Below are 57,671 nucleotides of genomic sequence, written 5' to 3'. Positions count from 1 at the left end.
TGCGGCTCCTTCATCGAGAATGCAGGTCGAGTCCATGCCCCTGGTCCACATCCACGTCATCGAGAACCGCAGGGACCCCGAGGCGCTGCGGCACCTCGCCGACGTCGTGCAGTCGGTGATGCTCGACGTGTTCGCCGCGCCCCCGCGGGACCGCTACCAGCTGATCACCGAGCACAGGCCGGGCCACATCATCGCCGAGGACACCGGCCTCGGGTACACGCGCACCGACGATCTCGTCGTCGTCCAGGTCACCCAGCAGGGCCGTGACGAGGAACAGAAGAAGGCGCTCTACGCCGCCCTGGCGCAGCGACTGCAGGACGAGTGCGGGGTCGGCGGCGACGACCTGATCGTGTCGCTCGTCGAGAACACCCGCGCCGACTGGTCCTTCGGGCGCGGTGTCGCGCAGTTCCTCACCGGCGACCTCTGAGGGTCAGGCAGGCGCGGTCGCCGCGGCGATGAGCACCTCGGCGGCCTCGCGCGCGTGCTGGGCCGCCGTCGGGTCCCCGGTGATCGCCGACGTCGTCTGCGCACCCTCGGCCAGCAGGACCAGCTGTCGCGCCAACGTCTCCGGGGCACCGAGGTCGGCCACGAGACCGTCGACATAGGTCTGGAACGACTGCTTGTGCTCGCGGGCCGCCTGCGCGACCCGCTCCGAACTGCCACCGAGCTCGCCGAACGCGTTGATGAACGCGCACCCGCGGAAGTCGTCGGTGGCGAACCAGGTGGCGAGGAAGTCGAAGATGCCGAGCAGTTTCTCGCGTCCGCCCTCGTACCGGTCGGCGGCCTCGTCGATGCCGCGCACCCACATCGCGTGACGACGCCGCAGCACCGCCAGCACGATCGCGTCCTTGCCCTCGAACTCGGCGTACAGGCGCTTCAGCGACACCCCGGCCGCGGCGCGCAGCTCGTCCATCCCGACCTGCTGTATCCCCCGCTCGTAGAACAGCTGGTCCGCGGCCTCGATCACGGTGTTGCGCACCGAGTCCATGCTCGCGTCCGTCGGGGCCGGGGACTCGACCGGCGACGGGACCTCGTGGGAACTCATCGCATCATCCTACTTGACCGGAGAACGATCGTTCTTTAGTGTTCTGGACATCGGAGAACGAACGTTCTCCGGCGGCATCGATCGAGGGAGAGATGGCATGGCATACGTGACGACCGTGGGCACGGAGAACTCGGCGCCCATCGAGCTCTACTACGAGGACCACGGCACGGGACAGCCCGTCGTGCTCATCCACGGATACCCGCTCGACGGGTCGTCGTGGGAGAAGCAGACCCAGGCCCTCCTCGACGCCGGCTTCCGTGTGATCACCTACGACCGTCGCGGGTTCGGCAGGTCCAGCCGGCCGACGATCGGTCACGACTACGACACCTATGCCGCCGACCTCAAGGCCGTCCTCGACACCCTCGATCTGAACGACGTGGTGCTGGTCGGGTTCTCGATGGGTACCGGCGAGGTGGCGCGCTACCTCGGCAACCACGGCTCGAGCCGTGTGTCGAAGGCCGTCTTCCTCGGCTCGCTGGAGCCGTTCCTCCTGCAGACCGACGACAACCCGACGGGCGTCCCGCAGGACGTGTTCGACGGTCTGGCCGACGCGGTGAAGTCCGATCGCTACGCCTTCTTCACCAGCTTCTTCCAGAACTTCTTCAACACCGACGACTACCTGGGCAACCGGCTGTCGCAGGAGGCGCTCGACGCCAACACGCAGCTGGCCTACAACGCGTCGCCCTACTCGTCGATCCACGCGCAGCCGACATGGCTGACCGACTTCCGCGAGGACATCCCGAAGATCGACGTGCCCGCGCTCATCGTGCACGGCACCGCGGACAACATCCTCCCGATCGACGCCACCGGTCGTGAGTTCCACAAGGCCCTGCCCGACGCCGAGTACGTCGAGATCGAGGGCGGCCCGCACGGGCTGCTGTGGACGCACCACGACGAGGTCAACAAGGTCCTGCTCGACTTCCTCGCGAAGTAGGGCACCACGAGGTCGCGCGGCGAAGAAGGCGGCCGACGCGTTGCAGCGGCTCGTCCGCTCACCGGCCGCACCCGGCCCCCCGGGTGCGGCCGGTTCGTGTTTGCGGGGGCAGCATGCGGGGAACCGGTGACCCGATGGGGACGCCGCGGACGATCACGGAGACGACGCTCGGCGCGTGGGTGTTCACCGCGAGCGGCCGACGCCGGGACATGCTCTCCGACATCGCCGACGGGCGGACGCGGATCGAGAGTCGCTGCGTTGCCGACAACTACCGCAGCGCGATGATGCGCCGCGGACAGCGCGCGCTCCTGTGGCTGAGCGGTCCCGCCGACGGCCCGACACCGCGCGGCGTCTGGGGGCTCGGGTGGATCAGCGGGCCGACGTCCACCGACGCGAACGGACAGCTCGTCGTCCCCACCGACATCACGGTGCTCGATCCCGACGACGTCGTTCGGGCCACGGACCTCCGGGAGATCCCGGGGCTGTCACGCATGGAGGTGCTGCGCGTCCCCGCCGCGAGCAACCCGTCGTGGGTCGACGTCGATCAGCTGGACGCGCTGCAGCGCCGACTGCCCGCTTGGCCACCGCAGCCGTGACCTGTCACCGCCGTGGCGGGTCCCCCAACCGGCGCTGGAAGAGCCCGCCGATCACGTCCCCGACCTGCGCGACGAACGCCTGTCGCACGGCGGGATCGCCGGCGATGGTGCCGACGTCCGTCGTCGAACACCCAGCGCGAGCGGGCCTCCCGTCGAGTCGGTCGTTCAACCAGAGCATTGCGGGCAGGAAGCCGGCGACGGCGAGTGAGATGTGTTCGGAGAAGTGGTCGCGCAGATACTCGACACGGGCGCCCGGCGCCGCGCAATAGGTCCGGACGAGAGTGTCGACCGGGCCGACCGGCGCTATCCAGTCGGGGTGCGACTGGTAGACGAACAGCGGGATCGTCGGCACGGTCGAGCCCATCTTCAGTTGCGCCAGAACCCGTCTCGGCACGGGCTGGTCGAGCGGGTCGCCGGGACCGGTGAAGAGGCCCTTGAGATCGACGAACGGGGCCAGCGCGGCCTGATAGGTGAGACAGAGCGGGTTCTTCGCGGCGATCAGGGCGCGTCCGAGCGGGTTCACGCGGGTGGCGACGAACCGCGCGAGCTCCGGGTACTCACGGCTGACCCCGATGATGCCGGCCATGATCAGACCCGACCCCAGGTTGCGGTTCGCCAGGTCGACGAGCGCGCGGATGTCGGCGGGCACGCCGCCCTCAGCCGCCGCGGTGATAGCCAGCTCCGGCGCGTAGCTCCGCTGCAGTTCCGCGGCCCACCCGGTCGCGATGGCGCCGCCGGAGTACCCCATCATCCCGATGCGGGCGTCCGGCGCGAGCCGGAGCGGGGCGAACGCCCGGGCGGCACGGATCCCGTCGAGCACGATGCGCCCGGCGAGGGGTCCGGCCGCGAACGCCGACTGCGGACCCTCGTGGTCGGCGACCACGACCGACGACCCTGTCGCGAGCAGCGACGCTATCTGCAGCACCTCCAGCGAGGAGTCGACCGAACCGCTGAGGTTCCCGGGGACAGACCCCTGTTGCAGCACGTAGGACGGCGCGCAGTACTGCGCCGTGGAGTCCTCCGCCGACTGCCAGGCGACCAGACGCCGGGTCCTGCCGGGGTCGGACCCCCGGGGCGTGAGAAGGGTGGCCACCGCCGGGATGGCCTGGCCCCGCGTGTTCGTCGAGCGATACGACACCTGCCAGGCGTCGACCGCGACCGGTACGACGGACAGCGCGGCGAGGCTGATCCGGCGTGCGTTCAGGATCTGACCGGGGCGCGCGGCGGCGACCGCGGCGGGCGGCGGCGCATAGAACGACCGGTCGAGCTCAGGGGGCAGGGGCAGGGTGCCGAACGGCGGCGCAGGGGCGACCTGGGGATCGGCGGCGGGCGGGACGGGTGCGCCGACGGCGGCGGGTGCCGCGCCGATCGCGATCGACGTCGCAGAGAGGGCGGCGATCACCGTCATGCGCCACCTGCGTCGTCCCTGATCGTGTCGCTTCGTCCGCACGTCGACCCTCTCGTCAAAGTGAGACCCCGACGTCTCACTAAGACGCGAAAGCTACCGCAGGGTGAGCCAGGCCACAAGAGGTGAGACGCCGACGGCTCAGATGCGGATGAACGCGAGGAGGATCTGCGCGAGGAGGTCGACGATCTCGTCCACGTCCGGCCGCGCCGGCCCATCGGTGCTCCAGCGGTGGACGACGGCGGTGAGCGCACCGACGAAACCGATCGCACGGTAGGAGTCCTCGACGGCGTCACCGGCGGGACGGCCGGCGTAGTCGCGCAGTGCCGATCCGAAGAAATCCGTCCATGTCTCACGACCGGCCAGCCGGTGTTCCTCGACGCGCGGACTCACTCCGACGATCTCCACGAAGACGATCGCCGCCCGACGACGATCCGTCCCAAGCGACTGCATGAACGCGGTCATCGCGACCCGGGCGAGGGTCGGGACGTCGTCGGTTCCGGCGCCCGCCAGCGCGGCACCGACCGCGGTGCGCGCCTGCGCCTGCGCCTCGTCGTAGGCGGCGAGGAGCAACGATTCCCGGTCCGGGAACTCCTCGTAGAACTGGCGACGCGACAGTCCGGCCTCGCGGCACAGTGCCGTCACCGAACTGCCCGCGTATCCCGACGTGCCGAACACCTCGATGGCGGCGTCGACGAACCGGCGACGACGATCCGCGCGACGATCGGCCACCGGCCGACCGCCGTAGGTGCGGGTCGAGCCGGTGTCGGCGGTCACGAGTCGAGGCGCCGAGCGCGCAGCTCGTGGCCCTTCGAGGTGAGGCAGCGACCGGTCGGCAGGTCCCAGGACCAGCCGTGCAGGTTGCAGGTGAGCTTCTCGCCCTCGATGACACCGAACGCCGACAGGTCGGCCTTGAGGTGCGGGCAGCGGCGCTGGATCTCCCAACCGTCCTTCTCGACCGACGCGGTGTCGTCGTGCGCCTCGGCGAACCACCCGTCGGCGTACGCGATGCGTTCTGCCGTCAGGCATTTGAAGAACGTGTAGAGGAACTCGTTGTACCCGCCGACACGCCAGGTGGTGAACCGAGTGGACAGGAAGATGGTGTTCACCCAGTCGGGCTCGTCGTCGCGGAGGACCGTGCGCACGAGTTCCGGTGCGATCCGGAACCCGTAGCGGTACTTGCCCTCTCCCTCCTTGGGCTCGCGGACGATTCGGTTCGGGAAGTCCAGGACGACGGTCTCCTCGCCGATGACGAGACCCACCGGGTACCCGATGCCGTCGGAGATGAGGTCGCTGGCGCCCATGATCGGCTCGAACAGCTCGCGCAGCGCGGGGAGCAACGGTCCGGTGTCGTCCGACGCCCACGTCGCCTTCTCGGCGGCGATGACCGGCGCGAACTTCTCCGCCATCCGCTCGAGGTAGCCGGCCTTGTTCTCACCGAACACCTCGTCCGGCGCGTAGGGGTGCTCGATCGAGACGAGCTCGGAGCCCCGGAGATCCGCGGTCGACCCGGACACCATCATCAGGCCACGGTGCTTGCTGCCGTCGTCGGTGCCGTGCTCACGCATCTGCTCCAGGAACGTCGCCTGGTCGGGGAAGATGCTCGTCGGACGACCCTTGTCGTCGACGTCGCCGGTGTCGTTGAGGTACCGCAGCTCGTCGTCGAGGAACATCGGCGGGCCGGCGGACGGCACGACCCACGTCGCCCCGACCTGCTCGATGTAGGACCGCGCCCGGTCCATCCCGCGCTGGCGCTTCTGCGCCGCGAAGTTCGCCTTGGTGCGCTTGGGGATGTCGTAGACCATCGGGTACCAGATGGCGCCGGAGTACTGCAGCAGGTGGATGTCGACGTGACCGAACGCGTCGTGCACGACCGACAGGTCCACCGGGCGCGCGTCGTTCATGTTGAAACAGGTGGTCTCGCCGTCGGAGACGATGAGGCCCGAGTCGCCGATCGGACCGTCGGCCGGGGCACGCAGCGCGACGATCATGACGTCGAGGCTGCCGCGATCGGTCGAGACGGTGGTCTTCACCGAGTCCTCGGTCTCGACGAAGCGGTGGAAGCCCAGCGCCTCGAGTTCCCGCCGCAGGTCCGGCACCGGGTAGTCGGGCAGCAAGACCTGCGCGTCCTTGTTCACGTTCTCCGCGAGGTTCCGCGCGTCGAAGTGGTCGCGGTGCAGGTGCGAGACGTAGAGGAAATCGCAGTCGCCGAGGGTCGCCCAGTCCAGCTCGGAGTTGTCCGGGAACGGGAACCACGACGCGAAGTAGGCGGGGTTGACCCACGGGTCGCACAGGATCGTCCCGGCTGCCGTCCGGATGTGGAACCCCGCGTGCCCGACGCTGGTGACCTGCACGTGTACCCGTCCTCTCGCGTGGGGAGTGCTCGGCACGAGGATAGTCGCGGCCCCGCCCGCGACCCGAGACGTGCAGGTGAGACGGCCCACTAGGGTGGTCGTCGTGGAACCCGCCTACGACACCGTCATCACCGTCGCGCGCTCGCTGTGGGCGCTGCAGGGCCTGAAGTTCACCGTCGTCGGACAGGAGAACATCCCGACCGAGGGCGGGGCCGTCGTCGCGATCAACCACACCGGCTACATGGACTTCACCTACGCCGGTCTCCCCTCCTTCCTGCACGGGCGCCGCAAGGTCCGCTTCATGGCGAAGAAGGAGGTCTTCGACTCGAAGGTGTCGGGACCGATCATGCGGGCGCTCCGGCACATCCCCGTCGACCGCGAGGCCGGCGCCGACAGCTATCAGGCCGCGGTCGAATACCTGCGCCGCGGCGAGCTCGTGGGCGTCTATCCCGAGGCGACCATCAGCCGCAGCTTCGAGATCAAGGCGTTCAAGTCCGGTGCCGCGCGGATGGCGCTCGAGTCCGGCGTCCCGATCGTCCCGCACGTCATCTGGGGCGCCCAGCGGGTCTGGACGAAGGGCCACCCGAAGAACATGGGCCGCTCGAACGTGCCGATCCACATCACCGTCGCCGAACCGATCGCGCCGGAGGGCACCCCCGAGAGCCTCACCGAGCGTCTGCACGACGTGATGGTCGAGACGCTCCACCGGACCCAGGAGAACTACGGTCCGCACCCCGCCGGGGAGTTCTGGGTCCCGGCTCGCCTGGGCGGCTCGGCGCCGACGCTCGAGGAGGCCGACGCGATGGACGAGCAGGAGGCGGCCGAGCGGGCCGCGCGACGCGCGCAGCGGTCGTCGGACTGACCCCGGATCCCCGCGTCAGAGGTCGGCGATCGCGGCGCGGTCGCCGCCGGCGCGTTTCGCCTCGTACATCAACCCGTCGGCGCGACGCTGCGCCTCGCGGAAGTCGTCGCCCGAGCGTCGCGGTGAGGACGGTTGTACGATCACGGCCGCCCCGACGCTCACGCTGACCGACAGCACCGGTGCGCCGGTCCCTACCGGTCCCGCCGGGACACGCAGGGCGGGCGCCATCGCATCGATGCGCTCGACCAGTTCCTCACGGGTGCCCACGAGGATCGCCATGAACTCCTCGCCACCGGTGCGCCCGACGACGGCCCCCTGACCGGAGGCGGCGAGCATCGCGCCGGCGAGCCGCTGCAGCACCTCGTCGCCCTCGTCGTGGCCGTGGGTGTCGTTGACGGACTTGAAGTCGTCGACGTCGACCACGACGACGGCCACCATCGCCGCCGACGACCGCGCCCGGCTCCAGGTGACCTCCAGCCCGGCCTCGACACCGCGCCGGTTGCGCAGCCCGGTGAGCGGGTCCCGCACGGACTGTCGCGCATCGGCCGACAGCAGCGTCCACGCGACGTGCGAGGCGATCGGGGCCCCGCACACGGCGGTCAGCATCGCCACCGCCCCCGACCCCACGCCGAACAGGTCGACGACGTCGGTCCGGGCCACCCGCCATGCGCTCAGGACGATGAACCAGAACGCGAACGTCAGGTGCGCGACGACCCACCGCGCGCTGACGAAGTACACGCAGATCGTGCTCGTGAGTGCGAGCAGCACGCAGCCGAAGGCACCGTCGAGCGGCGGCAGCGTCAGCATGACCGCGGCCACGCCGAGGTCCCCGAAGATCAACAGTCCGACGAAGTAGGCGCGGGCGCGCCGCGCCGTCCGCGGCATCGGCAGGCGCATGATCGCGACGACGACGATCGCCTGCAGCACGAGGATGACCAGGGTGATGGCGGTCCCCCACACCCCGCGTGGTCCCCGGGAGCTGAGCAACGCCAGGACGGACCCGAGCGCCATCATCGTCGTCGCGGCGGCGAGTGCGAACCGGAGCTGACGGTTCAGCGGCCGCATCGAGTGATGGTGGACGATCCACAGATAGTCGTACGGGTTGGTCAGCCACAGCCAGAACGCTCTCGGCCAGCCGTCGGCGATCCGCGGGCCCGTCGCCTGCGACCGCAAGCCGGTCATCCGATCACCTCCACGACGGCGCCGCGCCGTGCCCTCTCCCCGTCCATCGCCGACCATCATCGCCGCGCCAGGGGGCCTCGTTACCCTTGTTCCATGGAACCGGTCTACCGGTCGCTGGAGATCGCGGCGCACACCCTCGCCGCCGTCCAGGGCATGCGTCTGTCGATTGTGGACGAGCACAACGTCCCGTCCGAGGGCGGCGCGGTGATCGCGGTCAACCACACCGGGTACGTCGACTTCCTCCCCGCCGCGCTCGGTGTGTACCGGGCCGGTCGGCGCGTCCGGTACATGATCAAGTCCGAGATGATGGACGTTCGCGTCGTGCGCTTCCTCATCGAGCACACGCACACGGTCCCCGTCGACCGGTCGGCCGGCGGCGAGGCCTACGCGGTCGCCGTCGAGCGACTGCGGGAGGGGTTCCTGCTCGGCGTCTACCCGGAGGCGACCATCAGCCGCAGCTTCGAGCTCAAGGAGTTCAAGACCGGTGCGGTCCGGATGGCCGCCGAGGCCGAGGTGCCGATCATCCCGTGCATCGTCTGGGGATCGCAGCGCCAGTGGTCGAAGGGCACGCAGCGACGGATGGGCCGTCGACGCATCCCGGTGGCGGTGCGATTCGGGACACCGCTGCACGTCGACGCCTCCGCCGACCCCGCGACCGAGACGGAGCGACTGAAGTCCGTGATGTCGTCTCTGCTCGACGCGGTCCGTGCCGACTACCCGGAACACCCGCGCGGTGCGGACTGGGTGCCGGCGTCGATGGGCGGGTCGGCGCCCACGCTCGCCGAGGCGCACGAGATCGAGGTCGTCGAGGAGCGCGAGAAGGCCGCCGCCCGCGCCGCGAAGCGTGCGGAGAGGGCGTGAGACGTCACCGGTTCGGCCCGCCGTCGCTGATCGTGAGCGACGTCGACGGAACCCTCGTGGACTCCGACGACACCGTGCGGTCACTCACCCGTCGGACGCTCGCCACCGCCGCCGACCGCGGGGTGCCGTTCGTGCTCGCCACCGGCCGCCCGCCGCGCTGGATCGACGAGATCGCGCGGCAGCTGCCGCACGCCACGTACGCGGTGTGCGCGAACGGCGCGATCGTCTACGACATCGTCCACGACTCGATCCTGCACGCGTCCACGCTGAGCACCGATGCGCTCGCCGAGCTCGCCGAGGCGGCGCGGCGGGAGCTCCCGGGCTGCGGTCTTGCCGCCGAGCGTGTCGGCGACCCGGGTGAGGACGCGGCGAGTCCCACCTTCGTGGCCGACCCGGGTTACGAGCACGCCTGGCTCAACCCCGACCACATCGAGGTCGGGGACGACGAGGTGATCGCGGCGCCGGCCGTGAAGCTGCTCATCCGTGCGTCGTCGATGACCAGTGGGGAGATGGCCGCCCGGATGCGGGCGGCGGTCGACGGACGGGCCGCGATCACCTTCTCCACCGACAACGGGCTCATCGAGATCGCGCAGCCCGGCATCGACAAGTCCAGCGGTCTGCGGATGCTCGCCGACATCGCGTCGCTGCCGACCGACGCGGTCGTCGCGTTCGGGGACATGCCGAACGACGTCGAGATGCTCACGTGGGCCGCGCACGGTGTCGCGATGGCCAACGCCCATCCGGCCGCACGCGCCGCGGCCGACGAGGTCACCACGAGCAACGACGACGAGGGCGTCGGACGGGTCCTGGCGCGCTGGTTCGTCTGATCCGGGTCGGCGTCCCGAATGGGACGAAACCGACACCGACCCTGCCGTGGACAGTCGCCCGGGTGTAGGACACACTTGTGTGATGGACATCGCACAGAACCGTCGAAGCATCGTTCGTGCCGTTGCCGGGGGGGTCGCCGCGACCGCAGCAGTCGCAGGTCTCGTCAGCGTCGGCGCGGGTACCGCATCCGCCGCCCCGCAGGGCGAGCAGTTCTACAGCAAGACCTTCACGTCGCGGTACTACCCGACCCCGCAGAGCGCGGTGATCGGCGCCGAGGTCTCCCTGTACTTCTTCAACTCGCAGCGGCTCAACGGGAACCAGGCGTGCGTAGAGCAGCCGAACCCCGTCGTCAAGCTCGACCGTCCGGTCGGCTGGACGGCCACCGTCACGGCGCTCTGCCTGACCGACGTGGGCACCGGGAACTCCGCCGCGCCCGTCGCCGGCTGAGTCGTCGCCCAGGCGTCACCGAGGGGTGACGCACCGACCACAGGAGGACGCCCCGCCGACCGGCGGGGCGTCCTTCGTCGTCTCGGGGTCCGTGGGCGATCAGTCGTCGAGCAGGCCCAGGCGGGTGGCCCGCTCCAACACCGACTCGGCGCGACCGAGCATCGGCAACGCGCTGCCGTCGTAGAGGTCGCCGCCGTCACCGAGCTGCGCGACGGTCTCCTGTGCGCTCGCGATGTCGTCGGGGGAGGGGCCGAGCAACTCGTTCACGCGGGCCGCGTGGTCCGCGTCGAGGCACAGCCGCGCGGTCATGCCCATGCTCGCGGTCACCTGTGTCTCCTCGTCGAGGCGCTCACCGGCGTTCTTCAGGGTCGGGCCGTCGATCGGGGCGGGCAGGCCTGCCGCGCGGGACGAGACGACGAGGCGACCGCGCGCGTACGCCAGCGCCATCGGGTCGGCGGAGACGCCGGTGTCGCGACGGAAGTCGCCGAGCCCGAACGCCAGCCGCGCACAGCCGGGCCGCCGGGCGATCTCCGACGCGTTCTCGACGCCGAGCGCCGACTCCACCAGCGCCACCACCGGGACGCGGGCGCCGAGCCGTCCGAGCGTCGCCGCGATCTGCACGGGGGACTCGGTCTTGGCCAGGACGATCCCGGCGAGCCCGGGCGCGTCGGCGATCGCGGTGAGGTCGTCGGACCAGTCGGGTGTGCCCGCCGTGCTGATCCGCACCCACGCGCGGTGGGTCGAGAGCCAGGAGCGCACCGTGCGGCGTCCCTCGGGGCGCAGTGGTGCGGGCAGTCCGTCCTCGAGGTCGAGGATGATCGCGTCGGCCCGGGAGGCCGCGGCGGCGTCTAGGGCGTCGGGGGAGTCGGGGCGTCCCGGGACGAGCAGCCAACTGCGGGCGACGTCGGGGGGCGGGCGATGGTCGCCGGCCATGGGCCTGGCGTCGGCAGCGGTCCGGGGCAGAGCGGGGGCGGCGGTCACAGATCACACCTTCTGGTCGACGTGACCTCGATCATCGTGACCGTTCCCGCCCGGGGGAAGGTTGCGCACATTTTGTTCACTGTGCGCTTTCTCGCGCGTCAGACGACGAACGCGTCTCTCGCCGTCAGCCGCCCAGCGCGTCGTTCGCGGGGAAGCCGACGACCCCCTCGGCGCCCTTCGACACGAAGTCGGTGAGCGCGGATCCGGCGAGCGCGTGCGCGCCGGTCTCCGGGCTGAAGTAGACGGTCCCGTTCGCGAACTTCTGCATCGCGCCACCGACGAGCTGGATCACCGGCGACAGGACCTGACCGAGCAGTCCCGTCGGGCCACCGAGCTCGGCGATCTTGGCCGCGATGGCGGCGGTGAGGAACTGTGTCGCCGCGTTCGACGCGATCCCGCCGATGCCCTGCGTGATCGTGTCCACGACACCCGACGTCGCACCGGTCGACGGGGCCGACGTCGACGGGGTGGTGGACGGCGGTGTCGTCGTCGAGGGCGAGGTCGTCCCGCCCCCTATGGCCTTCGTGATCGCGTCGAGCACCGAGGGCAACAGTCCGCCGGACACGTCGGTCACGGCGCCGCCGAGCGGCGACCCGCCGCCGGTGCCGGCGCCACCGACCCCGGCGGGCGGGGCGACGATCCGGGGCTTCGGTTGGCCCTGCACGGTGAACCACGCCGACTTCAGCTGCAGCTTGCTGCGCACGTCGTCCCCGGTGGTCTCCACCGTGCGGCTGCTCCCCACGATGCGCACCTTGGTGGCGCGACCGTTCTCGGCGCCGAGTCCGTTGGCCTCGGTGACGGCGATGTCGCGCAGGGTACCCACGCCGAACGCGGACGCGATGCTGCCCGAGCCCACGGTCGCGGTCCAGTTGTGGTTCGGCGACTCGGTGTCGCCGTCGTCGACGACGGCGGGGAAGTTGACGCCGGCGGTGTAGCCGCCGGTCGACGACGAGAACTCGGTGAACGCGGGCTGACCGTTGACGACGCGGATCTGCCCGGCGGTCGCGTCGGCGGCGGCGTTGGTGCGCGGATCCTCCCCGGACGCACCGCCGTAGACCTGCGACATCATCGTGTCGTCGATCTTCTTGCCCTTGGCCACGGCGGCCAGCGCGTAGGTGCGGGCGGCGACGGCCTGGGCCTTGAGCGCCTCGGCGCCACCCTGGTCGGCCCAGCGGGCCGGGCTCTCCTTCGGGGTCACACCCTTCACGTAGTCGTCGATGCCGACGATGTTCACGACGCGCCCGCCGTCGAGGCCGATGGACCCGCGGTAGGCGGTGTTGTTCCCGCAGAAGCGGAGCAGCTCGTTCGCCGGCCGGTTGGTGCCCGCGGCGACGGGATCGACGACGGCCTTCGGCAGCGTCACCGTGCGCACGACGCCGCCGCCACACCCGGCCGTGATCGTGGCGGTGGACCCGGACAGGCGAACCGCCTGCCCGGGAGCCACCACCTGGCCACCGACCCTCGCCCCGGCGTCCGCGCGGACACTCGCCGTCGGCTGCTGCGTGAGCGTCACCGACACCAGCGGGTTGTCCACCTTCCCCGCGGAGGTACCGCCGTAGTAGTGGGCGAGGATCTGGTCGTATCTCCACCCGCGTTTGGCGTAGCCGAACGCGCCGTACTGGCCCATGCCACGGCCGTGACCGAAGCCGTGGCCGATCAGCGTGACCGTGTTGCCGACCGACAGGGCGACGTCGTCGGTCCGGTCGGTGAGGTGAGTCCCGGTCGCGACCGCCGAGACGACGAGGGCGGGGGCGAGACCGAGTCCCACCCACCCCCACCGTGCGCGGCTGCCGGGCCCGCGTCGCGGCGAGAAGATCCGGGGTCCACGCAGCCGTGAGCTGTCGGTGGCGCGTCGTGCCATCGGCGGGGGTCCTCACGGTCGGGAACGGAACCCCTGGGACGTTAGTGTCCGGTTTCGAGTCACAACAGCCCCACAGGATCACAACAGCATCACGAGTTACGCGACGCGCCGCGTCGGATCCCCGACGCGCCGACCGTCCCCGCCCAGGATGGGCCGGTCTGTCCGATTTCCATCCGCACCGAGGGAGTCATCACCGTGCGCCTGACATCGGCCGTGCGTCACCGCACCCGTCGACATTCCGTCGTGCTCGCCACCGTCGCCGCGGTCGTGGTCTCCAGCCCCGCGGTGGTACTGCTCGCGGGCAGCGCACCAGACGCCGCGGTCGAGTCCGGGACGCCGGCGACGACGCAGACCACGGTCCGACAGGTCGCCCTCGACTCCGTCCCCAGCATCGTCGTCGACCTCGTCCGGTCGGGACTGGCCCGCGCGGGTGTCACCCTGCCGCCGATCGACCTGTCGTCGCTGCCCGCGATCGGTGCCGGCGGCCTGCCGAAGGAACTGCTCGACGCGCTCCTCCCGCCCACCTCGACCGCGACGACGCCGCCTCCGACCCAGACCACCGATCCGCACACACCCGTCTCGGCCGACATCCCGACCGGCGCCGTGGTCAAGGAGATCACCCGCCCCGACCCGTTCTCGATGATCGCGCTCACGTGGGACGACCTCGTGGGGCGCGACGCCGCCGGCGCTGCCGCCGACGCGCTCGCCCAGACCACCGCCTACGTCCGGGCGCAGAAGGCCGACAAGTCGTGGGGGCCGTGGCTCTCGGCCGACGCCATCGACGGCGGCCCGGCGCGCACCACCACCGCGATGGGCACCGAGCCGATCTGGGTCGGCGCCACGCGTGCCGTGCAGGTCGCGGTTACCCGCGCCGGTGTCGCCACCCCTGCCCGGGAGGGCACGGTCGTACCGCCCCAGGTCGGGTCGTCGACCCCGGTGCCCGGGTCCAACCCGCAGATGACCATCGGCCCCGGTGAGATCGCTCCCCGCGCGTTCACCGTCCCGCGAGCCCCGGTGGCCGGCGACCCCCTCGCCCCGTCCGGGACCCCGGCTCCGGCCGGTCCCACGACGACGGCCTCGGGTCCCGCACCCGCGACCACCCCGTCGTCGGCGAGTCCGCTGGAGAACGTGGTGTCGACGCTCAAGGCCGCACTCATCGACCCGGGCACGGGGACGCTCAAGGGACTCGGCGGTGGTGCCGGTGGTGCCGCCGGCGTGCCGCCGGGCCAGCAGCCGCCGATCATCACCCGGGCCCAATGGGGCGCCGACGAGTCGAAGCGCTGCGACCAGCCGACCTACGACCCCGCGGTCAAGGGCGCGGTGGTCCACCACTCGGCGGGCAGCAACGACTACACCCCCGACCAGTCGGCCGAGATCGTCCGCGGGATCTACGCCTACCACGCACAGACGCTCGGCTGGTGCGACATCGGCTACAACGCGCTGGTCGACAAGTACGGACAGATCTTCGAGGGCGCGTTCGGCGGCCTCGACCGCAACGTGCAGGGCACCCACACCGGCGGCTTCAACCGCGAGACGGTGGGCGTCGCGATGCTGGGCAACTACAACGACGTCGCCCCCACGCCCGACCTGATCCGTTCGGTCGGCAGCTATCTCGGATGGCGACTGAAGCTGGCCGGTGTCGACCCGAACGGCACCGCGCAGCTCGTCTCCCAGGGCTTCAGCTCGGCGAGGTACGCGGCGGGGGAGTCCTCGAACCTGCCCGCGATCTCCGGACACCGCGACTACGACAGCACCGAGTGCCCCGGCACCCTCGGCTACGCCGCGCTCCCGGCGATCCGCGCGGTCGCCGCGGGCGACCTGGCCGCCGCGGGGTCGTCGACCCCGACGGCCACGCCCGACGCGGGAGCCGCGGTGGGCACGACCGGCACCCCGCCCTCCTCGCAGACGACCACCGCGCCCGGCGCCGAGCAGGTCCTCTCGACGACCGACACCGGCGCCATCGCGAAGAAGTGGATGTCGGAGGGCGGACCCGCCGGCGCGCTCGGCAACGCCCTCGACACCGAGAAGACCACGCCCGACGGCGCCGCCAAATACGTCGACTTCGACAAGGGCAAGATCTACTGGTCGCCGCAGACCGGCGCCCAGGTCGTGCAGGGGCTCATCGGCAGCGCCTGGGGCGGCGCCGGGTACGAGAAGTCCTCGCTCGGACTGCCCACCTCCGGCGAGTCGTCGCCGGTGGACGGGATCATCACCCAGGCGTTCCAGTTCGGGTCGCTGATCTTCACCAAGTCGTCCGGGGTCGTGATCCAGGTCGCCCAGAAATTCGTCGAGGAGTTCATCCGGAGTATGAAGTCGCAGCTCCTGCCGGGTATGGCGTCGGCCCCGGTGACGGTGCCGACGACCCAGCTGCCCGTGCCGACCACGCCTGCCGCCGTGCCCGCGTCGCCGCCCGCGGCCTGACGGGACGCGCCCAGGCGTCCGTTACCCTGAACCCCCGTGGCAGATGACCAGCAGTACGACCTGATCGTCGTCGGATCCGGGTTCTTCGGACTCACCGTCGCCGAGCGGACCGCCTCCGAACTGGGCAGGCGCGTCCTGGTGGTCGAACGCCGGCACCACCTCGGCGGCAACGCCTACTCCGAGCCGGAGCCGACGACCGGCATCGAGGTCCACAAGTACGGCGCCCATCTGTTCCACACGTCGAACGAGACGGTGTGGGAGTACGTGAACCGCTTCACCGACTTCACGAACTACCAGCACCGGGTGTTCGCCCTCCACGACGGACAGGCGTACCAGTTCCCGATGGGCCTCGGGCTCGTGTCCCAGTTCTTCGGCCGCTTCTTCACGCCCGAGGAGGCGCGCGCACTGATCGCCGAGCAGGCGGGGGAGATCAGGACCGAGGACGCGCAGAACCTCGAGGAGAAGGCGATCAGTCTGATCGGCCGCCCGCTGTACGAGGCGTTCGTCCGCGACTACACGGCCAAGCAGTGGCAGACCGACCCGAAGGAACTGCCGGCGGGCAACATCACCCGACTGCCGGTGCGCTACACCTTCGACAACCGCTACTTCAACGACACCCACGAGGGACTGCCGGTCGACGGCTACACCGCGTGGCTGGAGAACATGGCGGCCCACGAGAACATCGAGGTCCGGCTCGAGACCGACTGGTTCGACATCCGTGACGAGGTGCGCGGCGCGAACCCCGACGCGCCGGTCGTCTACACCGGTCCGCTCGACCGCTACTTCGACTACGCCGAAGGTGAGCTCGGTTGGCGCACACTCGATTTCGAGACCGAGGTGCTCGACACCGGTGACTTCCAGGGAACCCCGGTGATGAACTACAACGACGCCGACGTCCCGTTCACGCGGATCCACGAGTTCCGGCACTTCCACCCCGAGCGGGAGTACCCGAAGGACAAGACCGTGATCATGCGGGAGTTCAGTCGTTTCGCGGAGTCGGGCGACGAGCCGTACTACCCGATCAACACCCCCGAGGACCGCACGAAGCTCGCCCGCTACCGCGACCTCGCGAAGGCCGAGACCGCCTCGCAGAAGGTGCTGTTCGGCGGGCGGCTGGGCACGTACCAGTACCTCGACATGCACATGGCGATCGCCAGCGCACTGACCCTGTGGACCAACACGATCGCCCCGCACCTGCGGGACGGGACGCCGCTCGCGCAGGCGGACGCCTCGTGAGCGCGGACACGGCCGTCGACCACGACGTCGAACGCGGCGCGTCGGCGACGGCGCAGTCGCTCCTGCAGCGCGTCATCTTCCCGCGCCGGGGCGAACCGCTCGACGTGCGCGCGCTCTACCTCGTCGAGTCCGAGACGAACGCCCGTCGCGCACACGCCACCTCGCGGACGTCGGTGTCGCTCGGCGCCGAGTCCGAGGTCAGCTTCGAGAGCTACTTCAACGCGTTCCCCGCGTCGTACTGGCGCCGCTGGTCCGTGCTGACCGACGTCGTGCTGCGCGTCGAGGTCGCCTCCGGCGACGGCGTCGAGGTCGCCGCCTCCGGCGACGCCCACGCGGCGTGCCGCGTCGACGTGTACCGGTCGAAGATCGACGGCTCACGTATCGCGGTCGACGGTGATCTCGTCGAGATGGGCTCCGACGGAACAGGGGTCGTCGAGTTCACGATCGACCTCGGTCCGTTCGAGGACGGCGGGTGGATCTGGTTCGACGTCACCTCCGACACCGCCGTCGAGCTCACCGCGGCCGGGTGGTACGCCTCGACGACACCCGCGTCCGGCCCGGGAAGCAAGCGGGTCACCGTCGGGATCCCGACCTTCAACCGTCCGGCCGACGCCGTCGCCGCACTCACGGCCCTCACCTCCGACCCGCTCGTCGACGAGGTGATCGACGCGGTGATGATGCCCGACCAGGGCACCCGCAAGGTGCGGGACCAGGACGGGTTCGACGCCGCCGCAACCGCTCTCGGCGACCGGCTGCACATGTTCGACCAGCCCAACCTCGGCGGCTCCGGCGGGTACGGCCGCATCATGTACGAGGCGCTCGACCGCACCGACAGCCCGTACATCCTGTTCATGGACGACGACATCGCGATCGAGCCCGACGCGATCCTGCGGGCCCTGGCGTTGTCGCGGTTCGCGAAGGCGCCCACGCTCGTCGGCGGTCAGATGCTGAACCTGCAGGAGCGCAGCCACCTCCACTCGATGGGCGAGGCGATCGACCGCGGGAAGTTCATGTGGACCTCCGCGCCGTTCGTCACCTACGACCACGACTTCGCGAAGTACCCACTGCGGGACAGGAAGAACTCGAAGGACCTGCACCGTCGGATCGACGTCGACGGCAACGGCTGGTGGATGTGCATGATCCCGCGGCAGTGCGCCGAGGAGATCGGTCTGCCGATGCCGCTGTTCATCAAGTGGGACGACTGGGAGTTCGCACTGCGCGCGCGCAAGGCCGGCTACCCCACGGCGACCGTCCCGGGTGTCGCGATCTGGCACATGGCCTGGAGTGACAAGGACGACGCCATCGACTGGCAGGCCTACTTCCATCTGCGCAACCGGCTCGTGGTCGCCGCGCTGCACCACGACGGACCGCACCGCGGCATCATGCAGTCCTCGCTCAAGGCGTTGCTGAAACACCTGATCTGCCTGGAGTACTCGACGGTCGCGATCCAGATCGAGGCGATGCGCGACTTCCTCGCCGGACCCGAGGCCGTCCGCGACATGCTCCCGACGGCACTGCCCAAGATCGCGGCGATGCGCAAGGAGTACCCCGACGCCGTCGTGCTGCCCTCGGCGACAGAGCTGCCCCGGACCTCGGGCGAGGCGACGCAGCTCGGCCGGAACGTCCCGACGAACCCCGTCACGAAGGTCGCCGCCCTGGGCAAGGTCCTGCGGAACAACCTCCGTCGCGCCGACCCGCGCCACCACGAGGTCCCACAGGCGAACTTCCCGCCCATCGAGGCGCGGTGGTTCTCCCTTGGCCGCGTCGACGGCGTCACCGTCACGACCGCCGACGGGCGAGGTGTGGTGTACCGCAAGCGCGATCGCGACACCGCCCGGGCGCTGATGCAGGAGTCCCTGGCGGTGCACCGCGAGGTGAACGAGCGCTTCGACGAGATGCGCCGTCGCTACCGCGACGCCGCCGCCGACCTGACGAGCAAGGAGAGCTGGGCCCGTGTCTTCGGCATCGACTGAGGCGACGTCCCCCGAGGTCGACGCACTCGTCGCGATCCAGCGCGCCCTCGCCGATCGCCCCGGTGTGCTCCCCGCGGCGCGCGGCCTGTCACATCTCGGTGAGCATGCGCTCGGGTGGATCGCGGCCGCCGGCGTCGGGTACGTGGCAGCCACCGTCCGCGGTGACGACGCCGCGCGCATCCGGTGGGCACAGGCCGGGATCGGTGCGGTCGGCGCCCACGCGGCGTCGATCGCGGTGAAGCGCGTGGTGCGTCGTCGACGCCCGCACGACCCCCGTATCCGGATCGGAGTGGGCACCCCCAGCCGTCTGAGCTTCCCGTCCAGCCACGCCACGTCGACGACGGCAGCGGCGCTGCTGCTCGGTCGCGCCGCGGGCCTCCCGGCCGGGGTGCTCCCGGCCGTCCTCGTCCCGCCGATGCTGACCTCCCGGCTCGTGCTCGGCGTGCACTACCCGTCCGACGTCGCCACCGGAGCTCTGCTGGGAGCGGTGTGCGCGGCGGCGGTGACCCGGGATGACAGACTGACCGCGCGCGCGATCGCGTGGTCCGACGCCGCCGGCCGTGCCGTGCGCGGGCGCGTGCCGAGCAGGGGAGAACGATGAGCGAGGAGCCGGTCGAGACCGTCGAGGTCAAGGGACCTCCGAAGAATCTCGCGGCGGGCCTGGTCAAGGCCGTCCGTCCACGACAGTGGGTCAAGAACATCCTGGTGCTGGCGGCACCCGTCGCCGCCGGCGCGGTCGGCGACGCCGACGTCATCGCCCGCACCGCCGTCGCGTTCGTCGTGTTCAGCATGGCGGCGTCGTGCATCTACCTCGTCAACGACGCACTCGACGTCGAGGCCGACCGCGCGCACCCCACCAAGCGCTACCGGCCGATCGCGGCGGGCGTCGTGCCGCAGTCGCTGGCCTTCGTGCTGGCCGCGGTGCTCGGTGTCGGCGCGCTCGCGCTGTCGTTCCTGGCCAACTGGAACCTCGCCGTCGTCATCGCCGTCTACATCGGGATCCAGCTCGGCTACTGCTTCGGCCTCAAGCACCAGGCCGTCATCGACGTCTGCATCGTCTCGTCGGGTTTCCTGCTGCGCGCGATCGCCGGCGGCGTCGCGGCCGAGCTGCCCAAGGGCCTGTCGCAGTGGTTCCTGCTGGTCATGGCGTTCGGGTCGCTGTTCATGGCGGCGGGCAAGCGGTACGCCGAGCTGCAGCTCGCCGAGCGCACCGGCGCGAAGATCCGGAAGTCGCTCGAGTACTACACGACGACGTACCTGCGTTTCGTGTGGACGCTCTCGGCCACCGCGGTCGTCCTCTGCTACGGCCTGTGGGCGTTCTCCCGCGACCACGACGAGAACGTCTTCTACGCCGTCTCGATGGTGCCGTTCACCGTCGCGATCCTGCGGTACGCGGTGGACGTGGACGGTGGACAGGCGGGCGAACCCGAGGAGATCGCGCTCGGCGACCGCGTCCTGCAGTGTCTGGCCGTGGCCTGGTTAGTATGCGTCGGTGTCGCGGTCTATCTCGTCAGCTGAGCCCCGGGCTCCGCGCCACCCCGACGACACCTCGTCCGACTCCCGACGCCCCTCGGATCGCGCCGGGCTGATCCGTCGGCTCCCGGCGATCACCGCGTCGATCAGCACGCTGGTGGTCGCCGTCTTGTTCGCGATCGGGGCCTGGGACCGGCGGTGGATCGCCGACGACGGCCTCATCGTCCTGCGCACCGTCCGCAACCTGCTGGCCGGCAACGGCCCGGTGTTCAACAAGGGTGAGCGGGTGGAGGCCAACACCTCGACGGTGTGGACCTACCTGATCTGGTTCTGGAGCTGGGTCACCGACGCCCAGACCGAGTACGTCGTGCTGTGGATCGCGCTGACGCTGTCGGTCGCCGCGCTGCCCCTCGCCATCTGGGGCACCTACCGCCTCCTCGACCTCAAGGCGCGCGCGGGGACGGCGCTCGTGCTGCCGTTCGGTGCGCTGATCTACATCGCGCTGCCACCCGCCCGCGACTTCGCGACGAGCGGCCTCGAGGTCAGCCTCTGCATCTTCTGGGCGGCGGCCCTGTGGACGCAGATGGTCCTGTGGTCCCGCCGCGCCCCGGGCACGGACCGCGGGCGGATCCTGCTCATCGCGTTCACCGCGGGGATCTCCCCGCTCGTGCGGCCCGAGCTCGCGCTGGTCGGCGCCCTCGCGCTCCTGGTGGTGGTCGCGTCGCCGATGACCTGGCGACTGCGGGCTGCGTTCGTCGTCGTCGCCGCGGTGCTGCCGGTGGGGTACCAGATCTTCCGGATGGGCTACTACGGCCTGCTGGTCCCGAACACCGCGGTGGCCAAGGACGCCAGCGGCTCGAAGTGGGAGCAGGGCTTCCGCTACCTCGGCAACCTCTTCAGCCCGTACGTGCTGCTGCTGCCGGTGATCGTCGCCGTCGTGGCGGCGGGCGTCGTGTGGTGGACGCGCACGCAGCAGACCCGACCCCGCGTCGACGACGAGCCGGTCGCCGGTGGGCGGGTGGCGCGGCTGTCGGCCCGCCTGCGCTCGCCGGGTGCGGTCGTCGTCGTCTTCGTCGTCGGCGGCCTGCTCGAGGCCGTGTACTGGCTGCGGCAGGGCGGTGACTTCATGCACGCGCGCGTGCTGCTCGTCCCGCTGTTCCTCCTGCTGCTGCCGGTCGTCGTCATCCCGGTCGCGATCCCGCAGCTGCGGGGGTCCGGGCGGCGGGTCGCTGTCGCCGGGGTGGCCGGTTCGGTGGCGTCGGCGGCGCTGTTCGTCACCGTCGCGGTGTGGGCGGTCGTCACGTCGCACTCACCGGGCATGCACAACGGCACCGACATCGGTCGCAGCGGGATCGTCGACGAGCGGCGGTTCTACATCCAGAACATGTCGATCAAGCACCCGATCACGGCCGAGGACTACCTCGACTACCCGCGGATGCGCGCCATGGTCGAGGCGGTCGAGGAGCACTCGCAGATCGGCGGTGTGCTGTTGCCCGCCGCGGACTACGACACCTGGTATTACGACCCGCTGCCCGTTCCGCCGGCCCCCGGTGTGCCCAAGCAGCTGACGGTCTTCTTCCTCAACCTCGGCATGACGAGCATGAACACCTCGCTCGACGTCCGTGTCGTCGACCAGATGGGCCTGGCGTACCCGATCGCCTCGCACACCGAGCGGCTCGAGTACGCCCGCATCGGCCACGACAAGGACCTCGACACCGAGTGGGTGATCGCCGAGTCGGGCGCGATCGAGACACACCCGTACCTGCCCTTCTATCTGGACCAGGACTGGGTGCGTCAGGCCCGCGTGGCCCTGACGTGCCGCCCGACGCAGGACCTCATCGCGTCGTACAAGGCGCCGATGTCGCTGACACGGTTCCGTCGCAACGTCCTGCAGTCCTTCGCGTTCACCGACTACCGGATCGAACGGGTGCCGATGTACGAGTTGGAGCGCTGCAAGCTGCCGATACCGCCGGAGATCGGCCGCTGACGCCGCGTCCGGAATCGGTGGAAGACGACATTTGGTCTCGATCGAGTAACGGCGGCGCGTCCCGATGCGATACCTTCTCGGATGACACGAACCGTCGCAGGTCACGCGGCCATGACGGTTCGTCCACGGATCGCCGACAGCGGTTTGCCGCTGGCAAAGCCATCACATAGGCTCCGCGAAGGTGTCCGGCCGAGGTCGGACACCTCCGTGAGCTGCGTGAACAGCGCTCAGGACAAGAGAGTGAGCAACAGTCGATGGGTGTGACCACACCGAAGAAGCCCGCCCTGCGCGGCCTGGGACGCCGCCTCGCCGCGGTGCTCGTAGCCGCCGCGACCCTCGCCGGACTCGGCGTCGCGGTCGGGTCCGGGACGGCGTCGGCCGCCCCGGGAGTCCGACAGATCTTCATCGACGGCTGCGGGATGCCGGCGGTGAAGGTGCGCATGTGGACGCGCCCGGGCAACTACAAGACGGTCATCGCGCTCGACGGCCTGCGCGCCACCAACGACATCAGCGGCTGGGAGCACAACACCCGGATCGCCAACCTCGCCGACAGCGGCGTGAACGTCGTGGAGCCGGTCGGCGGTCTCGCCAGCTTCTACAGCGACTGGGACGCGCCCAGCAACTTCAACAACCAGCCCTACCGGTACCGGTGGAGCTGTGCGATCAACCAGAGCCTGATCCCGACCCTCGACCGCATGGGTCTCGCGGTCGGCAAGACCGGCAAGTACGCGATCATGGGCATCTCCATGGGCGGCAACTCGTCGATGATCATCGGCGCGAACAACCCGCGCATCGACCACATCTTCTCGATGTCGGGGTACCTGAACCTGTCGGCACCCGGGATGCGTGAGGCCATCCGCATCGCCCTGCTCGACGCGGGCATCGAGGCCGGTGTCGGCCCGTTCAACTCCGACTCCATGTGGGGCCCGCCCTTCAGCCCGCGGTGGCTCGAGAACGACCCGTTCGTGCAGATCGGCAAGATGCGCGGCAAGAAGGTCCGTGTCGCGTCGGGCAGCGGTATCCCCGGCGCCTACCCCACCGACCCGCTCGGGTTCGTCCAGGGCGCGCCGCTCGAGGCCCTGTCGCTCGCGCAGAGCCGCGCCTTTCAGGTGCAGGCCCTGATCAACGGGGTCCAGATCACCTCGGATTTCCCGAGCACCGGCCTGCACGCCTGGGGCTACTGGTCGGACATGGTGTTCCGCGCGCTGAACCAGGGCTGGTTCCGCGACTGACGCACCCCGGAACGTGAGTCACAGAAGTCTCACGATTCACACAAATTCACAGCAGTAACAGTGTGGCTTCCACACTTCGAGACGCCCTCCGTGTAGTTCTTCTACGCGAAGGGCGTCTCGTGCGTTGCGGGACCTTCTCGTCGAAGGGTGTGGATGGTGATGGGTGTGTGGCGGCGCGGCGTCCTCGCGGCGACCGCGATGACGGCGGTGCTGGCGATGACCGGGACGGGCACGGCACTCGCCGCCCCCGACACGGGGACCGATGCCCCGCCGAGTTCGGCCGCACCGGCGAGTTCCGCCGACCCGGCCCCCGCCCCCAACCCCGCACCGGCCGCCGTGCCGGGCGTCCGGGTGACCAACACGTTCTGGTACAGCGATCGTCGCGTGGCCATCTGGGTGTACTCGCCGGCGATGGGGCGCAACATCCAGGTGCAGCTGCTGCTGGCCCGCGACTGGAACGCCTCGCCCGCCGAGCGCTTCGCGCAGATGTACATGCTCGACGGTCTGCGCGCGCAGGAGGACCAGAGCGGCTGGACGATCAACACCGACGTCGAGGACTTCTACAAGGACAAGAACGTCACGGTCGTGCTGCCCGTCGGCGGTGAGTCGAGCTTCTACACCGACTGGAAGCAGCCCGACAAGGGCAAGACCTACAAGTGGGAGACGTTCCTGACCAAGGAACTCCCCCCGATCCTCGCGGGCCAGTGGCGCGCGAACGACGTGCGCGGCGTCGAGGGCCTGTCGATGGGCGGGACGGCCGCGATGATGCTCACCGAGCGCAACCCGGGCTTCTTCCGGTTCGCCGCGTCGTTCTCGGGCATCCTGCAGCTCTCCTCGTTCGGCATGCCGCAGGCCGTGCAGTTCGCCGTCCGGGACGCGGGCGGGTACGACTCGGCGAAGATGTTCGGCCCGCCGTCGGACCCGGCGTGGAAAGAGCACGACCCCTACCTGCACGCCGACGCGCTCAAGGGCGTCAGCCTGTACGTCTCGTCGGGCAACGGGCTCATCGGCCAGTACGACACCCCGTCGACGCTGCCGTACCTCGCCACGAACTACGCCGGCGTCGGGCTCGAGGTCCTGTCGCGGGTGACGTCGACGCAGTTCGCGACCAAGCTCAACCAGCTCGGCATCGCCGCGCAGGCCGTCTACCGGCCGTCGGGAACGCACACGTGGCCCTACTGGCAGTTCGAGATGCACCAGGCGTGGCCGCAGGCCGCGCGCGCCCTCGGCGTCGCGGCGGACACGCCGAAGTGCGGGGTGGGCGGTGCGATCAAGCCCGTCGCCGACAAGCACAAGGAACTCGGCGAGTGCCTCACGCCGGAGTACGGCGTGCCCGGTGGGCGGGCACAGGACTTCCGCGGCGGCCGCATCCTGTGGTCGTCGGCCACCGGCGCGCACGTCGTCGGCGGGGCCATCGGCGGTGCCTACGTCGCCTCGGGTGGCACCGACGGGTTCCTCGGGTTCCCGATCAGCGACGAGCTCGGCACCCCCGACCGCAAGGGCCGGCTGAACAAGTTCCAGAACGGCTACGTCTACTGGACCCAGGCCACCGGCGCGCACCCCGTGTCGGGCGCGATCCTGGCCGACTGGGCCAAGGCCGGCTACGAGCGCGGCCCGATGGGCTACCCCACGGGCGACGAGGTCGACACCCCGAACAGCAAGGGTCGCGTCCAGGGGTTCCAGCTCGGTGCCTACTACTGGAATCCGACGACCGGCGCGCACTCGGTGCAGGGGAAGATCTTCGAGAAGTACGGCAAGACCGGCTACGAGGACGGCTATCTCGGCTTCCCGACGTCGAACGAGCTCGGCGTCGCACGGGGCGGACGCTTCACCCGCTTCGAGGGCGGCAACATCTACTGGACGCCGACCCTGGGGGCCTTCGCGATCCCGACCGGGAAGATCTTCGACGCGTGGGGCCAGGCCGGCTACGAGGGTGGGCGTCTGGGCTACCCGATCAGCGACCAGTTCGCGATCACCGGCGGCAACCGGGTGAACTTCGAGCGCGGGTACATCGAGGAGATCAACGGCACAGCCGTCGTCCACTGAGACGAACCCCCGCCCCCGGCTCACCCGGCGTGATCCCGCCCGCCGGTAGCCTGGCGGGCCGGTACCGACGAGAAGAGGAGCAGATGGGCACGACGCGCGTACGTCTCGGAGCAGCTGTCGCAGGGATCGCGGCGGTGGCCCTGCTCGGGGCCTGCGGCAGCGGGGACTCGACGGTCTCGGCGCCGGCGAGCAGCTCCGACGACGCGACGACCGCCGTCACCTCGTCCGCGCCGGCGTCGTCCTCCACGTCGGAGGACCCGTCGGTCGACCCGTCCGCACCGGTCGGTGGCTCGTCGCTGCCGGCGACGGCGCCGTCGGGGACGAGCTCGGCCCCGGCCGGCTTCCCCGGTGGTGCGGCGGCCCCGCAGGGCAGCAAGGGCGAGGCGTTCCTCGCCGAGCTGAAGCGTGAGGGCGTCACCGTCCCCAACGACCCCGACAACTCGATCGCGCTCGGTGCGGCGGAGTTCGTGTGCGCCGAGAAGGCGCGGAACACCCCGGCGGCGCAGGTCAAGACGTTCGTCACCGCGATCGTCGGGTCCGGCACCACCGACGCCGCCGCGGCGTCGGCGAACGCCGACAAGGTGATCGCCGCCGCGAACAGCAAGTACTGCGGGTAGTCGGTGGCCGGCCGTCGTACGCGGTCCCGTCGGCGCACCTGGGTCTGGGTGCTGCTGGGCGTGGCCGTTCTCGCGATCATCGCGATCATCCTGGTGATCGTGCTGATCATCGGACTGCTGCGCCCGTCGCCGGGCGGTCCGGGTCTGCCCGGTCAGTCGCCGTCGTCGAGTGCGCCGCGCGCCACCGCGCAGCCCGCCGACTGCCCGGACGTGCAGGTGGTGGTCATCCCGGGGACGTGGGAGTCGTCGGCGACCGACGACCCGTACTCGCCGTCGGCGAACCCGAACTCCCTGATGCTGAAGATCTCGAAGCCCCTGCAGGACGCGTTCCCGGACTCGCGCGCCGACGTCTACACGGTCCCGTACGTCGCGCAGTTCCGGAACCCGACGAACCCCGCCGACCGTACGACGGACTACAACACCTCGCGTGCTCAGGGCTCCCAGCGGGCACGCGCCGAGATCCAGCGGGTGGCCGGCAGGTGCCCGCTCACGGGCTTCGTGCTCATGGGCTTCTCGCAGGGCGCCGTGATCACCGGTGACATCGCCTCCGACATCGGCAACGGCCGCGGGCCCATCTCGGCCGACCAGGTGCTCGGCGTCGGACTCATCGCCGACGGCCGCCGGCAGCCCGGCGAGGCGCAGTCGGTCGGTCCGAACCCGAACGGTGTCGGCGCGGAGGTCGCGCTCGGCGGGTTCGGTGGCATCGTCCCGGGCATCGCGATGACCGGCGCCCGCTCGGGGGGTTTCGGCGACCTGAAGGACAAGACGTGGTCGTTGTGCGCGCCGGGTGACCTGATCTGCGACTCGCCGACCATCGTCAACCCGATCGAGGGGTTGTCGAAGATCGCCGGGGCGCTGAACAACCCCGTCCACGCGATGTACGCGACGACGCGCTACTGGGACGACGACGGGGCGTCGGCGACCCGGTGGATGTTCGGGTGGGCGCGGTCGCTGATCACCGACGCGCCGCGACCGAAGCACAACTGACGCCCCCGGTCGGGGACACCGCACGCCGGAGGGATTCGCCGGGTTTGGGTCGGCCCCGGTCGCGCCACTATCGTGACCACGTTCTGCGCCTGCACGGCCTCCGCGCGCCCACGACGAGAACGGGAGAACGATGACGACGAGCGACAGCACCTCCTCGCCGCGACCCTTCCGCTTCGCGGCCGGTGGTGAGGGCAACCGCGACGAGGGCGGTGCCCGCAAGTTCGTCGCGCTGGCGCAGCGGGCGGAGGAGTACGGCTTCGACACGTTCGCCATCCCCGACCACCTCGAGAACCAGGTCGGTCCGCTCGCCGCGCTCGGCGCGCTGAGCCAGGCGACCTCGACGATCCGTCTGGCCACCACCACGCTCGCCGCGGGTCTGCGTCACCCGGTCGTGCTGGCCAAGGAGGCCACCACCATCGACGTCCTGAGCAAGGGCCGCCTCGAGTTGGGCATCGGCGCGTCGTGGCTGCGTGAGGACTTCGACGCCGCCGGCATCTGGTTCGGCACCCCCGGGGAGCGGCTGGCGCAGGTCGACGAGGCGCTGACGATCCTCGACGTGTTGATGCGCGGCCAGGAGTGCACCTTCCACGGCAAGTACTACGACGTGGAGAAGGTCGTCGGTGCGCCCCGGCCGCGGCAGGGTCCGCGCCCGCCGATCATGGTCGGCGCCGGTGGACCCCGCATGCTCGAGATGGCCGCCAAGCACGCCGACATCATCTCCGTGGCGACGGGCTCGACACCGGACGGTCGTCTGAAGCTGTCGGACATGACGATGGCGAAGACGGTCGAGCGCGTCGACCGCATCCGGCAGGCGGCGGGGGAGCGGTTCGAGGACATCGAGCTGAACTGGACGATCGCCACGATCCTCGTCACCGACGACCGGGTGTCGACGGCGGAGATGGTGCTCTCGGCGATCGACTCCGGCTTCCCGCCGAACATGGCCAAGGACGCCGACCTCACCGTCGACGACATCCTGTCCTCGCCGTACATCATGGTCGGCTCGTTCGAGGAGATCGCCGAGCAGATCCGGCTGGTCCGCGAGCAGACGACGATGTCCTACGTCGGCGTCTTCCCCACCCAGATGGACGCCTTCGCCCCGGTGATCCCGATCCTGCGCCAGGGCGAGCCGTGACCGCTCTGTCGGGTCAGTCCGCGCAGGCCTCGATCATGCCGGTACTATGCGGAAGGTTTGTCGCACAGTCGGACGACGCGGGGTCGGGGCCCCACGTACCCGATGTGCGCACTCATGCACGGACGTACACGGGAACGCTGGGGGGCGGGTCCACGGTCAGGGCGTTGTGCCTGCTCCGCGGTTCCCGAGATCGAGGGCCGGTGCGACATGCGGTCGGCCCCGAACACGCGACGCGACGGGACGGGGCGGAACATGTCAACAGGAGTACTGATGAAGCGTGAGTTCTCGGACTTCCTCGACGAGAACGGGTACCTCCACATCGCCGAGGAGGACACGCTCGTCGACTACGTCGAACGCAACGTGGTGGAGAAGGCCGACACCCTGGCCTACCGCTACATGGACTACAGCCGAGAGCGCGACGGCGAGGCCATCGACCTGACCTGGGCGCAGTTCGGCAAGCGGCTGCGGGCCGTCGCCGCGCGCCTGCAGCAGGTCAGCTCCCCGGGTGACCGTGTCGCGATCCTCGCGCCGCAGTCGCTGGAGTACGTCATCGGCTTCTTCGCCTCCCTGTACGCCGGCAGCATCGCGGTCCCACTGTTCTCGCCGGACGAGCCCGGCCACACCGACCGGCTGCACGCGGTGCTCGGCGACTGCTCGCCGAAGGTCATCCTGACGGCGACGAAGTCGGCCGAGGCCGTCCGCGACTTCTTCAAGCCGCTGCCCGCCAAGGAGCGCCCGCGCGTCATCGCCGTCGACGCCGTGCCCGACTCCGTCGGCGAGACGTGGAAGCGCCCCACGCCCAAGCAGCACGACGTGGCCTACCTGCAGTACACGTCGGGGTCCACCCGGACCCCCGCCGGTGTCGAGATCACCTACGAGTCGGTGGGCTCCAACGCGCTGCAGATGATCAACGCCCTGGACCTGAACGAGAACTCGCGCGGTGTCACCTGGCTGCCGATGTTCCACGACATGGGCCTGCTGACGGTGATCGTCCCCGCGCTGGGCGGCAAGTACATCACCATCATGAGCCCGGCCGCGTTCGTGCGACGCCCGGGCCGGTGGATCAAGGAACTGGCCGCCGCGGCCGACGGTGCCGAGACCTTCGCCGCCGCCCCCAACTTCGCCTACGAGCACGCCGCCGCCCGCGGCCTGCCGCGTGACGGCGAGGAACTCGACCTCAGCAACGTCATCGGACTGATCAACGGCAGCGAGCCGGTCACCGTCAGCTCCATGACCAAGTTCCGGGATGCGTTCGAGCCCTACGGCCTGCCGAAGTACGCGATGAAGCCGTCGTACGGCATGGCCGAGGCCACCCTGTTCGTCTCCGCGCCGCCGCGGCACCGCGAACCCAAGGTCATCTACGTCGACCGCGACGACCTCAACGCCGGCAAGTTCACCGTCGTCGAGAAGTCGGCACCGAACGCCGTCGCCCAGGTGGCCTGCGGCCAGGTCGCGGCGAGTCAGTGGGCCGCCATCGTCGACCCCGAGACCGCGAGCGAGCAGCCCGACGGCGTGGTCGGCGAGATCTGGCTCAACGGCATCAACCTGGGCCACGGCTACTGGGGTCGTCCCGACGAGTCGCAGAAGACGTTCCGCAACGTCCTCGAGCACCCGCTGGAGAGCGGCAGCCACGCCGCGGGCGCACAGTTCCCGGACCGCTGGCTGCGGACCGGTGACTACGGCGTCTGGTACGACGGCGACCTGTTCATCACCGGCCGGGTGAAGGACCTCGTCATCGTCGACGGCCGCAACCACTACCCGCAGGACCTCGAGTACAGCGCGCAGGAGGCCACCTCGGCGCTGCGCCCCGGGTTCGTCGCGGCGTTCGCGGTGCCGGCCAACCAGCTGTCGCCCGAGGTGTTCGCGAACGCCTCGTCGGGCATGAAGCACGACCCCGACGACGCCTCCGAGCAGTTGGTGATCGTCGGCGAGCGCAACACCGGCAAGCGCCAGGACCCGCAGGAGGTGGCCGACGCCGTGCGCGCCGCGATCGCCCAGCGTCACGGTGTGATGGCCCGCGACGTGCTGATGGTCCCGGCGGGGTCGATCCCGCGGACGTCCAGCGGCAAGATCGCCCACACCGCCTGCAAGAACGCCTACATCGACGGCACGCTGCGCGGGGGGTACACGCAGACCGCGTTCCCCGACGCGCCGACCGACGACTGACACGCGAGACCGATCGACAGGACGAGATGTCTGAACTGAACACCGGCGCAGCACATTCGGAGGGGACGGGGGACCCGGACGACGCCGTGCGCCCCGCGGGGCAGGGTCCCGAACCGGTGACCGGGGACGAGGCGACGACCGTCGCCGACAGCCCCCACGGCACCGCCGGCGAGACGGCCGGTGACCTGACCGTCGCCGAGTTGCGGGACTGGCTGCGGCAGTGGGTGTCGACCGCGACCGGGCTGCCCGTCGAACAGATCTCCGACGACCGCCCGATGGAGGAGTTCGGTCTCGCGTCCCGCGACGCGGTCGCGATGGCCGCCGACATCGAGGACAAGACCGGTGTCCTGCTGACGGCGACCGTCGCCTACCAGCACCCGACGATCGCCTCGCTGGCCAAGCGCATCATCGAGGGCGACCCCGACGCGGATGCCGACACCGACGCCGACGCGCAGTTCTACCTGCGCGAGCGTGCCGCCGACGACGACATCGCGATCGTCGGTGTCGCGACGCGGTTCCCGAAGGCGGGCCACACCCCGGAGTCGACCTGGGACCTGCTGATCAACGGGCGGGAGGGTGTCTCCGACCTGCCCGAGGACCGGTGGACCGAGTTCCGGGCCGAGCCGCGTCTGGCGCAGGTGCTCGCCGAGTCGAACGTCCACGGCGGCTACCTGGACGACGTCAAGGGTTTCGACGCCGACTTCTTCCAGATGTCGCCGCGCGAGGTCGAGATGGTCGACCCGCAGCAGCGTCTGGCACTGGAGTTGACGTGGGAGGCGCTCGAGCACGCCCACATCCCGCCGAGCGACCTGCGCGGCGGACAGGTCGGCGTGTTCCTGGGCAGCTCGACGAACGACTACCAGATGATGGCCGTAGCCGACCCCGAGTCGAACGGTGACACCGCCGCGTACGCGCTCACCGGTACGTCGACGTCGATCGTCGCCAACCGCGTCTCTTACTTCTACGACTTCCGCGGACCGTCCATCGCGATGGACACCGCGTGCTCGTCGTCGCTGGTCGCCGTGCACCAGGCGGTGCGCAGCCTGCGGTCGGGTGAGACCGACGTCTGCGTCGCCGGTGGCGTGAACATGCTCCTGTCGCCCGCGGCCACGCTCGGGTTCGACAGCATCGGCGTGCAGGCGAAAGACGGTCGCATCAAGGCGTTCTCGGCCGACGCCGACGGCATGATCCGCGCCGAGGGCGGCGGTGTCGTGATCCTCAAGCGCGTCGCCGACGCCCGCCGCGACGGTGACACCATGCTCGCGATCGTCGCCGGATCCGCGGTCAACTCCGACGGCCGGTCGAACGGCCTGCCCGCCCCGAATCCGGAGGCGCAGGTCGACGTGTTGCGCGCCGCCTACCGCGACGCCGGCATCGACCCCCGGACCGTCGACTACATCGAGGCCCACGGCACCGGCACCATCCTCGGCGACCCGATCGAGGCCGACGCGCTGGGACGCGTCGTCGGGCGCGGTCGTGACGCCGACAAGCCGGCGCTGCTCGGTTCGGCGAAGACGAACTTCGGTCACCTCGAGGCGGCGGCCGGGTCGGCCGGGCTCATCAAGCTCGTGCTGGCGCTGCAGAACGACAAGCTCCCGCCGTCGCTGAACTACACCGCGCCGAACCCGTACATCCAGTTCGAGGCCACCCGGTTGCGGGTCATCCCGGAGGCCGCCGACTGGCCGCGCTACAGCGGGCACGCCGTCGCGGGCGTGTCCGGCAACGGCTTCGGCGGAACCAACGCCCACGTGGTGGTGCGGGAGGTGCTGCCGGAGGACCTGCGCGAGCCGACCGAGCAGACCCCGGCGCAGGAGATCGCGGCGGTCGCCCCGCAGGCCACCAGTCCCGCCGACGTCGACGACGACCTCGATCCGTCATCAGCGAAGCTCAGTGACGACCTCGATGACGACGAGTTCCTCACCGACGCCGAGAAGGCGGCGATGGGGATGTTCGCGGCCTCGACGCCCGCCGTCGAGGAGACCCCGGTCGCCCAGGCCGATCCGCTGGCCGACTACGCCCCGGTCACACGTGAGGGCATGGTCGTCCCGCTGGTGATCTCGGCGTTCCTGCCGTCGCGGCGCCGCAAGGCCGCCGCCGACCTCGCCGACTGGCTCGAGTCCGAGGAGGGGCGCGCGGCGTCGCTGGTCGACATCGGTCGCGCACTGGCCCATCGCAACCACGGCCGGAGCCGTGCCGTCGTCATGGCCCACGATCACGACGAGGCCGTGAAGGGCGTCCGCGCCGTCGCCGAGGGCAAGGCGTCGCCGCTCGTGTTCTCCTGCGACTCACCGGATCCCGCGTCCGCGGTGTGGCTGCTGTCGGGCTTCGGCAGCCAGCACCGCAAGATGGCCAAGCAGCTGTACGGCGAGAACCCGGTGTTCGCGGCGACCCTCGACCGCGTCGACGAGTTCGTCCAGAACGAGCTGGGCTACTCGATCGTCGAGATGTTCCTCGACGACTCCCAGACCTACGGCATCGAGACCGCGCAGGTCGGCATCTTCACCATCCAGGTCGGTCTCTTCGAGCTGCTGCGTCACCACGGCGCGCAACCCGGTGTGCTGGTGCCGCATTCGATGGGCGAGGCCTCGGCCGCCTACATCAGCGGCGGGTTGTCGCTGGAGGACGCCACCCGCGTCATCTGCCAGCGCTCGCGGCTGATGGGCGAGGGCGAGTCGATGCTCGAGGGCGACGACATCCGCCTCATGGCGCTGGTGGAGTACAGCGCCGATGACATCACCGGGGTCCTCGAGGACTACCCGAACCTGGAGATCTGCGTCTACGCCGCGCCGACCCACACCGTCATCGGCGGTCCGGAGGCCCAGGTCGACGCGATCGTCGCCCGCGCCGAGTCGGAGGGCAAGCTCGGCCGCAAGCTGCAGACGAAGGGTGCGAGCCACACGTCGCAGATGGACCCGCTGCTCGGTGAGCTCGCCTACGAGCTGACCGGCATCGAGCCGCTGCGTCCGACCGTCGGCTTCTACAGCTCGATCGACCGGGAGACGTTCTACCGCCCGGGATCCGAGCCGGTCCACACCATCGAGTACTTCACCAAGGGCCTGCGGCACAGCGTGTGGTTCTCGCAGGCCATCGCGAAGTCGGTGGAGAACGGGCACCGCACGTTCCTGGAGTTGTCGCCGAACCCCGCCGTCCTGATCTCGGTCGCCGCGGTGACCTTCGACGCCGGTCTGCACGACGCGGAGCTCATCGAGACGTTGCGCCGCAAGGAGGACGAGAGCCTCGGCGTCGTCACCGCGCTGATGAAGCTGTACGTGCACGGCCACGCCGTCGACGTCGCCAGCCTCTTCGGGGCGGGTGAGTACGCCGACATCCCGCGCACGCGCTTCGACCGCAAGGAGTACTGGCTGCGCACCCGTATCGGTGGCGGCAGCGGCGCGGACCGCGTGCCGGGCGCGCACGTCGCGCTGCCGGACGGACGCCACGCCTGGGAGGTGTCGGCGGCGGCGGTCGCCGATCCGCGCGCCCTCGTCGGCGCGGCGGCCGGGCAGGTCCTCACCGACGTGTCGGTCGGCGCGGCCGAGCAGTACGCCGAGATCCCCGCGGCGGGGACGCTGACCACCACCTTCACCGCGCATCCCGGTGGCGGGTCGCTGCAGGTGCACGCCAAGGACGGCTCGTCGTTCACGCTCCTGATGCACGCGGTGGTCACGGGCACCGCGCTCGGCGCGACACCGGTCGCCGCCGAGCCGGCCGCCGTCCCCGGCGCGACCGAGCAGTCGCCCGGTGAGGCCGCCCGCGCGTCGGGCTTCGTCGACGAGCGCGTCGTCACCGAGTCGGAGATCGTCGAGGACATCGGTCAGCGGTGGAGCCCGGACAGCGGGCAGTCCGTCGACGACCGCGTCGCGCTGATCGTCGCGGAGTCCATGGGCTACGAGCCCGAGGACCTGCCGCGCGAGATCCCGTTGATCGAGCTGGGTCTCGACTCGCTGATGGCCGTGCGGATCAAGAACCGCGTCGAGTACGAGTTCGACATCCCGCAGCTGCAGCTGCAGGCCATGCGACAGGCCGACCTGCGTGACGTCGTGAAGTTCGTGACCTACGCGGTGGAGCACCGCGACGAGGTCGCGGCCATCGCCGAGAGCGGCGACGGTGCCGTGCTCGACACCGCGGCGATCGCCGAGTTGATCGACGCGGCGCCGACGTCCGAGCCGGCTGCGACGGAGACCCCGGCGACTGCCGAGACACCTTCCGCACCACCGGAGCCGGTGGCGGAGCCCGCGCCGGCCGCCGAGCCGGCCCCGTCGGCGCCGTCGCCGGCGGCCCTGGTCGACCAGGCTGCCGTCGCGGCTGCCGCCGGTGCCGACGTGCCCCCGCGGGACGCGGCCGAGCGTCTGACGTTCGGTGTGTGGACGAAGGTCACCGGGTCGTCGCCGGGCGGCATCTTCACGAAGCTGCCCGTCCTCGACGAGGAGACCGCCGAGCAGCTCACCGCGCGTCTGTCGGAGCGTGCCGGTGGTGAGATCGACATCGAGGACGTCCTCGACTCGGAGACCATCGAGGACCTCGCGTCCTACGTGCGGGAGCATCTCGAGGGTGGCGCGGTCGACGGTTTCGTGCGGTACCTGCGCACGGTCGACGGCTCGACACAGCCTCCGCTCCTGCTGTTCCACCCGGCCGGCGGGTCGTCGATGGCCTACGAGCCGCTGCTGAAGCGGCTGCCGGAGGATCAGCCGGTGATCGGTTTCGACCGCGTTGAGGGGACCATCGAGGAGCGCGTCGAGCAGTATCTGCCGAAGCTGCTCGAGGTCGTGCCGAACGGTCCGTACATCCTCGCGGGCTGGTCGCTGGGCGGAGCCCTCGCCTACGGATGTGCGCAGAAGCTGCGGGAGCTGGGCAAGGACGTCGCGTTCGTCGCCCTGATCGACGCGGTCCGGCCCAACGGCTCGTCGGAGGAGACGACCGAGGAGAAGCGGGACCGCCTCGAGCGGTACATGGCGTTCGCCAAGCGCACCTATGGCGTCGACGACGTGCCGGTGCCGATGGACCGTCTGGTCGACGCCGACGACGAGGGCCAGTTCCGCATCGTCATGGAACTGCTCCAGATGAGCAACGCGAAGATCCCCGGCGGGATCATCGAGCACCAGCGGACGTCGTTCCTCGACAACCGCGCGCTCTCGACCATCGAGCCGGGCGTGTTCGACGGCAAGGTCGTGCTGTACCGCGCGGACAAGATGCAGGACGGCGCGATCGAGCTGGAGCCGCGCTGGGCCGACATCCCCGAGGACGGACGCTGGGGCGAGGTCGTCGACGATCTGGAGATCGTGCACATCGGCGGCGACCACATCGCGATGATCGACGAGCCGTACGTGTCGCGGATCGGGGCGGACCTCTCGGCCCGTCTGGCCCGGCTGACCGCCGACGCGAGCGCATGATGAGCCGGTGGGATCCGCAGGGGTCCCACCGATCACCGACAGGAGACAGCGACTGATGGACACCACCGCGGCGAAGCTGGCCGACCTGCGCGAGAAGCTGCGGGTCGCGGAGAACCCCGGGGGCGAGAAGGCCGACGCCAAGCGTGCCGCGAAGGGGATCCCGTCGCCGCGCGAGCGCCTGCGGATGCTCTTCGACCCGGGGACGTTCGTCGAGATGGGTCAGCTCGCCAAGATGTCGGGCAGCGACTCCACCGGGTACGGCGACGGCGTGGTGACCGGACACGGTCTCGTCAACGGTCGACCGGTCGCCGCGTTCAGCCACGACCAGACCGTGTACGGCGGCACCGTCGGAGAGGTGTTCGGCCGCAAGGTGTCCGCGATCATGGAGTGGGCCGGCAAGATCGGCTGCCCGATGGTCGGCATCAACGACTCGGCCGGCGCACGCATCCAGGACGCCGTCACCTCGTTGGCCTGGTACGCCGAGATGGGCCGCCGCAACGACCTGCTGTCCGGCCTGGCGCCGCAGGTCTCGATCATCCTGGGCAAGTGCGCGGGTGGCGCCGTGTACACCCCGGCGAACACCGACATCCTCGTCGGCGTCAAGGACAAGAGCTACATGTTCGTGACCGGCCCGGACGTCATCAAGCAGACGACGGGCGAGGAGATCGACGCCGACGATCTCGGCGGTGTGCACAACCAGGCGCGCTGGGGCAACATCCACCACGTCGCCGACACCGAGCAGGACGCGTTCGAGTGGGTGCGGGAGTACCTGCAGTACATGCCGTCCACGGCACACGAGCAGCCGCCGGTCATCAACCCCGGTCTCGAGCCGGAGGTCACCGACAGCGACCGCCTGCTCGACGACTTCCTGCCCGACAACGACAACGCCGGGTACGACATGCGCGACATCCTCATCCGCATCTTCGACGACGGCGCCTTCCACGAGGTCTCGGAGATCTTCGCGCCCAACATCATCACCGGCTACGCGCGTGTCGACGGCCGCGCCGTCGGGGTCGTCGCGAACCAGCCGAGCGTGATGGCCGGTGTCCTCGACACCGACAGCTCGGAGAAGGCGACGCGGTTCGTGCGGATCTGCAACGCCTTCAACATCCCGCTGGTGTTCGTCGTCGACACCCCGGGGATCCTGCCGGGTGTCGCCGAGGAGGCGAAGGGCACGATCCGCCGGTCGGGCAAGTTCCTCTTCGCCTACGTCGAGGCCGACGTGCCCAAGGTGACCGTGGTGGTCCGCAAGGCCTACGGCGGCGCCTACGCGGTGATGGGTTGCAAGCAGCTCGGGGCCGACATCAACTTCGCCTGGCCGACGGCGAAGATCGCGGTGATGGGTGCGGAGTCGGCCGCCGCGATCCTGACGCGTCGGCAGACGGAGAACGCCACGCCGCACGAGGCCGACAAGATTCGTACCGACTTCATCAACTTCTACAACACGATGATGGCGACGCCGTACCTCGCGGCCGAGCGCGGCTATGTCGACGCGGTGATCGAGCCGTCGCAGACGCGGCTGCAGCTGCGGAAGGCGTTGGCGCAGTTGCGGGACAAGGACACCTTCCGCACGCCGCGCAAGTCGCTGCTCATGCCCGTCTGACCCCGGGACACCGGCACACACCACACGGGACCGCCCACTCCTCGAGTGGGCGGTCCCCTTCGTCGAGTGGGCGGTTGCGGACGTCGACTGGGCTTTTACGGAGGTCGAGTGGGCGGTTCAGGCGCCCGGCAGTGACACCAGTCCCTGCTGGGCGACGGTGACGAGGAGCTCGCCGGCCTGGTTGTACAGCGACATCCGCGTCGACGCGAGACCGTTGCCGGCCTCGGGCGAATCCTGCACCAGCGCAACCCATTCGTCGGCGCGACCGGGCGCGTGCCACCACATGGCGTGGTCGAGGCTGGCGGTGACCACACCCTCGTCGGCCCAGGCCGCGCCGTGTGCGCGCAGGACGGGCTCGAGCAGCGTGTAGTCGCAGATGTAGGCCAGCGCGATCTGATGCAGGACGGGGTCGTCGGGAAGGCGGTCGTAGGCCTTCACCCACACGACCTGCCGTGGGTCGGTCTGCCGTGCGTGCGCGACGTAGACGGGATCCTCGACGTGGCGGACGTCGAAGTTCCGCTCGCGCGACCAGTAGTCGCCGTCGCGGACCCGTGCACCGTCGACGGCCTGCTCCGAGGTCGGGAGACTTTCGGGGTCGGGCAGATCGGTGGGCATCGGCGCGTGATGGGTCACGCCGTGCGCCGGCTGCGTCTGGAACGACGCGAGCGCGGTGAACGTCGTCTTGCCACCCTGCTCGCCGCGGACCGCGCGGGCGGAGAACCCTCGTCCGTCGCGGAGGCGGTCGACGGCGTACGTGCTCTCGACCTGCACGTCGGCGCCGCGGAGGAAGTACCCGTGGAACGAGTGGATGCGCCGGTCGTCGTCGACGGTGCGCGTGGCGGCTGCGACGGCCTGGGCGAGGGTCTCGCCGCCGTAGGCGCGTCCCGACGGGATCACCTGGTGCACGGCGCCGAACCGGTCGTCACCGAGGTCGGTGAGATCCAGTGCCCGGAGCATGCCCGCGCTGCTGTACGGGATTCCGGGAGCCGCTGCGGTGGTGGAGGACTCGGTGGTGCTCATGCGCGACGGTATCCCGCCAGGGAGGAGTCCTCGACGTCGTCGAGGTTGACCACGATGTTGTCCGGGGTGCGACAGGTGAGCCACACGAGCTCCTCGGTGGTGCTCATGTTCGCCTCGACGTGCGGCATGTACGGCGGGACGAAGACGAAGTCGCCGGGGCCCATGTCGACGTACTCGGTGTAGTCCTCGCCGAAGTAGATCCGGGCGCTGCCGGTCAGCACGTACCCGCCCGTCTCGGCCTCACCGTGGTGGTGGGGGAGGGAACGATAGCCGGGCTCGTTCGAGACGCGCCCGAACCAGATCCTCGTGGCCGGGGTGTGCTGCGGGCTCACACCGGACACGCGCACGGCGCCGCCGGACTGCCCGGTCTCGGTGTGCTCCTGCCCGGCGCGGGTCACGACGGGGACGACCTTGTCGGTGTGCGTGCTGGTCATCGTGCTTCCTCTCGGTGCTGGCCCGCGAGCTGCGGGTGGTCGGTGGTGTCGATGCGAATCGTGTTGCGCAGCAGTCCGATGGACTCGATCTCGGTCTCGACGACGTCTCCGTCGGCGAGGAACCGCTGCGGGTCACGCGCGGCCCCGACACCCGAGGGAGTGCCGGTCAGCACGATGTCGCCGGGGCGCAGCGGCGTGAACGCCGTGATGTGGACGAGCAGATCGGCGGCGTCGAAGAGGAGGTCGTCGGTCGTCGCCGACTGCACCGTCTCGCCGTTCACGCGACACTCGATCCGCAGTCCCGCGGCCGGGTCGACCTCGACGACCCGGTCCCCGATCGGTGTCGTGGCCTCGAAGGCCTTGCCCGGCAGCCACTGTCCGGTCTGGCGCTGCCATGCGCGGACCGAGATGTCGTTGGCGACGGTGTACCCGGCTATCGCGTCTCGTGCGGCGGCACGGTCGGCGTGGCGGAGAGGTGATCCGACGACGACGGCCAGCTCGGCCTCCCAGTCGACGGTGTCGGCGGCGAACGCGGGGACGACGACGTCGTCGCGGGGGCCGGTCAGCGTGTCCGCGAACTTGGCGAACAGCGTCGGGAAGCGCGGGAGGCCGTGCCCCATCTCCTCGATGTGGGCGCGGTAGTTGTGACCGCAGCAGATGACCTTCGTCGCGGGGGTCACCGTCAGGGGCGTGCCGACCACGGGCTCGTCCTCTCGCCGTCGAATATGCTTTGAACGTTACGACCGACAGAATGACACGATATAGTCCGTCTGGCAACGGGTGCTGAGTACGCCCGCCCCACACCCCGGCAGGAGACCGCGATGACCGTCGAGCACATCAATCCCGCGACCCTCGCGAAGCCGTCGGGCTTCGCCCACGCGACCAAGGCGAACGGGATCGTGCACCTCGCCGGACAGACGGCGATGACCGCCGACGGCGCGATCGTGCCCGGCGGGATCGTCGAGCAGTTCCGCCAGGCGTTCACCAACCTGCTCACCGCGCTCGAGGCGGCCGGCGGCACACCGTCGGACCTGCTCTCGGTGACGATCTACCTCACCGACATCCCCGACTACCAGGCCAACGGCAGGGAGATCGGGCGGATCTGGCGTGAGCTCGCCGGCACCGACTACCCGGCGATGGCCGGGATCGGCATCACCGAGCTCTGGCAGAAGGAGGCGATGATCGAGATCGCCGGGGTCGCCGCCGTCGGCGCCTGAGTCACCTCGTCTCAGCGACGCAGCGTCTCCATCGGCGTGCAGCCGAACCTCTCGCGGTACGCCCGGGCGAACCGTCCGAGGTTGCCGAACCCCCAGGTGTGGGCGACGTCGGCAACCGTGGTGCCGTCGCCGAGGTGTGCCTGCACGAGGACCTCGTGGGCGCGCTGCAGCCGGTGGTCGCGCAGGTAGGCCGTCGGGGTGGTGTCCAGGTGCTGTCGGAACCCGACCTGCAGGGCGCGGACACCGACTCCCGATGCCCTCGCGATGGACGAGAGCGTGACGTCCTGTGCCGCGTTGCGTTCGATGAACTCGACCGCGGCACGGAGGTGGCGTGGCGCCACACCTGCACCGACGATCCCGTCGCCGTCGATCGCGGGGTGCGTCTCGACGAGCAGTCCGGCCATCATCCGGGTGAACTGTGCTGCGAGGAGCCCGGATTCGACGAAGGGTCCGCCCCGTCGCGCCTCTCGCTCGGCCATGTCGACCGCGCCGAGCCACGACCGTGCGGCCTGGACGGAGACGGCGGCCTCCAGGGAGAAGCGGGCGTGTCGAACGGGGTCGACGCCCCGGTCACGGATGCTGTCGTCGACGACGGCCGCCGGGAGTCGGACGGTGCGCAACTCGCAGGAGTCGTGCCACTCGAGGGTGAACTCGCGCAGCGCGTCGAAAACGACCGTCTCGCCGGGGGTCACGGTGCGTGCGGCGCGACCCGACCGCACGGTGAGCGCGCCGCGTACCGGGGTGGAGGCGAGGACCCAGCGACCCAGCGGGCCGGGCTCGACTCCGACGTCGGCGCCGTAGGACAGGTGGTGCACCGCGACGTCGCCGACCGTGGTCTCGGTCTGCACGGCCCGGAACCGCTCGCGTCCGCGGCCCAGGTTCAGGCGGTGTGGGCAGTAGGCGGAACCGACCATCCCCGCGGCACGGTCCGGATCGCGGGTGTCCACCGTGACCCGTGGGCTCCTCGTCTGCGTCATACGGCCTCCTGTGCGCATCCCGGCCATCGGCGTCGCGCAGCGGCTGGAACGGTCCTGTGGTGCGGTTCTACGTTCCTCGTCACCGATGCGCAACAGATGCGTACCGAGGAGAGGAATCACGATGGCGATGTATGTCCTGGTCCACGGCTCGTGGCACGACGGTCCGCTCTGGGGTCCGGTGGCCGAGCAGCTGCGCGCCGCCGGTCACGAGGTCCACACCCCGACGATCGCCGGCCACGGCAACGGCGTGCCGAAGGACGTCGACCACGACGACTGCGTCGCGTCGATCGTCGACTTCGTCGTCGAGCACGACCTCTCGGGATTCGTCCTGCTCGGCCACAGCTTCGGCGGGACGGTCATCGCCCGCGTCGCCGAGGAGATCCCCGAGCGCATCGAGCGACTGATCTTCTGGAACGCCTTCGTCCCGCAGCCCGGCAACAGCCTGATGGACGAGGTGCCGCCGCACTACCGCGAGATGTTCGCCGGTCTCGCCGCGGCGTCGGAGGACAACACGGTGCCGATGCCGTTCCCGGTGTGGCGGGACGCGTTCATCCAAGACGCCGACCTGGAGCTCGCGCAGTCGACGCACGCACAGCTGTCGACCGAACCCTTCACGCCGTTCACCGACAAGCTGGACCTCCAACGCTTCTACGCTCTCGACATCCCCAAGAGCTACATCAACGCGACCGAGGACACCGCGCTCCCGCAGGGCGAGTGGGGCTGGCACCCGCGTATGTCCGGCCGTCTGGGTGCGTTCCGGCTGGTCCAGTTGCCCGGGAGCCACGAGGTTATGTTCACGAACCCGGCGCTGCTGGCGGCGAAGATCGTCGAGGCCGGGCGGCCCTGACCGGACGGGGCCGTCAGCGTCGGCCGACGGCCCCGGCGTGCAGGACGTCCATGGCGAACTCCCGTGCGGGCCCGCCGAGCCGCGCGTTGAGGTCGGCGAACATCTGCTCGGCCACCTCGCCGTTCCACCCCCGCGGCAGCACCTCGAGCGGCAGGCCGGGGTCGAGGTAGGGGAGGCGACGCCATGCCGTCAGCATCGGGACGTAGGCCACGAACGCCTCGGTGGGGTCGGTGATCGTCGCGTCGACGAGCGGCCGGTGGCGGCGGATGAAGTCGGCGTACGCGGCGGCGACGGCGTCGAGGTCCCACCAGCGCGGGACGCGGGTGCGGAGTTCCTTCACGCCGAGATGGTCGGCGCGGAAGAGTTCGACGTAGTCGGCGAGACCCTTGCGCCGCAGCATCGACAGCGTCTCGTCCGCCAGCTGCGACGGCGCGATCCACGTGCCGGGCGACACGGTCCCGAAACCCAGACTGCTCAACGACGTCCGCAACGTGTGCCGTTTGTCGCGCTCGTTCTCCGGGATCGAGAACACGAGCAGAAGCCAGCCGTCCTCGAGGCGGGCGCGACGTCGGTCGAAGATGCGGACGTCGCCCTCGGCGAGCGCGTCGAGTGTGGACGACGACAGTTCGTAGCCGGCGACACCGCCGTGCCGAAGACCGTGCAGGATGTCGCGGCGCTTGAGTCGCGACACCGACGACCGCACCGACTGCCCGTCGACACCGAGTTCCTGCATCAGTCGGATCAGCCCGGACACCGGTAGCCAGTTGTCCTCGCTGCGTGCGTAGAGCCCGTAGAGCGTGACGATGAGATCGCGGGGCGCGATGTCGGCCGGGGCGGGCGCGACGGTGTTCGTCACCGACATGGGACCACCTTAAGTCCGGGGCGCCCCTGGCCGACGCTCGGTGTTACATGTTTATGTCGTGTCTATCGCGACCGTCAAGATTCGTGCATACTGAGCGCACCGACGAGACCTGAGACCCTGGAGGGCAGATCCGTGAGCGCACCGACATCGGCCGCGACGGACACACCCGGTCCGCTGACCGGCTCCGCACATGTCGACACCTTCTGTCGAGACAACCTGCCGCCCGCCGACCTGTGGCCGGAACTGCGGTTCGAGCTCCCGGAACTGCAGTACCCGGAGCGACTGAACTGTGCGACGGCGCTTCTCGACGGGGCCGTCGCGCGCTTCGGGCGTGACCGGCGGTGCATCGTCACCCCGGCCGCGACCTGGTCGTACGGCGACCTCCTCGACCGCGCGAACCAGATCGCGCACGTGCTCGTCGACGATCTGGGGCTCGTCCCGGGCAACCGTGTCCTGCTGCGCGGCCCGAACACGCCGTGGATCGTGGCGTGCTGGCTCGCGGTCATCAAGGCCGGCGGCGTCGTGGTCACCACGATGCCGCTGCTGCGGACCCCGGAACTGACCAAGCTCGTGGACCTGTGCCGTCCGTCGATCGCCCTGTGCGACCACCGGTTCCTCGACGAACTGCTCCCCGTCGACGTCACGACGACAGCGTTCGGCGCCAGCGGTGTGGGCGACCTCATCGCGCTGGCGGCATCGAAGTCGGTCGAGTTCGACGACGTCGACACCGCCGCCGACGACGTCGTGATGTTGGCGCCGACATCGGGCACCACGGGTGTCCCCAAGGCCACCATGCACTTCCACCGCGACGTCCTGGCCAACGCGGACACGTTCGCGCGGCACATCGTCCGGCCGACCCCCGACGACCTGTTCACCGGGACCCCGCCGCTGGCGTTCACCTTCGGACTGGGCGGGCTCGTCGTCTTCCCGCTGTGGGCCGGCGCCGCGACGCTGTTGCTGGAGAAGCCCGCGCCGGGTCAGTTGGCCGACGCGATCGAGCGGTTCGGGGTGACGGTGCTGTTCACCGCCCCGACGGCATATCGCGCGATGCTCAGGACCGACCGGCCCGAGGCGTTGCGGTCGCTGCGGCGGTGCGTGTCCGCGGGGGAACACCTGCCGGCCGCCGTGTGGCAGCAGTTCCACGAGCGCACCGGCGTCCGCATCATCAACGGAATCGGCGGCACCGAGATGCTGCACATCTACATCTCCGCCGCCGACGACGACATCCGGCCCGGGTCGACCGGACGTGCCGTGCCGGGCTTCACCGCGAAGATCGTCGACGCCCTGGGCGAGGACGTCCCCGACGGGCAACCCGGTCTGCTCGCGGTCCAGGGCCCGACGGGATGCCGGTACCTGGCCGACGAACGCCAGCGCGACTACGTCAAGAACGGCTGGAACCTGACCGGCGACACCTACACCCGCGACGCCGACGGGTACTTCTGGTACCACGCCCGCAGTGACGACATGATCGTGTCGTCCGGCTACAACATCGCCGCGCCCGAGGTCGAGTCGGTGCTCGACCAGCACCCCGACGTCGTCGAGTCCGCGGTGATCGGCCTCCCCGACGACGAGCGCGGGATGATCGTCCACGCGACCGTCGTCGTGAAGCCCGGTGTGGCTCAGGACGAGACGACGATCCGCGCCCTGCAGGACTTCGTCAAAGCCACTGCCGCTCCGTACAAGTACCCCCGCAGCATCGCCTTCGTCGATGCCCTCCCGCGGACCGAGAGCGGCAAGCTCCAGCGGTTCAAGCTGCGGCAGAACTGACCACCCCGAACTCTCGACGAGGAGACATCATGAAGATCGCCATCGTCGGCGGTGGACCCGCCGGCCTGTACTTCGCCGCGCTGACCAAGCAGCTCGACCCGACCCACGACATCACCGTGTGGGAGCGCAACGCCCCCGACGACACCTTCGGATTCGGCGTCGTCTTCAGCGACGAGACCCTCGGCGGCATCGAGCACGCCGACCCCGAGGTGTTCGCGGCGATGTCCGCGCAGTTCGCCCGCTGGGAGGACATCGACATCACCTACAAGGGGACGATGCTCACCTCCGGGGGCCAGGGTTTCGCGGCCATGAGCCGCAAGGAGCTCCTGCGCGTGTTGCAGCGTCGCTGCGCCGATCTCGGAGTCACCGTGCACTACAGCACCCTCGCCCCCGACGTCGACGAGCTCCGCGCCGGGTACGACCTGGTCCTGGCCTCCGACGGCGTCAATTCCGCCATCCGCGCACGCTTCGCCGACGAGTTCGGCCCGAGCCTCGACGCCCGGCACAACAAGTACATGTGGCTCGGCACCGACCGCGTCTTCGAGGCGTTCGAGTTCTTCATCTGTGAGACCCCATACGGCGTGATGCAGATCCACGCCTACCCGTTCAGCGACAGTCGCAGCACCTTCATCGTCGAGATGCACGAGAAGGTCTGGGAGAAGGCCGGGTTCGGCGACTTCGCCGATCAGCAGTTCGCGCCGGGTGAGAGCGACGAGAAATCGATCGCCCTGGTGCGCGACATCTTCCGCGACATCCTCGACGGCCACGAGGTGTTCGTCAACAACTCGAAGTGGATCTCGTTCACCACCGTGCGCAACCGGAACTGGGTGCACGACAACCTCGTCCTCATCGGCGACGCCGCGCACACCGCGCACTTCTCCATCGGCTCGGGGACCAAGTTGGCCATGGAGGACGCACTCGCCCTGGCCGCCTGCATCCACGAGAACGACACCCTGCCCGACGCGCTCGCGGCCTACGAGGCCGAGCGTCGCCCGGTCGTGGAATCCGTGCAGCGCGCCGCCCAAGCCAGCCTGGAGTGGTTCGAGTCCATCGCCGACTACACCGATCAGGACCCCGAGCAGTTCGCCTTCAACCTGCTGACCCGCAGTCGGCGGATCACCTACGACAACCTGCGTCTGCGTGACGACGAGTTCGTCGACGCGATCGACGGCTGGTACCTCGCGCAGGACCCGTCGATCAGCGAGTCGCGACCGCCCATGTTCTATCCCTACCGGGTGAAGGGTCTCGAGCTGAAGAACCGGGTCATGGTGGCCCCGATGGACATGTACTCCGCCGTCGACGGGGTCCCCGGGAAGTTCCACCTCGTGCACCTGGGCAGCAAGGCGCTCGGCGGTGCCGGCCTGGTGATGACCGAGATGGTCTGTGTGTCCGAGACCGGCCGCATCACACCGGGCTGCACCGGCATCTACACGCAGGCGCAGCGCGAGTCGTGGCGCGAGATCGTCGACTTCGTCCACGACACGACGACCGCGAAGATCGCGATCCAGATCGGCCACTCGGGTCGCAAAGGCTCGACGAAGCTGATGTGGGAGGGCATCGACGACCCGCTGGAGGACGGCTGGGAGGTCGTCGGGCCCTCGCCGTTGCCGTACGGTCCCGACAGCGCCACACCCCGCGAGCTGGGTGCCGACGAGCTCGACGGCCTGTGTCAGCAGTTCGTCGACGCCGCCCGCGCCGCCGCCGACATCGGTTTCGACCTGCTCGAACTGCACTGTGCGCACGGCTATCTGCTGTCGTCGTTCCTGTCGCCGCTGGCGAACACCCGCACCGACGAGTACGGCGGGTCGCTGGAGAACCGGATGCGTTTTCCGCTGCGCGTCTTCGACGCGGTGCGTGCTGCATGGGGCGAGGACAAGCCGATCTCGGTGCGCATCTCGGCCACCGACTGGGCCGAGGGTGGCATCACCATCGACGACGCGGTGCAGATCGCCCGCAAGTTCGCCCGCCACGGTGTGGATCTCATCAATGTCTCGTCGGGTCAGGTGGTCAAGCACGAGAAGCCGGCCTTCGGGCGGAGTTACCAGACACCCTTCGCGGATCGGATCCGCAACGAGGTCGGTCGCGAGTACGGCACCGGCATCATCGCCGTCGGGGCGATCTCGTCGTACGACGACGTGAACTCGGTGCTCCTCGCCGGTCGCGCGGACCTCGTCGCCATCGGTCGCGCGCACCTGTACGACCCGCAGTGGACGCTCCACGCCGCGGTCGAGCAGGAGTACAGCGGTCCCGGCGCTGACTGGCCGAACCCGTACAAGGCCGGCAACCGCAAGCCGCCGAGCGGCCGCACCGACGGCCCGCCCCCGCGCCTGGAACTCGTCCGATCCCAGGGCCAGGCCGACCGTCGCCGGCGCTGGATCCCGAACGCCTGACTCGTCCGCGAATCCGTAGCAGTTCGTGTCGCTGGGCGACACGAACTGCTACGTCTGTGTCTGCACGATTCCGGGTACGAGAAATCCGTAGCGATCCTTCCCGCTCAGCGGGAACAATCACTACGGATTCGTCGTATCAGTGACTCGCGAAGGCCTCGTGGAGCCACCAGGCGCCGCCGTCGGGGGCGACCTTGGCGTCGAGGAGTATCGGTCGGTCGCGGGGCCCGGCGACCCAGGCGCGCAACGGTTCCAGGTCGTCGACGGTGCGGACGGTGTGGGCCTCGAACCCGACACCGCGGGCGAGGGCCGCGACGTCGGTGTCGGGGAACGTCACCGTCGACAGGTCGGTGTCCGGGTACTCGTCGCCACCGAAGTGGTGAACCTCGGCGCCGTAGGCGCTGTCGTTGTAGCAGACGACGACCATCGGGAGACGCAGTCGCGCAACGGTCTCCAGCTCGGCGGCGCTCATGAGGAGCCCACCGTCACCGGCTGCGACGACGGGCAACCGGTCGGGCTGCGCGAGCGCCGCGCCGATCCCTGTCGCGAGCCCGAGTCCGATCGACTGGAACGCCTGCGTGAAGCAGAAGCCGTTCTGATCCGGCACCGAGATGTGGGTGCTCGGATACCCCATGAAGTTGCCCGAGTCGATCGACAGGATCTTGTCGGCCGGCAGGATGTCGTCGAGCGCGATCGACAGCACCCGCGGGTCGATGTGCGTGTCCGTCGAGATGTCGTCGACGGGAACGTCCCGCCACCGCGACGACGCCGCGATGCGGTCACCGACTTCGGTGGTCCGATAGCGCTGAGCGCCGGGGGTGAGGCGGGCCAGCACGTCCTCGGCGGTGAGTCCGACGTCCCCGTGCACGGCCAGCTGCACCGGACGGTGCTTGCCGAGCGCGGTGCGGTCGTCGTCGACCTGCACCACGACGGTCTCCTCGCCGATCAGGCGACCGTGGCGCATCGTCCACATGTTGAGGGCACAGCCCCACGCGACGATGAGGTCGGCGTCGGCTATCAGCTCGGCGGTCGTCGGGGACGAGAAGCCGCCGGAGATGCCCAGCGACCACGGGTCGTCGTGGAACAGGCCGTTGGCCACCGCTGACGTCGCGAGCAGAGCACCTGCGGCCTCACCGAGCCGTCTCAGCGGCTCGGCGTGCGCCCGGGAGCCTCGCCCGCACACGAACACGGGGCGCTGCGCGGATCCGATGATCTCGACGAGCCGGGCGACGGCGTCGGAGTTCGGCCGCACGGGAGCGACGGGCGCGGCCGGCGGGATCGGTGCGACGACGGCCGGTGCGGCCTGGACGTCGAGGGGCATGTGCAGGACGACGGTCCGACGCTCGTCGAGGGCTGTCCGGTAGGCACGGGCGGTCTCGGCGACCGCGGTGGCGGCCGACGTCAGGCGCATCGAGATCGCGCCGACTGCGGTGGTGATCGCGTCCTGGTCGATACGGAAGTTGGAGTGCAACGACGACGCGGGCGTGTCGGCGGCCAACACCAGAAGCGGGGTCCGACTCTTCGCCGCCTCCCCGATCCCGGTGAGCGCGTTCGTGAACCCGCACCCCTGGTGCAGGGTCACGACCCCGACCCGGCCACTCATCCGCGCGTACGCGTCGGCCATCGTCGCCGCACCACCTTCGTGACGTGCTGCGGCGTAGGGGATCCCCCGCGCCACGAGCGCCGTGGTCACGTCGAAGTTGCCGCTGCCGACGACCCCGAAAGCCCGGTCGACCCCGAGCGTGACGAGGACGTCGGCGACCACATCAGCGGTCGAACTCGTCGTCACCGCGGACGAGTTGAGCGTGGAGGTCATCGCTGGACCATCGCGAGCACTCGGGCGGGGCTGCCGGAGCCACCGACGATGGGGAGGGGAGCCACGACGACGACGGCGCCGGTCGGGGGGAGTTGGGCGAGGTTCTGCAGCTGGGTGAGGCCGAACTTGCCTGCGCCGAGGAAGAAGTGGTGGCAGGGGAACATGGGGTCGAAGCCGGCGGCGACGCCGGCGTCGGTGCCGACGGTCTCGACGCCGAAGCCGAACAGCGATGTCTCGTGGGCCAGCCACTGCGCGCACTCGACGGACACGCCCGGGGTGTGAGAGCCGGTGTCGTCGACGTTCAGGAATCGGTCGGAGTCGGCGGAGCGCTCGTCCCAGCCGGTGCGGAACAGCAGCCACCCGTTCTCGGGCAGGGGGCCGTGCTGGTCCTGCCATGCGAGGACGTCGTCCTTCTCGAGGAGAAAGTCGGGGTTGTCGGCGACACGGTCGGAGACGTCGAGGACAACGGCCGGCCCGATGAGGCGGGAGACAGGGGCTGAGGTGATGTCGCCCTTGTCCTTGCCGGTCGCCCAGTGGTTGGGGGCGTCGACGTGGGTGCCGACGTGCTCACCGGTGTGGATGTTGTTCCAGTACCAGCCGGGGCCGGAGTCGTCGTAGGCGCTGATCTGTTCCAGGGAGAAGGGGATCGTGTTCGCGAACGGTTCGGGGAGGTGCAGGATCGGCGTCGACGCCTGCAGGGGTGCGGTGAGGTCGATGACCTCGATGCTCCCGTCGGCGACGGCGGCGACGAGCTCGGAGAGCTGGGTCATGGTGTGTCCTCTCATCGGTGGGTGAGCATGCCGCGCAGGCGGTCACGCACGCGGGTGGTGACGGGCGGGGTCGTGAGCGACTGGGCGACGATCACCCCGGATCCTCCCCCGAGTCCCGGCCCGGGGTGAGTCGATGCGCCGATGTGCCACAGACCTGGCACGGCGGTCCTGTGTGATCCACGGCCGACGGCCGGCCGCCACAGGAAGTTCTGGTCGAGTTCGGCGCTGCCGCCGTACGGATCGCCGTTCTCGGCGTTGACGTTGTGCGCCTGCAGGTCCGGCGGGGTGATGGTGTCGATCCCGACGATCGACGCCTGCAGACCGGGGGCCTGCTGCTCGATCCGGTCGAGGACGCGGTCGACGTAGGCGCGGGTCACGTCCGGTGTCCACCGACCGTCGGCGTGAATCGTCCCGGCAGCGTCACCGATGGGTGCGAAAGGGACCTCCTGCAACTGGATCCACAACGACCCCGCGCCGTCCGGTACCCGGGACGGATCGATCACGAACTGCTGACCGACGACGACCGTCGGGGTACCGGGCAGCAGCCCGGCCTCGGCCTGGGCGCAGGCGACGGCCGTCGTCGCCGAGCCGTCGGACAGGTGCACCAGGGGAGTCGCGTCCAATCGGCTGTCCCGCCATCGTGGTGCGCGATCGAGCGCGACATGGATCTGCATGGCCGCGCGCCCGGGTCGAAACCGTCGGGCGACGGTGGCAGCGCCGCCGGCCACCTCGGACGGCAGCAATTGCCCGTAGAGCGCACCCGGCGAGACCGAGGCGATCACCGCGCGCGACGCCCGGAAGCGTCGACCGTCGGCGAACCTGACACCGACAGCGCGACCACCGCTCACCTCGATCGCCTCCACGTCGGCGCCGGTCTCGATGACGACACCACGCTCGACGAGCAGGGACCGGAACGCGTCGACGAATCGTGCTGCGCCCCCGGCGACGATCGGCAGGCCCGCGCCGTGCATCGTCGCGGCGAAGATCGGGATCATCAGGCCGCCGGACGCGCTGTCGGGGGCGAGGCCCGAGTGCAGGAGCCACGGCACCCAGAGGCGGTCGACCTCGGTGCCGACGAACTCGCGTCGGCACCAGCCCCGTCCGCTGCTGACGGCGTCCCGCACCAGGGCCTCGACGCCGTCGACCCTGTTCCGTCGTAGCAGGCCGGTCACCGCGGACACGGTTGCACCACTGCGGAACTCGCTCCCGAGGATGCCGCCGATGAGATCCACGTCGGCACCGAACGCGTCCAGCGCCTCGAGGTACCGCCTCTGGTCGGCGGGGTCGGCGAACTCGGTGCGCGACGGGTCGCGGTGTGCGACGGTTGCGCGACCGTCCGCGGCGACCGACGCCGTGACGAGGTCGTCGGTGTTGCGGTACTCCAGCCCGTGCCGGTGCAGGTCGTCGCCGAGCTCCGCGTAGGCGCCGCCGGTGACGAACAGCGGATGCCAGGACGAGTAGGTGTCGTGGACGTAGCCGGGGACGGTGCGTTCGCCGCTGTCGATGAACCCGCCGATCGACTCGGACCGTTCGACGAGTCGCACACTCCAGCCGGCGTCCGCGAGCAGCGCGGCCGCGACGAGGCCGTTGATGCCCGACCCGACGACGACGGCGTCGGTGGTGTCACCCATCGCCCCTCCTTCCCCGGCCCGACCGGGCCGGCCCATGCGTGCGTCCATCCTCATTCGACGCCTCGCGTGCACCCCCGTGCAAGCAACCGTGCGCGGCGTGGACAACGCCCGCGCAAACGGGATAGTCCCAGCTCAGAGGCATGGCTAACGTCGCCGACACGCCAGCGCCGCGCCGGCGCGACGACCACCCGACCAGGAGGCAGCGAACAATGAGGACCGCGATCATCGGGGCCGGCTTCGCCGGTCTGAGCAGTGCGAAGGTGCTGCGGGAGTGTGGCATCGACGTCACCGTCTTCGACCGCACACCCGACGTCGGTGGGGTGTGGAGCGAGACGCGCCGCTATCCGGGCCTGCGCACACAGAACAACAAGGGCACCTACGCCCTCTCCGACCACCCGATGCCGAAGTCGTTCCCGCAGTGGCCGACCGGCGAGCAGGTGCAGAGCTACCTGCAGGACTACGTCGACAAGTTCGACCTGGGCGGTGCGCTCCGGCTGTCGACCGAGGTGATCTCCGCGGAGCCGCGCCCCGAGGGCGGGTGGGACCTCACCACCGCCCACGACGGGTCCACGTCGACGGAGAGCTTCGACCATCTCGTCGTCGCGAACGGCATCTTCTCCCGCCCGCGCCTGCCGGAGATCCCCGGTCTCGACGAGTTCCGCGCGGCCGGTGGACAGGCCATGGCCGCCAGCGACTTCCACGACCTCGACGACGCCCGCGGCGAGAACGTGATCGTCCTCGGGTACGGCAAGTCGGCGTGCGACGTCGCGGTCCCGATCAGCGACGTCGCCGGCACGACGACGGTCGTCGCGCGTCAGCTCCTGTGGAAGATGCCGCGCAAGCTCGGTGGCCTGCTCAACTACAAGTTCCTCATGCTCACCCGCATGGGGGAGGGACTGTTCCGGTACATCGAACCCGTCGGCTTCGAGCGCTTCCTGCACGGTCCGGGCAATCCCGTCCGCAAGTCGATGATCGGCTCGGTGCAGTCGGTGATCACCCGGCAGCTCAAGCTCAGGGAGATGGGCCTCGTCCCGAACGGCACGTTCGAGGACATCGCCCGCAGCACCGTCAGCCTCGCGACCGAGCGCTTCTACGAGCAGGTCGTCGACGGGAAGATCGACGTGCGGCGGGACGCCGAGGTCGCCCGCCTCGTCGTCGACGACGCCGGCCGCTGGGCCGAGCTCACCACCGGCGATCGCATCCCCGCCGACGTGATCGTCGCGGCGACCGGCTTCCACCAGGAGGTGCCGTTCTTCTCCGCCGAGATCAACGACGCCCTGACCGACGACCGCGGCAACTTCCAGCTGTACCGTCAGATCTTGCCTCTCACCGTGCCGGACCTGACGTTCGCCGGCTACAACTCGTCGTTCTTCTCCCCGCTCTCGGCGGAGATGTCGGCGGTGTGGATCGCGGCGCACCTGCACGGCGCGCTCGACCTGCCGTCCGTCGACGAGATGCGTGCGCACATCGACCGTCGGCTGGCGTGGATGGAGGAGAGGACCAACGGCAAACACGCTCGCGGCACCAACATCATCCCGTTCTCCATGCACAACATCGACGAGGTGCTTGCCGACCTCGGACTCGATGTCGGCAGAGGCACGAAGATGATGCAGTGGCTCGCACCGGTGAAGCCGGGCTCCTACAAGTCGGTCACCGCCAAGCTGCGCAAGCGGCTGGGGACCACGCCCGCCGGTGCCGACGCGCGAGGCCTGAAGCTGGCCGGCTGACAACGCCTCCCGCGACCTACCTCGACTCCCGCGACTGTGATCACGGTCGCGGGAGTCGATTCCAGTCGCGGGAGCGCTCGCGCCGACCTCAGGCCGAGAAGCGCTGGAAAACCCTCTCGTTGGCGTCGTCCCAGGAACGACCCATGTCGACACTCCCGTGCCCCGACGTCTCACTGACCACAAGTTCTGAACCCGGCCACGCCCGGTGCAACAACCAGGGCGTGACGACCGGGCCGGACACGTCGTGTCGCCCGTGGATCAGGACACCGGGGATCTCAGCCAGCTCGCCGGCGCGCTCGATCAGCGGCGGGTAGCAGAAGCCGTCGTGAGACCAGATGTACGACGTCAGGCGGACGAACGCGTGTCGGAACCGGTCGTCGTCCCAGCCCGACGGCCGCTGGTGGGGTGAACGGCCGATCGCGACGTGGGTGTCCTCCCAGCGTGCCCATGCCCACGACGCCGCATCGCGGATTGCGGCGTCGTCCGACTCCATCAACGCCGAGTACACCGTGACGAGTCGGTCGCGGCCCTTGACGTACCCGAGGCCGGCACGCTCGGCGTGACCCGCGAACCGGTCCCACTCCTCCGGGTACAGCGCACCGACACCTTCGGTGATCCAGTCGACCTCCCACCGTCGTGTCGCCGTGACGGCGACACAGACGATCCCGAGCACGCGGCTGGTCGAGACCGATCATCCGCGCGCGACTCAGGTCGACATGATGCCGGTACGCGCCGGATCCGAGGCCGCCACCCGGCCCGCCGTGGAGGTACACGACCGGAACCCCGGACGGATCGCCCCATTCCTCCCAGTAGACGCGGTGGCCGCCGCCGACGTTGACGAGCCCGTGGTCGCGGGGCGTCTCGCCGGTCACCGTCAGGGCCAGAAGACCTGACCGCCCCGGAAGTTCTGGCCGAACCGGTTGCCGATGCGAAACTCGTCACCGGTGGGCAGGCCGAGAGGGCCGCCCGGTCCTCCGCGGACCACCCACCGGTTGAGGATCTCGCCCCAGACGACGTGGGTGCCCGTGGTGGCGCCGTAGTAGATGTTGCCGCCCTGGAAAAACTGCTTGCGGCCCTTGCCGTTGGCGTCGAGCTCATCGGTGGTGGGCCAGCCGAGGGGGCCACGCTCCCAATTCCTCGTCCCCCACTTCACCCGGATCGCCCCGCCGATCTGGTGGGCCACACCGCCGGACACGCTCGCCTTCCAGTAGAACGCGGTGTCCTTCTCGAACGTCTGGAACCGGCCGTAGGCGGCGGCCGGGCGCTCATTCGACGTCGGTGCGCCCCACTTCTCCTGGCCGCCGGTCGCCTTGTAGGCGTCCAGGATACGGCCGCCGACGGTGAATTCGCCGTAGGTCTCGTCGGCGGAGGCCACCGCCGTCTGGCCGGCACCGACGACGGCCACCGCCATCGCCGCGACGACCGCTGCTGTCAGACGTTCCTTGATGCGCATCGTGAGGTCCTGTCGTTCGTTCGGTGCCGTCCACCGGCTCGTACGAACGCTATCGAGGACTGTCGGACGTTTGTTACGGACACTCAGGACATGTCGGGCGAACGCACGACATTCACTCGGCGAGACGCGGGATGGCCGGCACCGCCTGCTCGGGCCCCATGGCCGAGTAGCCGCCGTCGACGGCGTAGTCGGCGCCGGTGACGAACGACGCCGCAGGAGAGGCGAGGAACGCGACCACCTCGGCGACCTCACCGGGATCGCCGACGCGGCCGGGGAAGTGGAAGTCTGCGGCGACGGCGTCCGTCTTCGCCCGGTCGCCGCCGGAGAGGCGGTCCATGATCGCCGACCAGGTCCAGCCCGGCGACACCGAGTTCACCCGGATGCCGTCGGCGGCGTAGTCCATCGCCATGGAGCGCGTGACCTGGACGACGGCTGCCTTGCCTGCGGGGTAGAGCCACCGGCCGGTCTGCGCGACCTTCGACGAGATGCTGCCGAAGTTGACGATCGCCCCTGAGGTCGCCGCGAGGTGCGGGCGCGCCGCCTGGGCGACCATCACGGCGCCGACGACGTTGACGTCGAACGCCTCCGTCCACTGCGCCCGGGTCGAATCCGCTCCGTCGTCGACGTAGCTGCACGCGAGGTTCACGACGACGTCGATGCGCCCGGTCGCGGCGACCACACCGTCGATCAGCGCTGCGATCGACGCGTCGTCGCGGATGTCGGTGTGGGTGAACGTGCCTCTCCCGCCCAGCGATTCGGCGACACGCGTCCCGCCCGCGTCGTCGATGTCGGCGACGACGACGTGCGCCCCTCGGTCGGCGAACAGCTGCGCGACGGCCTCACCGATGATGGTCGCGCCGCCGGTGACGATGACGGTCTTCTCACTGAACACGGCTGCGTCTCCTCGTCCGCGGCACCCACGGCCGCCCTCACCGGAGATGCAACGCCGACGCCGCGCGGCGCGCTATCCGGTCGACGCGGAGGCTGTCCGCCGAACGCGGATTCGGTGGATCAGCAGCGGGCCAGGGTCTGCGACGGACTCTCGCCGTAGGTCGCCCGGTAGAGCGCGGAGAACCGGCCGAAGTGGCTGAACCCCCACTGCAGTGCGGTCTCGGAGACCGTCGTCTCGCCGGGATCGGACATCGAGAGCGCGCGGTGGGCCGCGTCGAGGCGGATGGATCGCAGCACGGCCATGGGTGTGCTCTGCAGGTCCCGCGCGAACGCCTCCTGCAGCGACCGCACGCTGACGTGCGCGACGCGGGCAAGCTCGGGAGCGGTCCACGGGTGGCCGGGGTCGGCTTCCATCGCCTGGCGGGCCACGTCGACACACCGCGTCGACGGCGTCCGCTCCCGGCGCCGCGGCAACGCGACGGTGTTGGCCTGGATGTCGAACAGACCGCCTATGACCATCGTCTCGAGCTGGGAGGAGATGATGGGCGACCCGGAGATGTCCGCGCCGTCGTCGATGTCGTCGCGCAGCCAGTTGACCAGCCGCAGCCAGCTCTTCACGGCCGGATCGGTGAGGTCGAGGTGGGGCGCGAAGCGCACGGCCCGCCCGGATGTGTCCCCGAGGACGTCGCGCGCGTAGTCGCCGACGGCGTCGCGCGACAGGTAGACGAGCAGTTGTTCGCAGTGGTCGGACCAGATCATGTCGGTGGCGAGCGTCGGGGAGGTGACCGAGGCAGTGGCGACCGTCGACGCGACCTCGTCGCGCCCGACCTGCACGGTCGCGGTGCCGGCGAGAGGGATCTGCACCAGGTAGAAGGTGTCCATGGTGCCCGGGGTGATCCGCACCTCGGTCCCGTAGCGCAGGTAGTTCAGGCCGACCGCCCCGCGCTTGCGGCCGTTGTGGACGGTGTCGAGTCGCGCCCCTCGTCGCGTCACCGCGAGCTGGTGCGGGCAGAAGACGTCGGCGATGCGGCTGCGGGCCTCGTCGAGGTCCCGCGTGCGGACCAGGTTGTGGCGGGAGAGCAGTGCAGGCATGGCGTGTCCTGAAGTCGACTACATGTGACGTGCATCTCATCATACGGAACGTTCATGACGCTTGCGTTACGTACGTAAAAAATGCGCTATCTTCGCTCGGCCTCGCCGAACGTGCGATCGCCGCGCTCGGCGGTATCGCGTTCATCACCGATCCCGACGTCGCCTACCTCGGTTCCGTACTCCAGGCGTTCTCGTACAACCCGCCGTCGATCGGGGAGACGCACCAGTCGCTCTTCGACTTCCGCCGGGGAAAGCCCTTCCGGCTGTCGTGACTCCGTAGGAGGCCGACGGTCATCCGTTCATCTGACTGGTGACGGACACGATGGTTCGGTAGCGTTCGCAACGTCCGTGACGTCGCCGACGGTCGGCGACCGGTCACACGGGGAACGGAGTCGCGTCGGGTATCGCATGGTGCGTCGGCTGCTGAAAGACACTGTCCTGGGGTCCATCTCGGACCTCGACCCGCTGACGGCGGTCCGCGACCGCTACCCACAGTTTCGCCCCTACCCCTACGACGCCGCCTATGAGACCTGGATGCGGGAGGTCGAGCCGACCACCTTCCTCGCGCCGATCGGACCGGTTGCCAACCCATTCGGCGACGGCCCGATGTTCAGCATCGTGGTGCCGACGTTCGACACGCCGCAGCGATACCTGAATCCGCTGGTCGATTCGGTTCTGGCACAGACGTTTCACGATCTCGAGCTGGTCCTCGCGGATGCGTCGACCGATCCCGACGCGGCGCAGCGAGTCGCCACCGCAGCCGATCGCGACCCCCGCATCCGGTACGTCCGTCTCGACGACAACGGGGGGATCTCCCGGAACACGAACGTGGGCATCACCGCGGCGACCGGATCGTTCGTGGCCTTCGTCGACCACGACGACACCCTGGCGCCGCAGGCGCTGAACGAGGTCGCGCATCACCTCCTCGCGCATCCCGACACCGAGATCGTCTACACCGACGAGGACAAGATCACCGACGACGGACGGTGGCGGCACAGCCCGCACCGCAAGCCGCGCTGGTCGCCGCACCACTACCTGTGTTGCAACTACACCAGCCACCTGTCGATCGTCCGGCGCGATCTGCTGGCCGCCGTCGGCGGCCTCGACCCGGAATGCGACGGCGCGCAGGACTACGAGCTGATCCTGCGTCTCCACTCGTCG

The 57,671-nt window shown here is 70.0% G+C and carries 47 protein-coding genes (1 of these 47 cut by a window edge); 28 read left to right on the top strand and 19 right to left on the bottom strand.

Annotated elements, in window-relative coordinates; genetic code table 11:
- The first annotated feature begins 34 nt into the window (after positions 1-34).
- Positions 35-427 carry a tautomerase family protein gene (locus tag LX12_RS04795; RefSeq protein WP_253653389.1) on the top strand — a complete coding sequence of 131 codons (393 nt, stop codon included), beginning with the start codon at positions 35-37 and terminating at the stop codon, positions 425-427.
- 3 nt (positions 428-430) lie between these two features.
- Here LX12_RS04795 and LX12_RS04790 read toward each other — a convergent pair whose 3' ends face one another.
- Positions 431-1,045: a TetR/AcrR family transcriptional regulator gene (locus tag LX12_RS04790; RefSeq protein WP_253653388.1), complete on the bottom strand. Its 615-nt coding sequence runs from the start codon at positions 1,043-1,045 to the stop codon at positions 431-433.
- Positions 1,046-1,142: 97 nt separating this feature from the next.
- Here LX12_RS04790 and LX12_RS04785 point away from each other — a divergent pair, with 97 nt between their 5' ends.
- Entirely contained in the window at positions 1,143-1,979 is an 837-nt protein-coding gene (locus tag LX12_RS04785; protein WP_253653387.1) for an alpha/beta fold hydrolase, read from the top strand.
- 134 nt (positions 1,980-2,113) lie between these two features.
- A complete protein-coding gene (locus LX12_RS04780) occupies positions 2,114-2,575 on the top strand; it encodes a hypothetical protein (protein WP_253653386.1) in 462 nt (153 codons plus the stop codon).
- A 4-nt stretch (positions 2,576-2,579) separates the two neighbouring features.
- On the opposite strand, the gene LX12_RS04775 is transcribed toward LX12_RS04780, so the two are convergent.
- From LX12_RS04775 to LX12_RS04765, 3 genes are all read right to left on the bottom strand, one after another.
- Positions 2,580-3,983 (bottom strand): lipase family protein, encoded by a 1,404-nt coding sequence (locus LX12_RS04775; RefSeq protein ID WP_253653385.1) that lies wholly within the window; start codon positions 3,981-3,983, stop codon positions 2,580-2,582.
- Between the two features lie 138 nt (positions 3,984-4,121).
- Positions 4,122-4,757, bottom strand: a complete 636-nt coding sequence (locus LX12_RS04770) for a TetR/AcrR family transcriptional regulator (RefSeq protein WP_253653384.1) — start codon at positions 4,755-4,757, stop codon at positions 4,122-4,124.
- A complete protein-coding gene (locus LX12_RS04765; protein ID WP_253653383.1) occupies positions 4,754-6,334 on the bottom strand; it encodes a Rieske 2Fe-2S domain-containing protein in 1,581 nt (526 codons plus the stop codon). The genes LX12_RS04770 and LX12_RS04765 overlap by 4 nt, the downstream gene beginning before the upstream one ends.
- A gap of 103 nt (positions 6,335-6,437) precedes the next feature.
- On the opposite strand from LX12_RS04765, the gene LX12_RS04760 reads away from it, so the two are divergent.
- Positions 6,438-7,196, top strand: a complete 759-nt coding sequence (locus LX12_RS04760) for a lysophospholipid acyltransferase family protein (RefSeq protein ID WP_253653382.1) — start codon at positions 6,438-6,440, stop codon at positions 7,194-7,196.
- 15 nt (positions 7,197-7,211) lie between these two features.
- Here LX12_RS04760 and LX12_RS04755 read toward each other — a convergent pair whose 3' ends face one another.
- Entirely contained in the window at positions 7,212-8,378 is a 1,167-nt protein-coding gene (locus tag LX12_RS04755) for a GGDEF domain-containing protein (RefSeq protein WP_253653381.1), read from the bottom strand.
- 93 nt (positions 8,379-8,471) lie between these two features.
- On the opposite strand from LX12_RS04755, the gene LX12_RS04750 reads away from it, so the two are divergent.
- The 3 genes from LX12_RS04750 to LX12_RS04740 all read left to right on the top strand — a co-directional run bounded on the left by LX12_RS04750 (position 8,472) and on the right by LX12_RS04740 (position 10,514).
- Positions 8,472-9,239: a lysophospholipid acyltransferase family protein gene (locus LX12_RS04750; RefSeq protein ID WP_253653380.1), complete on the top strand. Its 768-nt coding sequence runs from the start codon at positions 8,472-8,474 to the stop codon at positions 9,237-9,239.
- Positions 9,236-10,066 (top strand): HAD family hydrolase, encoded by an 831-nt coding sequence (locus tag LX12_RS04745; protein WP_253653379.1) that lies wholly within the window; start codon positions 9,236-9,238, stop codon positions 10,064-10,066. Before LX12_RS04750 ends, LX12_RS04745 begins: the two co-directional genes overlap by 4 nt.
- 82 nt (positions 10,067-10,148) lie before the next feature.
- A complete protein-coding gene (locus LX12_RS04740) occupies positions 10,149-10,514 on the top strand; it encodes a hypothetical protein (protein ID WP_253653378.1) in 366 nt (121 codons plus the stop codon).
- Positions 10,515-10,613: 99 nt separating this feature from the next.
- On the opposite strand, the gene LX12_RS04735 is transcribed toward LX12_RS04740, so the two are convergent.
- Both LX12_RS04735 and LX12_RS04730 read right to left on the bottom strand, forming a co-directional pair.
- Positions 10,614-11,495, bottom strand: a complete 882-nt coding sequence (locus LX12_RS04735; RefSeq protein ID WP_308213967.1) for an HpcH/HpaI aldolase/citrate lyase family protein — start codon at positions 11,493-11,495, stop codon at positions 10,614-10,616.
- Positions 11,496-11,619: 124 nt separating this feature from the next.
- Positions 11,620-13,356 (bottom strand): SpoIID/LytB domain-containing protein, encoded by a 1,737-nt coding sequence (locus tag LX12_RS04730; RefSeq protein WP_253653377.1) that lies wholly within the window; start codon positions 13,354-13,356, stop codon positions 11,620-11,622.
- A gap of 195 nt (positions 13,357-13,551) precedes the next feature.
- Here LX12_RS04730 and LX12_RS04725 point away from each other — a divergent pair, with 195 nt between their 5' ends.
- The 14 genes from LX12_RS04725 to LX12_RS04660 all read left to right on the top strand — a co-directional run bounded on the left by LX12_RS04725 (position 13,552) and on the right by LX12_RS04660 (position 37,619).
- The gene (locus LX12_RS04725; RefSeq protein ID WP_253653376.1) at positions 13,552-15,777 is read left to right on the top strand and encodes an N-acetylmuramoyl-L-alanine amidase; all 2,226 of its coding nucleotides are present in this window, start codon (positions 13,552-13,554) and stop codon (positions 15,775-15,777) included.
- Positions 15,778-15,813: 36 nt separating this feature from the next.
- Positions 15,814-17,013 (top strand): UDP-galactopyranose mutase, encoded by a 1,200-nt coding sequence (gene glf, locus LX12_RS04720; protein WP_253653375.1) that lies wholly within the window; start codon positions 15,814-15,816, stop codon positions 17,011-17,013.
- On the top strand, positions 17,010-18,986 hold the full coding sequence (locus LX12_RS04715; protein WP_253653374.1) for a glycosyltransferase: 1,977 nt from the start codon (positions 17,010-17,012) through the stop codon (positions 18,984-18,986). Before glf ends, LX12_RS04715 begins: the two co-directional genes overlap by 4 nt.
- On the top strand, positions 18,967-19,587 hold the full coding sequence (locus tag LX12_RS04710; RefSeq protein ID WP_253653373.1) for a phosphatase PAP2 family protein: 621 nt from the start codon (positions 18,967-18,969) through the stop codon (positions 19,585-19,587). Before LX12_RS04715 ends, LX12_RS04710 begins: the two co-directional genes overlap by 20 nt.
- A complete protein-coding gene (locus LX12_RS04705; RefSeq protein WP_253653372.1) occupies positions 19,584-20,504 on the top strand; it encodes a decaprenyl-phosphate phosphoribosyltransferase in 921 nt (306 codons plus the stop codon). The genes LX12_RS04710 and LX12_RS04705 overlap by 4 nt, the downstream gene beginning before the upstream one ends.
- Complete coding sequence (locus tag LX12_RS04700) at positions 20,479-22,446, top strand: arabinofuranosyltransferase AftB family protein (protein WP_372504928.1); 1,968 nt, start codon at positions 20,479-20,481, stop codon at positions 22,444-22,446. Before LX12_RS04705 ends, LX12_RS04700 begins: the two co-directional genes overlap by 26 nt.
- Before the next feature lie 254 nt (positions 22,447-22,700).
- Entirely contained in the window at positions 22,701-23,678 is a 978-nt protein-coding gene (locus LX12_RS04695; RefSeq protein WP_253653371.1) for an alpha/beta hydrolase, read from the top strand.
- 159 nt (positions 23,679-23,837) lie between these two features.
- On the top strand, positions 23,838-25,724 hold the full coding sequence (locus tag LX12_RS04690; protein ID WP_253653370.1) for an alpha/beta hydrolase-fold protein: 1,887 nt from the start codon (positions 23,838-23,840) through the stop codon (positions 25,722-25,724).
- Between the two features lie 83 nt (positions 25,725-25,807).
- The gene (locus LX12_RS04685) at positions 25,808-26,341 is read left to right on the top strand and encodes a DUF732 domain-containing protein (RefSeq protein ID WP_253653369.1); all 534 of its coding nucleotides are present in this window, start codon (positions 25,808-25,810) and stop codon (positions 26,339-26,341) included.
- Positions 26,342-26,344: 3 nt separating this feature from the next.
- Complete coding sequence (locus LX12_RS04680) at positions 26,345-27,328, top strand: cutinase family protein (RefSeq protein ID WP_372504927.1); 984 nt, start codon at positions 26,345-26,347, stop codon at positions 27,326-27,328.
- Between the two features lie 130 nt (positions 27,329-27,458).
- Positions 27,459-28,460 carry an LLM class F420-dependent oxidoreductase gene (locus tag LX12_RS04675; protein ID WP_253653368.1) on the top strand — a complete coding sequence of 334 codons (1,002 nt, stop codon included), beginning with the start codon at positions 27,459-27,461 and terminating at the stop codon, positions 28,458-28,460.
- A gap of 270 nt (positions 28,461-28,730) precedes the next feature.
- Complete coding sequence (gene fadD32, locus LX12_RS04670) at positions 28,731-30,626, top strand: long-chain-fatty-acid--AMP ligase FadD32 (protein ID WP_372504926.1); 1,896 nt, start codon at positions 28,731-28,733, stop codon at positions 30,624-30,626.
- A gap of 26 nt (positions 30,627-30,652) precedes the next feature.
- Entirely contained in the window at positions 30,653-36,016 is a 5,364-nt protein-coding gene (pks13, locus tag LX12_RS04665) for a polyketide synthase Pks13 (protein ID WP_253653367.1), read from the top strand.
- Between the two features lie 52 nt (positions 36,017-36,068).
- Entirely contained in the window at positions 36,069-37,619 is a 1,551-nt protein-coding gene (locus tag LX12_RS04660; protein ID WP_253653861.1) for an acyl-CoA carboxylase subunit beta, read from the top strand.
- 117 nt (positions 37,620-37,736) lie between these two features.
- Here LX12_RS04660 and LX12_RS04655 read toward each other — a convergent pair whose 3' ends face one another.
- From LX12_RS04655 to LX12_RS04645, 3 genes are read right to left on the bottom strand one after another with little or no spacing between them, the layout of a single operon-like run.
- The gene (locus tag LX12_RS04655; protein ID WP_253653366.1) at positions 37,737-38,639 is read right to left on the bottom strand and encodes an acyl-CoA thioesterase; all 903 of its coding nucleotides are present in this window, start codon (positions 38,637-38,639) and stop codon (positions 37,737-37,739) included.
- Positions 38,636-39,073 (bottom strand): cupin domain-containing protein, encoded by a 438-nt coding sequence (locus LX12_RS04650; protein ID WP_253653365.1) that lies wholly within the window; start codon positions 39,071-39,073, stop codon positions 38,636-38,638. The genes LX12_RS04655 and LX12_RS04650 overlap by 4 nt, the downstream gene beginning before the upstream one ends.
- Positions 39,070-39,774 carry a fumarylacetoacetate hydrolase family protein gene (locus LX12_RS04645; protein ID WP_253653364.1) on the bottom strand — a complete coding sequence of 235 codons (705 nt, stop codon included), beginning with the start codon at positions 39,772-39,774 and terminating at the stop codon, positions 39,070-39,072. The genes LX12_RS04650 and LX12_RS04645 overlap by 4 nt, the downstream gene beginning before the upstream one ends.
- Before the next feature lie 120 nt (positions 39,775-39,894).
- Between LX12_RS04645 and LX12_RS04640 the strand changes: the two genes are divergently transcribed.
- The gene (locus LX12_RS04640) at positions 39,895-40,290 is read left to right on the top strand and encodes a RidA family protein (protein WP_253653363.1); all 396 of its coding nucleotides are present in this window, start codon (positions 39,895-39,897) and stop codon (positions 40,288-40,290) included.
- Positions 40,291-40,301: 11 nt separating this feature from the next.
- Here LX12_RS04640 and LX12_RS04635 read toward each other — a convergent pair whose 3' ends face one another.
- Positions 40,302-41,267, bottom strand: a complete 966-nt coding sequence (locus tag LX12_RS04635) for an AraC family transcriptional regulator (RefSeq protein ID WP_253653362.1) — start codon at positions 41,265-41,267, stop codon at positions 40,302-40,304.
- A gap of 121 nt (positions 41,268-41,388) precedes the next feature.
- Between LX12_RS04635 and LX12_RS04630 the strand changes: the two genes are divergently transcribed.
- Positions 41,389-42,114 (top strand): alpha/beta fold hydrolase, encoded by a 726-nt coding sequence (locus LX12_RS04630; RefSeq protein ID WP_253653361.1) that lies wholly within the window; start codon positions 41,389-41,391, stop codon positions 42,112-42,114.
- Between the two features lie 13 nt (positions 42,115-42,127).
- Here LX12_RS04630 and LX12_RS04625 read toward each other — a convergent pair whose 3' ends face one another.
- Complete coding sequence (locus LX12_RS04625; RefSeq protein WP_253653360.1) at positions 42,128-42,976, bottom strand: PaaX family transcriptional regulator; 849 nt, start codon at positions 42,974-42,976, stop codon at positions 42,128-42,130.
- 132 nt (positions 42,977-43,108) lie between these two features.
- Here LX12_RS04625 and LX12_RS04620 point away from each other — a divergent pair, with 132 nt between their 5' ends.
- On the top strand, positions 43,109-44,743 hold the full coding sequence (locus LX12_RS04620) for an AMP-binding protein (protein ID WP_253653359.1): 1,635 nt from the start codon (positions 43,109-43,111) through the stop codon (positions 44,741-44,743).
- A gap of 29 nt (positions 44,744-44,772) precedes the next feature.
- Positions 44,773-47,133, top strand: a complete 2,361-nt coding sequence (locus tag LX12_RS04615; RefSeq protein WP_253653358.1) for a bifunctional salicylyl-CoA 5-hydroxylase/oxidoreductase — start codon at positions 44,773-44,775, stop codon at positions 47,131-47,133.
- Between the two features lie 136 nt (positions 47,134-47,269).
- On the opposite strand, the gene LX12_RS04610 is transcribed toward LX12_RS04615, so the two are convergent.
- The 3 genes from LX12_RS04610 to LX12_RS04600 are packed head-to-tail and all read right to left on the bottom strand — an operon-like array spanning position 47,270 to position 51,347.
- On the bottom strand, positions 47,270-48,946 hold the full coding sequence (locus tag LX12_RS04610; protein ID WP_253653357.1) for a thiamine pyrophosphate-binding protein: 1,677 nt from the start codon (positions 48,944-48,946) through the stop codon (positions 47,270-47,272).
- A complete protein-coding gene (locus tag LX12_RS04605; RefSeq protein ID WP_253653356.1) occupies positions 48,943-49,716 on the bottom strand; it encodes a cyclase family protein in 774 nt (257 codons plus the stop codon). Before LX12_RS04605 ends, LX12_RS04610 begins: the two co-directional genes overlap by 4 nt.
- An 11-nt stretch (positions 49,717-49,727) precedes the next feature.
- On the bottom strand, positions 49,728-51,347 hold the full coding sequence (locus LX12_RS04600) for a phytoene desaturase family protein (RefSeq protein WP_253653355.1): 1,620 nt from the start codon (positions 51,345-51,347) through the stop codon (positions 49,728-49,730).
- A gap of 209 nt (positions 51,348-51,556) precedes the next feature.
- On the opposite strand from LX12_RS04600, the gene LX12_RS04595 reads away from it, so the two are divergent.
- Positions 51,557-53,074, top strand: a complete 1,518-nt coding sequence (locus LX12_RS04595) for a flavin-containing monooxygenase (RefSeq protein WP_253653354.1) — start codon at positions 51,557-51,559, stop codon at positions 53,072-53,074.
- A gap of 88 nt (positions 53,075-53,162) precedes the next feature.
- On the opposite strand, the gene LX12_RS04590 is transcribed toward LX12_RS04595, so the two are convergent.
- The 4 genes from LX12_RS04590 to LX12_RS04575 all read right to left on the bottom strand — a co-directional run bounded on the left by LX12_RS04590 (position 53,163) and on the right by LX12_RS04575 (position 56,510).
- A complete protein-coding gene (locus tag LX12_RS04590) occupies positions 53,163-53,747 on the bottom strand; it encodes an alpha/beta hydrolase family protein (protein ID WP_253653353.1) in 585 nt (194 codons plus the stop codon).
- A gap of 201 nt (positions 53,748-53,948) precedes the next feature.
- Positions 53,949-54,527: an LGFP repeat-containing protein gene (locus tag LX12_RS04585; RefSeq protein WP_253653352.1), complete on the bottom strand. Its 579-nt coding sequence runs from the start codon at positions 54,525-54,527 to the stop codon at positions 53,949-53,951.
- Positions 54,528-54,639: 112 nt separating this feature from the next.
- The gene (locus tag LX12_RS04580; RefSeq protein WP_253653351.1) at positions 54,640-55,419 is read right to left on the bottom strand and encodes an SDR family oxidoreductase; all 780 of its coding nucleotides are present in this window, start codon (positions 55,417-55,419) and stop codon (positions 54,640-54,642) included.
- A 119-nt stretch (positions 55,420-55,538) separates the two neighbouring features.
- The gene (locus tag LX12_RS04575; RefSeq protein WP_253653350.1) at positions 55,539-56,510 is read right to left on the bottom strand and encodes an AraC family transcriptional regulator; all 972 of its coding nucleotides are present in this window, start codon (positions 56,508-56,510) and stop codon (positions 55,539-55,541) included.
- Positions 56,511-56,539: 29 nt separating this feature from the next.
- On the opposite strand from LX12_RS04575, the gene LX12_RS04570 reads away from it, so the two are divergent.
- Positions 56,540-56,782, top strand: a complete 243-nt coding sequence (locus LX12_RS04570) for a hypothetical protein (protein ID WP_253653349.1) — start codon at positions 56,540-56,542, stop codon at positions 56,780-56,782.
- Positions 56,783-56,858: 76 nt separating this feature from the next.
- Positions 56,859-57,671, top strand: partial view of a glycosyltransferase gene (locus LX12_RS04565; RefSeq protein ID WP_253653348.1) — the 5' end (the start) only. It continues 1,641 nt past the right edge of the window; 813 of the gene's 2,454 nt are visible here — the first part of the coding sequence; the start codon lies at positions 56,859-56,861; its stop codon lies off the right edge, out of view.

Source organism: Williamsia serinedens (assembly GCF_024171725.1).
Taxonomy (GTDB): Bacteria; Actinomycetota; Actinomycetes; order Mycobacteriales; family Mycobacteriaceae; genus Williamsia_A; species Williamsia_A serinedens.
The sequence above is the reverse complement of the archived record's forward strand: the minus strand, read 5'-3'. Positions and strand labels throughout refer to the sequence as shown.

Excerpts from the sequence above, each read along its gene's own strand:
- LX12_RS04650 (WP_253653365.1), bottom strand. The coding sequence starts at position 39,073 with ATGACCAGCACGCACACCGACAAGGTCGTCCCCGTCGTGACCCGCGCC.
- LX12_RS04595 (WP_253653354.1), top strand. The coding sequence starts at position 51,557 with ATGAGGACCGCGATCATCGGGGCCGGCTTCGCCGGTCTGAGCAGTGCG.
- LX12_RS04575 (WP_253653350.1), bottom strand. The coding sequence starts at position 56,510 with ATGCCTGCACTGCTCTCCCGCCACAACCTGGTCCGCACGCGGGACCTC.
- LX12_RS04630 (WP_253653361.1), top strand. The coding sequence starts at position 41,389 with ATGGCGATGTATGTCCTGGTCCACGGCTCGTGGCACGACGGTCCGCTC.
- LX12_RS04615 (WP_253653358.1), top strand. The coding sequence starts at position 44,773 with ATGAAGATCGCCATCGTCGGCGGTGGACCCGCCGGCCTGTACTTCGCC.
- LX12_RS04785 (WP_253653387.1), top strand. The coding sequence starts at position 1,143 with ATGGCATACGTGACGACCGTGGGCACGGAGAACTCGGCGCCCATCGAG.
- LX12_RS04780 (WP_253653386.1), top strand. The coding sequence starts at position 2,114 with ATGGGGACGCCGCGGACGATCACGGAGACGACGCTCGGCGCGTGGGTG.
- LX12_RS04695 (WP_253653371.1), top strand. The coding sequence starts at position 22,701 with ATGGGTGTGACCACACCGAAGAAGCCCGCCCTGCGCGGCCTGGGACGC.
- LX12_RS04775 (WP_253653385.1), bottom strand. The coding sequence starts at position 3,983 with ATGACGGTGATCGCCGCCCTCTCTGCGACGTCGATCGCGATCGGCGCG.
- fadD32 (WP_372504926.1), top strand. The coding sequence starts at position 28,731 with ATGAAGCGTGAGTTCTCGGACTTCCTCGACGAGAACGGGTACCTCCAC.
- LX12_RS04635 (WP_253653362.1), bottom strand. The coding sequence starts at position 41,267 with ATGACGCAGACGAGGAGCCCACGGGTCACGGTGGACACCCGCGATCCG.
- LX12_RS04790 (WP_253653388.1), bottom strand. The coding sequence starts at position 1,045 with ATGAGTTCCCACGAGGTCCCGTCGCCGGTCGAGTCCCCGGCCCCGACG.
- LX12_RS04600 (WP_253653355.1), bottom strand. The coding sequence starts at position 51,347 with ATGGGTGACACCACCGACGCCGTCGTCGTCGGGTCGGGCATCAACGGC.
- LX12_RS04730 (WP_253653377.1), bottom strand. The coding sequence starts at position 13,356 with ATGGCACGACGCGCCACCGACAGCTCACGGCTGCGTGGACCCCGGATC.
- LX12_RS04685 (WP_253653369.1), top strand. The coding sequence starts at position 25,808 with ATGGGCACGACGCGCGTACGTCTCGGAGCAGCTGTCGCAGGGATCGCG.
- LX12_RS04655 (WP_253653366.1), bottom strand. The coding sequence starts at position 38,639 with ATGAGCACCACCGAGTCCTCCACCACCGCAGCGGCTCCCGGAATCCCG.
- LX12_RS04795 (WP_253653389.1), top strand. The coding sequence starts at position 35 with ATGCCCCTGGTCCACATCCACGTCATCGAGAACCGCAGGGACCCCGAG.
- LX12_RS04610 (WP_253653357.1), bottom strand. The coding sequence starts at position 48,946 with ATGACCTCCACGCTCAACTCGTCCGCGGTGACGACGAGTTCGACCGCT.
- LX12_RS04605 (WP_253653356.1), bottom strand. The coding sequence starts at position 49,716 with ATGACCCAGCTCTCCGAGCTCGTCGCCGCCGTCGCCGACGGGAGCATC.
- LX12_RS04675 (WP_253653368.1), top strand. The coding sequence starts at position 27,459 with ATGACGACGAGCGACAGCACCTCCTCGCCGCGACCCTTCCGCTTCGCG.
- LX12_RS04750 (WP_253653380.1), top strand. The coding sequence starts at position 8,472 with ATGGAACCGGTCTACCGGTCGCTGGAGATCGCGGCGCACACCCTCGCC.
- LX12_RS04690 (WP_253653370.1), top strand. The coding sequence starts at position 23,838 with ATGGGTGTGTGGCGGCGCGGCGTCCTCGCGGCGACCGCGATGACGGCG.
- LX12_RS04755 (WP_253653381.1), bottom strand. The coding sequence starts at position 8,378 with ATGACCGGCTTGCGGTCGCAGGCGACGGGCCCGCGGATCGCCGACGGC.
- pks13 (WP_253653367.1), top strand. The coding sequence starts at position 30,653 with ATGTCTGAACTGAACACCGGCGCAGCACATTCGGAGGGGACGGGGGAC.
- LX12_RS04585 (WP_253653352.1), bottom strand. The coding sequence starts at position 54,527 with ATGCGCATCAAGGAACGTCTGACAGCAGCGGTCGTCGCGGCGATGGCG.
- LX12_RS04640 (WP_253653363.1), top strand. The coding sequence starts at position 39,895 with ATGACCGTCGAGCACATCAATCCCGCGACCCTCGCGAAGCCGTCGGGC.
- LX12_RS04705 (WP_253653372.1), top strand. The coding sequence starts at position 19,584 with ATGAGCGAGGAGCCGGTCGAGACCGTCGAGGTCAAGGGACCTCCGAAG.
- LX12_RS04740 (WP_253653378.1), top strand. The coding sequence starts at position 10,149 with ATGGACATCGCACAGAACCGTCGAAGCATCGTTCGTGCCGTTGCCGGG.
- LX12_RS04625 (WP_253653360.1), bottom strand. The coding sequence starts at position 42,976 with ATGTCGGTGACGAACACCGTCGCGCCCGCCCCGGCCGACATCGCGCCC.